The 57,226-nt window shown below is 62.8% G+C and carries 52 protein-coding genes (1 of these 52 cut by a window edge); 29 read left to right on the top strand and 23 right to left on the bottom strand.

What is annotated here, in order from left to right:
- The 3 genes in view from O3298_RS28815 to O3298_RS28805 are tightly spaced (at most 8 nt apart) and all read right to left on the bottom strand, a layout consistent with a single transcriptional unit that may run on beyond the window.
- A protein-coding gene (locus tag O3298_RS28815) for an alpha-2-macroglobulin (RefSeq protein ID WP_305061161.1) crosses the window boundary here: on the bottom strand, positions 1-373 show its start. 4,163 nt of this gene lie to the left of the window's left edge; only the first 373 of its 4,536 coding nucleotides appear in the window; its start codon is at positions 371-373; its stop codon lies off the left edge, out of view.
- Positions 374-381: 8 nt separating this feature from the next.
- Positions 382-1,056: a DUF1175 family protein gene (locus O3298_RS28810; RefSeq protein WP_305061160.1), complete on the bottom strand. Its 675-nt coding sequence runs from the start codon at positions 1,054-1,056 to the stop codon at positions 382-384.
- Positions 1,053-2,669: a DUF2138 family protein gene (locus O3298_RS28805; RefSeq protein WP_305061159.1), complete on the bottom strand. Its 1,617-nt coding sequence runs from the start codon at positions 2,667-2,669 to the stop codon at positions 1,053-1,055. Before O3298_RS28805 ends, O3298_RS28810 begins: the two co-directional genes overlap by 4 nt.
- A 134-nt stretch (positions 2,670-2,803) precedes the next feature.
- Here O3298_RS28805 and O3298_RS28800 point away from each other — a divergent pair, with 134 nt between their 5' ends.
- The 9 genes from O3298_RS28800 to O3298_RS28760 all read left to right on the top strand — a co-directional run bounded on the left by O3298_RS28800 (position 2,804) and on the right by O3298_RS28760 (position 11,494).
- A complete protein-coding gene (locus O3298_RS28800; protein WP_305061158.1) occupies positions 2,804-4,324 on the top strand; it encodes a B12-binding domain-containing radical SAM protein in 1,521 nt (506 codons plus the stop codon).
- Positions 4,325-4,381: 57 nt separating this feature from the next.
- Positions 4,382-5,515 carry an ABC transporter permease gene (locus O3298_RS28795; protein WP_289906926.1) on the top strand — a complete coding sequence of 378 codons (1,134 nt, stop codon included), beginning with the start codon at positions 4,382-4,384 and terminating at the stop codon, positions 5,513-5,515.
- The gene (locus O3298_RS28790; protein WP_305061157.1) at positions 5,515-6,408 is read left to right on the top strand and encodes an ABC transporter ATP-binding protein; all 894 of its coding nucleotides are present in this window, start codon (positions 5,515-5,517) and stop codon (positions 6,406-6,408) included. The genes O3298_RS28795 and O3298_RS28790 overlap by 1 nt, the downstream gene beginning before the upstream one ends.
- Positions 6,408-7,367, top strand: coding sequence for an MlaD family protein (locus O3298_RS28785; protein ID WP_099666176.1), 960 nt, complete (start codon positions 6,408-6,410; stop codon positions 7,365-7,367). The genes O3298_RS28790 and O3298_RS28785 overlap by 1 nt, the downstream gene beginning before the upstream one ends.
- A gap of 12 nt (positions 7,368-7,379) precedes the next feature.
- The gene (locus tag O3298_RS28780) at positions 7,380-8,003 is read left to right on the top strand and encodes an ABC-type transport auxiliary lipoprotein family protein (protein ID WP_305061156.1); all 624 of its coding nucleotides are present in this window, start codon (positions 7,380-7,382) and stop codon (positions 8,001-8,003) included.
- The gene (locus O3298_RS28775) at positions 8,000-9,187 is read left to right on the top strand and encodes a VanZ family protein (RefSeq protein WP_305061155.1); all 1,188 of its coding nucleotides are present in this window, start codon (positions 8,000-8,002) and stop codon (positions 9,185-9,187) included. The genes O3298_RS28780 and O3298_RS28775 overlap by 4 nt, the downstream gene beginning before the upstream one ends.
- A 40-nt stretch (positions 9,188-9,227) precedes the next feature.
- The gene (locus O3298_RS28770; RefSeq protein WP_034781335.1) at positions 9,228-9,545 is read left to right on the top strand and encodes a ferredoxin; all 318 of its coding nucleotides are present in this window, start codon (positions 9,228-9,230) and stop codon (positions 9,543-9,545) included.
- 35 nt (positions 9,546-9,580) lie between these two features.
- A complete protein-coding gene (locus O3298_RS28765; protein ID WP_305057616.1) occupies positions 9,581-10,234 on the top strand; it encodes an alpha/beta hydrolase in 654 nt (217 codons plus the stop codon).
- 114 nt (positions 10,235-10,348) lie between these two features.
- Positions 10,349-11,494 carry a D-alanyl-D-alanine carboxypeptidase family protein gene (locus O3298_RS28760; protein WP_251351651.1) on the top strand — a complete coding sequence of 382 codons (1,146 nt, stop codon included), beginning with the start codon at positions 10,349-10,351 and terminating at the stop codon, positions 11,492-11,494.
- A 70-nt stretch (positions 11,495-11,564) separates the two neighbouring features.
- Here O3298_RS28760 and O3298_RS28755 read toward each other — a convergent pair whose 3' ends face one another.
- Genes O3298_RS28755 through O3298_RS28745 form a run of 3 tightly spaced genes read right to left on the bottom strand, consistent with a single transcriptional unit; the run spans position 11,565 to position 15,495 of the window.
- Complete coding sequence (locus tag O3298_RS28755; RefSeq protein ID WP_305054732.1) at positions 11,565-12,962, bottom strand: cytochrome c; 1,398 nt, start codon at positions 12,960-12,962, stop codon at positions 11,565-11,567.
- Positions 12,963-12,976: 14 nt separating this feature from the next.
- Entirely contained in the window at positions 12,977-14,764 is a 1,788-nt protein-coding gene (locus O3298_RS28750) for a GMC family oxidoreductase (RefSeq protein WP_257218818.1), read from the bottom strand.
- A gap of 38 nt (positions 14,765-14,802) precedes the next feature.
- On the bottom strand, positions 14,803-15,495 hold the full coding sequence (locus tag O3298_RS28745) for a gluconate 2-dehydrogenase subunit 3 family protein (protein WP_305061154.1): 693 nt from the start codon (positions 15,493-15,495) through the stop codon (positions 14,803-14,805).
- 230 nt (positions 15,496-15,725) lie between these two features.
- On the opposite strand from O3298_RS28745, the gene O3298_RS28740 reads away from it, so the two are divergent.
- Together O3298_RS28740 and O3298_RS28735 are read left to right on the top strand one after the other, a co-directional pair.
- Positions 15,726-16,289 (top strand): TetR/AcrR family transcriptional regulator, encoded by a 564-nt coding sequence (locus tag O3298_RS28740; protein ID WP_305061153.1) that lies wholly within the window; start codon positions 15,726-15,728, stop codon positions 16,287-16,289.
- A 56-nt stretch (positions 16,290-16,345) separates the two neighbouring features.
- Entirely contained in the window at positions 16,346-17,272 is a 927-nt protein-coding gene (locus O3298_RS28735) for an aldo/keto reductase family oxidoreductase (protein WP_251351656.1), read from the top strand.
- Here O3298_RS28735 and pssA read toward each other — a convergent pair.
- Positions 17,269-18,009, bottom strand: coding sequence for a CDP-diacylglycerol--serine O-phosphatidyltransferase (gene pssA, locus O3298_RS28730; protein ID WP_289907057.1), 741 nt, complete (start codon positions 18,007-18,009; stop codon positions 17,269-17,271). The genes O3298_RS28735 and pssA overlap by 4 nt on opposite strands.
- Before the next feature lie 269 nt (positions 18,010-18,278).
- Here pssA and O3298_RS28725 point away from each other — a divergent pair, with 269 nt between their 5' ends.
- Positions 18,279-19,232: a CAP domain-containing protein gene (locus tag O3298_RS28725; RefSeq protein WP_369811645.1), complete on the top strand. Its 954-nt coding sequence runs from the start codon at positions 18,279-18,281 to the stop codon at positions 19,230-19,232.
- Positions 19,233-19,340: 108 nt separating this feature from the next.
- On the top strand, positions 19,341-19,976 hold the full coding sequence (locus O3298_RS28720; protein ID WP_305061152.1) for an Hpt domain-containing protein: 636 nt from the start codon (positions 19,341-19,343) through the stop codon (positions 19,974-19,976).
- A gap of 9 nt (positions 19,977-19,985) precedes the next feature.
- On the opposite strand, the gene O3298_RS28715 is transcribed toward O3298_RS28720, so the two are convergent.
- Positions 19,986-20,186 (bottom strand): hypothetical protein, encoded by a 201-nt coding sequence (locus O3298_RS28715; RefSeq protein ID WP_305061151.1) that lies wholly within the window; start codon positions 20,184-20,186, stop codon positions 19,986-19,988.
- A 179-nt stretch (positions 20,187-20,365) separates the two neighbouring features.
- On the opposite strand from O3298_RS28715, the gene O3298_RS28710 reads away from it, so the two are divergent.
- Positions 20,366-22,063: a M1 family metallopeptidase gene (locus tag O3298_RS28710; RefSeq protein ID WP_305061150.1), complete on the top strand. Its 1,698-nt coding sequence runs from the start codon at positions 20,366-20,368 to the stop codon at positions 22,061-22,063.
- Positions 22,064-22,086: 23 nt separating this feature from the next.
- On the opposite strand, the gene O3298_RS28705 is transcribed toward O3298_RS28710, so the two are convergent.
- The 6 genes from O3298_RS28705 to rpmH form a co-directional block, all read right to left on the bottom strand.
- Positions 22,087-22,386 (bottom strand): hypothetical protein, encoded by a 300-nt coding sequence (locus tag O3298_RS28705; RefSeq protein ID WP_305061149.1) that lies wholly within the window; start codon positions 22,384-22,386, stop codon positions 22,087-22,089.
- A 9-nt stretch (positions 22,387-22,395) separates the two neighbouring features.
- Positions 22,396-23,775 (bottom strand): tRNA uridine-5-carboxymethylaminomethyl(34) synthesis GTPase MnmE, encoded by a 1,380-nt coding sequence (gene mnmE, locus O3298_RS28700; RefSeq protein WP_289900489.1) that lies wholly within the window; start codon positions 23,773-23,775, stop codon positions 22,396-22,398.
- A 183-nt stretch (positions 23,776-23,958) separates the two neighbouring features.
- Positions 23,959-25,689 carry a membrane protein insertase YidC gene (gene yidC / locus O3298_RS28695; protein WP_077408891.1) on the bottom strand — a complete coding sequence of 577 codons (1,731 nt, stop codon included), beginning with the start codon at positions 25,687-25,689 and terminating at the stop codon, positions 23,959-23,961.
- Between the two features lie 11 nt (positions 25,690-25,700).
- Positions 25,701-25,961: a membrane protein insertion efficiency factor YidD gene (yidD, locus tag O3298_RS28690; RefSeq protein ID WP_010401993.1), complete on the bottom strand. Its 261-nt coding sequence runs from the start codon at positions 25,959-25,961 to the stop codon at positions 25,701-25,703.
- Positions 25,958-26,410: a ribonuclease P protein component gene (gene rnpA / locus O3298_RS28685; RefSeq protein WP_305061148.1), complete on the bottom strand. Its 453-nt coding sequence runs from the start codon at positions 26,408-26,410 to the stop codon at positions 25,958-25,960. The genes yidD and rnpA overlap by 4 nt, the downstream gene beginning before the upstream one ends.
- Positions 26,411-26,418: 8 nt before the next feature.
- Positions 26,419-26,553, bottom strand: coding sequence for a 50S ribosomal protein L34 (gene rpmH, locus O3298_RS28680; protein ID WP_010401996.1), 135 nt, complete (start codon positions 26,551-26,553; stop codon positions 26,419-26,421).
- Between the two features lie 513 nt (positions 26,554-27,066).
- Between rpmH and dnaA the strand changes: the two genes are divergently transcribed.
- From dnaA to O3298_RS28655, 5 genes are all read left to right on the top strand, one after another.
- A complete protein-coding gene (gene dnaA, locus O3298_RS28675) occupies positions 27,067-28,461 on the top strand; it encodes a chromosomal replication initiator protein DnaA (protein WP_034781304.1) in 1,395 nt (464 codons plus the stop codon).
- Positions 28,462-28,602: 141 nt separating this feature from the next.
- Positions 28,603-29,709 (top strand): DNA polymerase III subunit beta, encoded by a 1,107-nt coding sequence (gene dnaN, locus O3298_RS28670; protein WP_034754341.1) that lies wholly within the window; start codon positions 28,603-28,605, stop codon positions 29,707-29,709.
- Between the two features lie 81 nt (positions 29,710-29,790).
- Complete coding sequence (gyrB, locus tag O3298_RS28665) at positions 29,791-32,289, top strand: DNA topoisomerase (ATP-hydrolyzing) subunit B (RefSeq protein WP_099666165.1); 2,499 nt, start codon at positions 29,791-29,793, stop codon at positions 32,287-32,289.
- Between the two features lie 143 nt (positions 32,290-32,432).
- Positions 32,433-33,353, top strand: a complete 921-nt coding sequence (locus O3298_RS28660) for a bifunctional helix-turn-helix transcriptional regulator/GNAT family N-acetyltransferase (protein WP_305061147.1) — start codon at positions 32,433-32,435, stop codon at positions 33,351-33,353.
- 201 nt (positions 33,354-33,554) lie between these two features.
- Complete coding sequence (locus O3298_RS28655) at positions 33,555-34,616, top strand: diguanylate cyclase (RefSeq protein ID WP_305061146.1); 1,062 nt, start codon at positions 33,555-33,557, stop codon at positions 34,614-34,616.
- Here the strand turns inward: O3298_RS28655 and O3298_RS28650 are convergent.
- Complete coding sequence (locus O3298_RS28650) at positions 34,595-34,963, bottom strand: hypothetical protein (protein WP_305057622.1); 369 nt, start codon at positions 34,961-34,963, stop codon at positions 34,595-34,597. The genes O3298_RS28655 and O3298_RS28650 overlap by 22 nt on opposite strands.
- Before the next feature lie 124 nt (positions 34,964-35,087).
- Here O3298_RS28650 and O3298_RS28645 point away from each other — a divergent pair, with 124 nt between their 5' ends.
- Positions 35,088-36,092 carry a hypothetical protein gene (locus tag O3298_RS28645; protein ID WP_305061145.1) on the top strand — a complete coding sequence of 335 codons (1,005 nt, stop codon included), beginning with the start codon at positions 35,088-35,090 and terminating at the stop codon, positions 36,090-36,092.
- A gap of 171 nt (positions 36,093-36,263) precedes the next feature.
- Complete coding sequence (locus tag O3298_RS28640; RefSeq protein ID WP_099666152.1) at positions 36,264-37,415, top strand: AI-2E family transporter; 1,152 nt, start codon at positions 36,264-36,266, stop codon at positions 37,413-37,415.
- A gap of 154 nt (positions 37,416-37,569) precedes the next feature.
- Here the strand turns inward: O3298_RS28640 and O3298_RS28635 are convergent, their stop codons facing one another.
- From O3298_RS28635 to O3298_RS28625, 3 genes are all read right to left on the bottom strand, one after another.
- Entirely contained in the window at positions 37,570-39,303 is a 1,734-nt protein-coding gene (locus tag O3298_RS28635; RefSeq protein WP_305061144.1) for a methyl-accepting chemotaxis protein, read from the bottom strand.
- A gap of 350 nt (positions 39,304-39,653) precedes the next feature.
- Positions 39,654-41,270: a toxin-antitoxin system YwqK family antitoxin gene (locus O3298_RS28630; protein ID WP_305061143.1), complete on the bottom strand. Its 1,617-nt coding sequence runs from the start codon at positions 41,268-41,270 to the stop codon at positions 39,654-39,656.
- 41 nt (positions 41,271-41,311) lie between these two features.
- Positions 41,312-42,226 (bottom strand): DMT family transporter, encoded by a 915-nt coding sequence (locus O3298_RS28625; protein WP_305061142.1) that lies wholly within the window; start codon positions 42,224-42,226, stop codon positions 41,312-41,314.
- A gap of 102 nt (positions 42,227-42,328) precedes the next feature.
- Here O3298_RS28625 and O3298_RS28620 point away from each other — a divergent pair, with 102 nt between their 5' ends.
- From O3298_RS28620 to O3298_RS28610, 3 genes are all read left to right on the top strand, one after another.
- Complete coding sequence (locus tag O3298_RS28620) at positions 42,329-43,117, top strand: helix-turn-helix transcriptional regulator (protein WP_289919941.1); 789 nt, start codon at positions 42,329-42,331, stop codon at positions 43,115-43,117.
- A gap of 116 nt (positions 43,118-43,233) precedes the next feature.
- The gene (locus O3298_RS28615) at positions 43,234-43,833 is read left to right on the top strand and encodes a MarC family protein (RefSeq protein ID WP_077398149.1); all 600 of its coding nucleotides are present in this window, start codon (positions 43,234-43,236) and stop codon (positions 43,831-43,833) included.
- Between the two features lie 31 nt (positions 43,834-43,864).
- Entirely contained in the window at positions 43,865-44,410 is a 546-nt protein-coding gene (locus O3298_RS28610) for a DinB family protein (RefSeq protein WP_289900498.1), read from the top strand.
- Here O3298_RS28610 and O3298_RS28605 read toward each other — a convergent pair.
- Positions 44,375-45,565 (bottom strand): MFS transporter, encoded by a 1,191-nt coding sequence (locus O3298_RS28605; RefSeq protein WP_305061141.1) that lies wholly within the window; start codon positions 45,563-45,565, stop codon positions 44,375-44,377. The two genes, O3298_RS28610 and O3298_RS28605, sit on opposite strands and share 36 nt — an antisense overlap.
- Positions 45,562-46,743 (bottom strand): serine hydrolase, encoded by a 1,182-nt coding sequence (locus tag O3298_RS28600; RefSeq protein ID WP_305061140.1) that lies wholly within the window; start codon positions 46,741-46,743, stop codon positions 45,562-45,564. The genes O3298_RS28605 and O3298_RS28600 overlap by 4 nt, the downstream gene beginning before the upstream one ends.
- Positions 46,744-46,867: 124 nt before the next feature.
- On the opposite strand from O3298_RS28600, the gene O3298_RS28595 reads away from it, so the two are divergent.
- From O3298_RS28595 to O3298_RS28585, 3 genes are all read left to right on the top strand, one after another.
- Positions 46,868-47,758 (top strand): LysR family transcriptional regulator, encoded by an 891-nt coding sequence (locus tag O3298_RS28595; protein ID WP_305061139.1) that lies wholly within the window; start codon positions 46,868-46,870, stop codon positions 47,756-47,758.
- A gap of 207 nt (positions 47,759-47,965) precedes the next feature.
- Positions 47,966-49,678: a methyl-accepting chemotaxis protein gene (locus tag O3298_RS28590; protein WP_305061138.1), complete on the top strand. Its 1,713-nt coding sequence runs from the start codon at positions 47,966-47,968 to the stop codon at positions 49,676-49,678.
- A 174-nt stretch (positions 49,679-49,852) separates the two neighbouring features.
- On the top strand, positions 49,853-53,191 hold the full coding sequence (locus tag O3298_RS28585; protein ID WP_305061137.1) for a DEAD/DEAH box helicase: 3,339 nt from the start codon (positions 49,853-49,855) through the stop codon (positions 53,189-53,191).
- A 96-nt stretch (positions 53,192-53,287) separates the two neighbouring features.
- Here the strand turns inward: O3298_RS28585 and O3298_RS28580 are convergent, their stop codons facing one another.
- On the bottom strand, positions 53,288-54,697 hold the full coding sequence (locus tag O3298_RS28580; RefSeq protein ID WP_305057631.1) for a heavy metal sensor histidine kinase: 1,410 nt from the start codon (positions 54,695-54,697) through the stop codon (positions 53,288-53,290).
- On the bottom strand, positions 54,694-55,404 hold the full coding sequence (locus tag O3298_RS28575) for a heavy metal response regulator transcription factor (RefSeq protein ID WP_305057632.1): 711 nt from the start codon (positions 55,402-55,404) through the stop codon (positions 54,694-54,696). Before O3298_RS28575 ends, O3298_RS28580 begins: the two co-directional genes overlap by 4 nt.
- A 138-nt stretch (positions 55,405-55,542) precedes the next feature.
- Here O3298_RS28575 and O3298_RS28570 point away from each other — a divergent pair, with 138 nt between their 5' ends.
- Both O3298_RS28570 and uraH read left to right on the top strand, forming a co-directional pair.
- A complete protein-coding gene (locus O3298_RS28570; protein ID WP_305061136.1) occupies positions 55,543-56,037 on the top strand; it encodes a heme-binding protein in 495 nt (164 codons plus the stop codon).
- 11 nt (positions 56,038-56,048) lie between these two features.
- On the top strand, positions 56,049-56,459 hold the full coding sequence (gene uraH / locus O3298_RS28565) for a hydroxyisourate hydrolase (protein ID WP_305061135.1): 411 nt from the start codon (positions 56,049-56,051) through the stop codon (positions 56,457-56,459).
- 7 nt (positions 56,460-56,466) lie between these two features.
- On the opposite strand, the gene O3298_RS28560 is transcribed toward uraH, so the two are convergent.
- Positions 56,467-57,165 (bottom strand): glutathione binding-like protein, encoded by a 699-nt coding sequence (locus tag O3298_RS28560; protein ID WP_305061134.1) that lies wholly within the window; start codon positions 57,163-57,165, stop codon positions 56,467-56,469.
- Positions 57,166-57,226 lie beyond the last annotated feature (61 nt).

The raw sequence follows: 57,226 nt of genomic DNA, 5'->3' as shown, positions 1-57,226 counted from the left end.
GCCAGGCCAGGCGCGACTGCTTCCACCAGCTATCCCACAGAAAGCTCAGGGTATTGGCCAGGCCTTCGCCCTGGTAATTGCCCTCGACCTGGATGCGGTGCAGATTGCGCTGCTTTTTCAGGAATTCCATCGGTTCGGGCACGCGGTAGACGACGATGTCGGCGCCCGAATACGCTTCCAGGTTCATGCGCCCCATGTCGCGCCCCGGCACTTCCAGGCGCACGCGCGCTTCATCAAGACTGCCGTAGCTGGCGTCCGACAGCAGAAAGAAGGGTTCGCCCTTGAAGGTGGCGTAGTTGCTCGGTTCGCGTTCCTGCGCCGAGGCGCCGCCAATGAGGACCAACGCCAGCAGGCTGGAAAATAACAGCTTCATGAGAAGCTTCATGACAGGAACGCCAGCCGGAACACACCGGCGAAATTCGGATTGTTGACCACAGGTTGCCACCGCGTGTCCTTCCAGCTCGTAAGTTCTTTGATATCGACGGTCCGCAGACCATTGTCGTCGGGGGTGACGGTGCCGGTGTGGTAGGCGATGCGCGCCCCCATCCAGACCATCAGGTGCTGTTCATCGCCCTGGTCGAAAAACAGCAGGTCGCCGGGCAGCGCCTGGCTGATTTCGCGGGCGATGAAACGGCTGTTGTGCTGCACCAGCGCCAGCGCCGTGACGAAGTGGCCGACCGTGCCATCCGTCTGCACCCAGCGGTTGCGCAAGGCCGCCTGGGCCCCGCTCAATCCCAGTTCGGGCGGCAGGCGCCGGTCGCTGGCGATGCCGTTCGCACGCAGCCATTTCGCGTCATGCACGGTGAGCGCCTCATTGACGGCAAAGCGCACGAGGCCTGCGCAATCGCGGTGCGTCCAGCGCGGCGACGGCCCCCGTTCGATCTGCACATTGACAATGCGCAACATCCAGGCCTGGAAGGCGCGGCTCTGGGCTTGCGACAGCTGCACTTGCGGATCGGCGGCCGCGCGCAGGGCCCACGCCCGGGGCGCAGCCACGGTGGCGGCGCAAGCCGCGAGCCAGCGCAAGGTGGCGCGGCGCGCGTACCACACCGTCATCGCGCAGTCTCCTGCCATTCCAGCGCTTCCCATGCGGTGCCGCTGGCTGGCTGCCGCTTGAGCACCATGCGCAGCGGCGGATATTTTTTCAAGGCGTTCAGGCGCGGCACCAGGTGTTCGTTGGCGGCCGCGCGCAGTACCGGTTCGTTATTCGCCGGCAGGGTATCGAAGGCTTCCAGCTGGATCAGCCGGGCCAGCGATGCCGGGGCGATCAGGCCGATGGTATGCGCGCCATCGGGCAGCAGGTCGCTGGCCGCCGGCGCCTGCTTGCGGCGCACGGCCAGCACCTGGTCCACCAGCTTGCCGTCGGCCGAGAAGACAACCATATTGCCGGCCACGGCCAGCGCCGGCGTGGACTGGCCCAGTGCCGTGGCGACGCTGCGCTCCCAGCGTACGAACCCACCTTTAGCATCCTTGCCGGTCGTCCTGCGCACGGGGTCCTTGCCGCCGATGGCCGCCTCGAACAGGCTGCCATATGCAGCGTCATCCCCGGCCTGCGCGCTGCGCGTGGCGACAAACACCGGCGTATGCAGGCGCGAAGTGCCGTACCAGCAGGCGGCGGCCGGCCCTTGCAAGTGCCAGGCCAGCGGCACCACCGGCTCGGAAGTCTTGCTCCCCAGGCGCTTGAGCACCGGTTGCAGTGCGGTCCAGTCCACCGGCACGCTGAAGCAGGCGCTGGGACTGTGCGGCAGCACGGGCCACAGGGCGCTGCTGTCATAGCCGCCGTTTTTCAGTTTGTCGGCATTGAGCAGCACCTTGGACTGCCAGGCGCCCTGTTGAAAATCGAAGCGCAGCGCTTCGAGCGCGCCAAAGAAGGGCTGGTAGCCGAACGACAGGAAATCCGCCTTGACGGCGATGCTGTGGCCCTCGGGCGCGGCGCCGTCGAGATGGAATTGCGCATGAAAGACGTTCTGTTTGGCAGCCTCCGGCGCCAGCAGGCTGGCCACGGTTTTCTCGGCCGTTCCATCGCCGCTCTTGCCGTCGCTGCCGCCATACAGCATGCCGGGATGGGACAGGATAACCAGGCGCTGGCCGTGCGCGGCAAACAGCAAGGTGCGCTGGTAGGCGTAATTGAGCGCATACACGGGCACCTGGCCGCCATCGACGCGCAAACTGCCGGCCACACGCATTTGCGTATCCTTCAAGGCGATCTTGCCCGCTTCCTCCAGCAGGCGCGTCAGCTGGTTGCGCGACACGGCAATGGCGAAATGCTTGAGCGAGCCGTCGGCGTCGCGCCACAGGGCCACTTCCGCGGGCTGGTCCAGCACCATGCGCAGCAGCTGGTCGCCCCAGCCCAGTTCATGTTCGTAGGCGATGCGGCGCAAGCTGCCCTTGAGCCCCAGCCGGTCTTCGCTCTGCTCGTAATAGAACAGGAAATCCTCGCGCAGCACGTCGCGCGCCAGCGGCACCGTCAGCAAGTCGCGCGGCAAGGTCGACAGGCTTTTCGTGCGGACCAGCGCGTCGGGCCTGGACAAGTCCAGCTTCAGGCCGTTGACCGGCCCCAGCATGCCCCAGCCGAAGACCCGGTAACCGACCAGCGCGGCAGCCACCACGGCCACGCCAGCCAGCGCCCCGAGCAGAACTTTCTTATTGAGTACTTTTTTCGCCAGCACCGTATATCCCTTTTACCCGCCGCAGCATTGACAAGTTAGTAATTATTGACAAATGGTAACATGGCATTTGTGGCCGCAGCGCACAGCTGACGCGACAGCGTAAAATAGCGGTTTCGCCGTTTCAATCGCCTCCCATGACCATCCTGCTCTCCACCCTGAACGCCCGCTACACCCACGCCTCGCTGGGATTGCGCTATTTGCTGGCCAATATGGGGCCGCTGCAAGCGCAGACGCGGCTGCAGGAATTCGTCATCGGCACGAAAACCACGGAACTGGTCGAGCGCATCCTCGTCAACAAGCCGCGCATCATCGGTTTTGGCGTGTATATATGGAACGTCGAGGAAACAACGAAGCTGGTGGCCATGCTCAAGCGCGTGGCGCCCGAGGTCATCATCGTGCTGGGCGGGCCGGAAGTGTCGCATGAGGCGGGCGAGCAAGAGATCGTCAAGCTGGCCGACTACCTGATCACGGGCTGGGGCGACGTCACCTTCCCCAAGCTGTGCGGCGAGATCCTCCACGGGCCGAAGCCGCTGATGAAGATCCACGCAGGCGTGCAAGCCCCGCTGGCGGAACTGCAACTGCCCTACTCCTTGTATACAGACGACGATATCCGCCACCGCACGATTTACGTGGAAGCGTCGCGCGGCTGCCCGTTCAAGTGCGAATTCTGCCTGTCGGCGCTGGACAAGACGGCCTGGCCCTTCGCACTGGAGAACTTCCTGGCCGAGATGGAGTCCCTGCATGCACGCGGCGCGCGCCTGTTCAAGTTCGTCGACCGCACCTTCAACCTGAACATCAAGACCAGCCTGAAGATCATGCAGTTCTTCCTGGACAAGATCGAGACGAATCCGGACGATCCGATCTACGCCCACTTCGAGCTGGTGCCCGACCACTTGCCCGACGCCTTGAAGGAAGGCATCAGCAAGTTCCCGCCCGGCGCGCTGCAGTTCGAGATCGGCATCCAGAGTTTCAATCCGGACGTGCAATCGCTGGTCAGCCGCAAGCAGGACAATCAAAAGGCGGCCGACAACATCCGCTGGCTGTGCGAAGAATCGAACGCCCATTTGCACGTGGACTTGATCGCCGGCTTGCCGGGCGAGGATGAAGCGAGCTTCGCGGCCGGCTTCAACAAGCTGGTGGCCTTGAAACCGCATGAAATCCAGTTCGGCATATTAAAACGGCTGCGCGGCACGCCCATCATCCGCCATACGGAAAACTATGGCATGGTGTTCGACCCGCACCCGCCGTACACCATCCTGGCGAACAAACAGCTCGATTTCATGAGCATGCAGCGCCTCGTGCGCTTCGCCCGCTACTGGGACCTGGTGGCCAACTCGGGCCGCTTCGCCAATACGGTGCAATGGATGCTGGGCGATGCGCCGTTTGAAAACTTCATGGACTTTTCGAACTGGCTGTACGCCCACACGGACGCCACGCACCGCATCGCCATGGAGCGCCTGGCCAAGCTGGTGGCGCAATGGCTGCAGACGCGCGGCATGAGCGCGCTTGAAGCCAATGCCCTCGTGGCTAGCGACTATGCGGGCGGCGCGCAGGCGGCCGCGCACGCCAAGCCAGCCGAAGTGAGTACTAGCAATGCCAAGGTGCGCCCGGACGTCGCCCTGCCGCAGCGGCAGGCGCGCCACCTGGCGTCCTGAGGGGCCGGCGATTGAACAGCGGTGGCGGTCTGCGCCATTCTCCCTTAAACTGGCACGATGCCGACTGTACAATCGCCGAAACTGACCCTCTCCCAGACCAGCTCCCAACAGGGAGCCCTTGTCACTGCCAGCGGCACCTGGCAGGTGCACGCGCTGGCGCATGACAATGCGATCAAGGCCATCGAGGCCCAGCTCAAGCCCTTGCAGGGCGATGCGAAGGCGCAATGGGACCTGTCCGCCATCGACAGCATGGACCATATCGGCGCCCAGCTGTTCTGGAATGCCTGGGGCAAGCGGCGTCCCGCGCAACTGACCCTGGCGCCGTCGCAGGAAGAGTTTTTCCGGCGCATCGAGGAAACGGGGCCGCTGGAAACGCCGCCCTCGCGCGCCAACCGCCTCACGCCCGTGATGAAGCTGGGCATGGCTATTTTGCTGTTTTTCCAACATTTGAAGGGTTTTATCGCCCTCGTAGGCCAGGTCACGCAGGATATCGGCCGCTTTGCGCGCCATCCCATGCGCGGGCCGTGGCGTGAAATTTCCGCCAATATCTTCCATGCGGGCTTCCAGGCGCTGGGCATCACGGCCCTCGTCGGCTTCCTGATCGGTGTCGTGCTGTCCTATCTGTCCGCGCAGCAACTGCGCGCCTTTGGCGGCGACATTTACCTGGTCAACCTGCTGGGCATGAGCGTCATCCGCGAACTGGGGCCATTGTTGGCCGCCATCCTCGTGGCGGGCCGCTCCGGTTCGTCCATCACGGCCCAGCTGGGCGTCATGCGCGTCACGGAAGAGCTCGACGCCATGCTGGTGATGGGCATTTCGCACGGTTTCCGCCTGATCATGCCGAAAGTGCTGGCCCTGGCCATTTCCATGCCTCTGCTCGTCATCTGGACGGATACGGCCGCGCTGATCGGCGGCATGGTGGCGGCCAAGGTGGAACTGAACCTGTCGGCGCGCTACTTCATCCAGAAGCTGCCGGATGCCGTGCCGCTGGCCAATTACATGATCGGCCTGGGCAAGGGCGTGATTTTCGGCATGCTGATCGCGCTGGTCTCGTGCCACTTCGGCCTGCGCATCAAGGCCAACACGGAAAGCCTGGGGCGCGGCACCACCACCGCCGTCGTCACGGCCATCACCGTGGTGATCCTGGCCGACGCCGTGTTCGCCATCGTCTTCAATGGAGTGGGCTACTGATGGCGGACAACGATATCGCTTGCGGCACGGGCAAGGAAGGCCAGTTCAACCTGCATGGCGACGCGCCCGTGGTGGAAATCACCAATCTGTGGACCAAGTTCGGCCGCACCGTCGTGCACCAGGACTTGAACCTGGAAATCGAACGGGGCGAGATCCTTTCCATCGTGGGCGGCTCCGGCACGGGCAAGACTGTGCTGCTGCGCCAGATGCTGGGCCTGGAACATCCGGCGCGCGGCTGCGTCAAAGTCTTTGGCGAAGATATCAACCAGGCAAGTTCCGACCAGTTGCAGCAGTTGCGCAACCACTGGGGCATGCTGTTCCAGCAAGGCGCCCTGTATTCGGCCCTGACCGTGTTCGACAACGTGGCCCAGCCGATGCGCGAATTGCGCGTGCTGCCCGAGGCGCTGGTGCACGACGCGGTACTATTGAAGATGAATATGGTGGGCCTGGGCCCGGAACATGCGCTGAAAATGCCGTCGGACTTGTCGGGCGGCATGATCAAGCGCGTGGCCCTGGCCCGCGCCTTGGCGCTGGAACCGAAGCTGCTGTTCCTCGACGAACCGACGGCCGGCCTGGATCCGGACCTGTCGGAAAGTTTCGTGTCCCTGATCCAGTCGCTGCACCGCGAACTGGGCTTGACGGTGGTGATGGTCACGCATGACCTCGACACTTTGTTCGCCCTGTCCACGCGCATCGCCGTGCTGGCGGAAAAACACGTGATCGCCATCGGCCCCACGCGCGAGGTGATCGAAGTCGACCACCCGTTCATCAAGCAATTTTTCCTCGGCGACCGCGGCAAGCGCGCGCTGGCCGTCCTCGACGAGAAACAGGCGGCCGGCAAGGCGGCGCAGCTGGGCGACGACGCCGGCACAGACAAGAAAGCGGAGAAGTAATGGAAAACAGATCACATGCCCTGATGACGGGATTTTTTACACTCACCCTGCTGGTGGCCGCCATCCTGTTCGGCGTCTGGTTCAACCGCGACCGCGTGGAACGGGTGCCGTACCTGCTCGCCACCACCCTGTCCGTGCCGGGCCTCAATCCGCAGGCGACCGTGCGCTACCGGGGCCTGGAAGTGGGCAAGGTGGACGCCATCGACTTCGACACGCAAAAAGCGGGGCAAATCCTCGTGCACATCAGCGTGGCGCCGGACACCCCCGTCACCAACACCACCTTTGCCACCCTGGGCTACCAGGGCGTAACGGGTATCGCCTACATCCAGCTCGACGACGAGCACGTGGGCTCGACACTGCTGGGCACCAGCAAGGACAAGCCCTCGCTGATTCCCCTGCGCGCGGGCTTGCTCGACCAGCTGGAAAAGCGCGGCAAGCGCATCCTCGACCAGGCCGAACAGATCACCAACAAGGTGAACAACCTGCTCAGCCCCGACAACCAGGCGGCCATGCTGGGCGCCTTCAACGAAGTGGGCAAGGCGGCCAAGGCCTTCGGCGCCATTCCCCAGCAGCTGGAACCGACCTTGACGCAATTGCCGCAGTTGACGGAACAAACGCGCCAAACCTTGACGGCCGTCAGTACGGCCAGCAAGAACGTGTCGGACTTGACGGCCACGTGGAAAAAGCTGGGCAACGATATCCAGGCGCCCGGCGGCGTGCTCGAGAAAGTCAATGGCACGGTCGACCGGGTCGGCAATTCCGTGGAAACGGTGGCCAATGGCGTATCGCTGGAAGTCTTGCCGCAGGTAATCGAGCTGAGCGGCGAGGCGCGTTCCTCGATGCGCGCCCTGAAAACCACCATGAGCACGCTCAATGAACAGCCGCAGAGCATCTTGTTCGGCGCCCCAGACATTCCGCCCGGCCCGGGCGAGCCCGGTTTTTCGGCGCCGGGCAAATAAGGAGATTGCACGATGAACTTCCCCCGCTTTTCCCCTGTCAGCGTGCTGACCCTGGCCACGGCATTGTTGCTCGGCGGCTGCGCCAGCCGCGGCCCCGTCCCCACTTTCTATGACTTTGGCCCGCCGGCGCCGCAGGCGGCGGCAGTACAACCGGCCGCGCCCGCCGTGCCCGTGCTGGTGATCGCCGACGCCAACGGCCCATCCTGGCTGGACAGCCAGCGCATGTATTACCGCTTGCTGTACGCCGACGCGCAGCAATCGCGGCCGTACGCCTACAACCGCTGGAACACGCCGCCGCTGCAATTGCTGAGCCAGCGCCTGAAGACGCGCGTGGCGCAAAGCGGCGTGAAAGTGCTGTCGACCACGGACGCGGCCGCCGGCATGCCCCTGCTGCGCATCGACGTCGATGATTTTTCGCAAAACTTCGATACGCAGACGCAGAGCAGCGGCCACGTGTCGCTGCGCGCCTCGCTGTTCCGCGGCCACCGCCTGATCGACCAGAAAACCTTCAGCCGCAGCGGCCCGGCAAGCAGCGCCGACGCGCAAGGGGGCGCGCAGGCGCTGGCGGCGGCCTCGGACGCCATCGCCGCCGACCTGCTGACCTGGCTGGGCACGCTGACCATCCCGAAAGAATGACGGCGCCAGCTTCTTCCGCCAGTCCGGCGGCACCACTGCCGCCCGTCCGCTCCTCGCCCGTGTCGCGCGCGACCCTGCTCGCCTACGTCTTCCTGATTGTGTACGCCAGCTGGTTTCCATTCACGGGTTGGCACAGCAATGGCTTGTCGCCGCTGACGTTCCTGGAAAACACGCGCATGCCCCGTTACTGGACGGGCTTCGACGTGGGCATCAACGTCGTCGGCTACATCCCGCTGGGCGCCTTGATCGTGTATTCGCTGTTTCCAAGGATCACAGGTTTCTTTGCCGTCATCGTCGCCAGCCTGTGCGGCGTGTTGATTTCCGGCAGCATGGAAGCCGTGCAAACCTATTTGCCCAGCCGCGTCTCGTCGAACCTGGACTTTTATACGAACTCGGCCGGCTGCTTCATCGGTTCCCTCATCGGCGCCTTGACGGCGCGCAAGCTGCTCGACCATAGCCATTTGTACCGCCTGCGCCAGCGCTGGTTTGCCCAGCACGCCAGCCAGGGCCTGGTGCTGGTGGCCCTGTGGCCGCTGGCGCAAATCTATCCGCAAGGCTATCTGTTCGGCCTGGGCCAGCTGCTGCCCATCCTGTCGGACTGGCTGTCGCGCCTGGCGGGCATGGAGATCGACCTGGCCACCTATCTGCGGCCCGACGTGATATTGACTGTCGAGCAATATTGGCTTTCAGAAACCATCATCACGGCCTGCGGCATGACGGGCGCCGTGCTCACCTTGCTGTGCCTGCTGCGCCGCGCCGCGCCCCGCGCCGTGCTGATGCTGATCCTCATCGCCGCCGCCCTGACCGTGCGCTCGATGGCCAGCGCGCTGCTGTTTTCGCCGGAAAACGCCTTCGTCTGGATCACGCCGGGCGCCCAGGGCGGTTTCCTGATCGGCCTGATCATGCTGGGCGGCCTGGCGTTCGCGCCCCACGTGGCGCAACGCCGCATCGCGGCCGCCACCTTGCTGCTGAGCCTGGTAATGGTGAATACGACGCCGATCAACCCGTATTTCATGTCGACCTTGCAAGGTTGGGTACAAGGCAAGTTCCTCAACTTCAATGGCGCGGCGCAATTCCTCGCCTTGCTGTGGCCGTTCATGGCCCTGTGGTTCCTGTGCCTGCCCTCGCACCGCCTGAACCGGCAGGAAGACGCGCAGCGCCAGCGTCGCGAAGACCACCCATAAGCGTTATCATGGCGCATTGATGAATCAGCAGGAGAATAGTATGAGCGACGCACCGTATTTTGAACGCCACGTTTTTTTCTGCATGAATAAACGTGAAGACGGCCGCAACAGCTGCGGCGACCATGGCGCGGAAGCGGCGCAAAAGCATTGCAAGCGCCGCATCAAGGAGCTCGACATGAATGGCGCGGGCAAGATCCGCATCAACCAGGCCGGCTGCATGGACCGCTGCGAGGAAGGCCCGCTGCTGGTGATCTACCCGGAAGCGACCTGGTACACCTATGTCGACACCAGCGATATCGATGAAATCATCGATACGCACCTGGTAGGCGGCAAAATTGTCGAACGCCTCAAGATTTAATGCCAATTTAAGAGATACCCACCAGTATGAGCATCATGAACAGAAACTCGGAAAAATTTACCCTCGCCGGCCATGCAGGCAGCATGGAAGGCTTGCTCGATTTCCCGGCAGACACCCCGCGCGGCATCGCCCTTGTTGCCCACCCGCATCCGCTATACGGCGGCACGATGGATAACAAGGTCACGCAAACCCTGGCGCGCGCGTTTGTCGCGCTCGGTTACGTGGTGGCGCGCATCAACTTCCGCGGCGTCGGCGCGTCCGAAGGCGTGCACGACCATGGCGTGGGCGAGACGGACGACATGCAATTGCTGTATGAACACATGCGCGGCCTGTATCCGGGCTTGCCCGTGGCCTTGTCCGGTTTCTCGTTCGGCACCTTCGTGCAATCGAAACTGCAGGAACGCCTGGCCGCCGCCGGCACGCCCGCCGAGCGCCTGGCGCTGATCGGCAGCGCGGCCGGCAAGTGGGCCATGGCGGACATTCCCGCCGACACCATCCTGATCCACGGCGAACTGGACGACACGATTCCCTTGTCCGCCGTCTTCGACTGGGCCCGTCCACAAGACATTCCCGTGATCGTGATCCCCGGCGCCGACCACTTTTTCCACCGCAAGCTCAATCACATCAAGAACCTCGTGATTGCCCTGTGGCATGGTGACAAACCCGCAATAGCAGCAGATGATCATTGAAGTGTGGGCTTACTAGCGCCTGCACGGCTATAATTGATCCGTTTTTTCCACGCGGCCATGCAGGTAGCAACAGCATGGCCCTCAGCCTTCATCTTTTTCTCGCAGACCAGCCCCATGAAAAAACTTTTAGCGGCACTGGCCTCCAGTGTATTTTTCTTTTCCGCCGCCTACGCCCAGAGCGTTCCAGCCCCGACCATCGCCGCCAAGTCCTGGCTGTTGCTTGACGCCACCAGCGGCCAGATCATTGCTTCGCAAGATCCGGACGCGCGCATCGAGCCGGCTTCGTTGACCAAGATCATGACGGCTTACCTGACGTTTGCCGCCATCCGCGAAAAGAAACTGGCGCTGGACCAAAAAGTGAATGTGTCCGTGCGTGCCTGGAAAGTCGATTCGAGCAGCTCGAAGATGTTCATCGACCCGGCCACGCCCGTGTCGATCGACGACTTGCTGCATGGCCTGATGATTCAATCGGGTAACGATGCCGCCGTGGCCCTGGCTGAAGCCGTGGCCGGCGATGAAGGCACCTTCGTCGTGCTGATGAACCGCGAAGCGCAACGCATGGGTCTGAAAAACACGCGTTTTGCCAATCCGCATGGCTTGCCTAGCCCAGATAACTATTCCACAGCACAAGACCTGTCCGTGCTGGCCAAGCGCGTGATCGCCGACTACCCGGAATTCTACAAAATCGATTCCGTGAAAAGCTTTACGTACAACAAGATCACCCAGCCTAACCGCAACCGCCTGCTGTGGCTGGACCCAACCGTGGACGGCATGAAGACGGGCCACACGGAAGCGGCCGGCTATTGCATGATCGCCTCGGCCCGCCGTCCAGGCGGCACGGGCGAGCGCCGCCTGATCTCCGTGGTGCTGGGCACCACGTCGGACCAGGCCCGCACGCAGGAAAGCCAGAAGCTGCTGAACTGGGGCTTCCAGAACTTCGATACGGTCAAGCTGTACTCGAAAGGCCAGGCCGTGGCCACGCCGGAAGTGTGGAAGGGTTCGAAAGGCACCGTGAAAATCGGTTTCGCCCGCGATGTGCTCGTCACCGTACCAAAAGGCACGGCTGCCAAGATGAAACCTGTGCTGGAACGCAAGGACCCGCTGGTCGCGCCACTGGCTGAAAACGCGCCTGTCGGCAAGCTGAAAATGATGGTCGACGACAAGGTCTTGCTGGAACTGCCGGTCGTTGCGCTGGAAACCATCAATCAAGCCACGATCTTCGGCCGCGCCTGGGATTCGATGCGCCTGTGGTTGAAATAAGCAGTCAGCGTTCCCCATAAAAAATGCCCGCAGATGCTGCGGGCATTTTTTTCGTCTTGCGTTACGTCAATTACTTCGTCGGCGCATCCTTCAAGTGCGGCTGGCGCGCCACGGGCGGGAAGGTGCCGTGGCGGCCTGCCGCAAATGTCGCTTCCGTCTGCGATGGCTCCACCGGCACGGACACCTTGCGCACCTTGGCCACCTGCGCCGCCGTCACGGGCGTGCCGCGGTTGCCCCAGCTGGTCTGGATGAAGGTCACCACCTGGGCAGTCTGCTCATCGTTGAAGATGTCGGCATACGGCGCCATCGTCAGCGCCGACGGCGCCGTGCGCGTGGCGGGCACGGCGCCGCCCGACAGCACGATATTGATGGCCGACGTGGGATCGTTCGTCTGCAGCACGGCATTGCCGGCCAGCGCAGGGAAAGCCTTGTCGTAGCCCTTGCCGTCGGAACGGTGGCAACCGGCGCAACGGTCCAGGTACAGCTGCGCGCCCGTGGAATTGACGATGCCGCTGAACAATTGCTTGCCCAGCTTGTCATCGGCCACGAAGGCGGGCGTGGCCGGATTCGATGGCGGCAACGATTTCAGGTATTTCGCCATGGCCGCCAGGTCGCCATCCGTCATGTGCTGCATGGAATGGGCCACCACGTCGTTCATGGCGCCGAACGAGGCCGTATGGCTGTTGCGGCCCGTTTTGAGGAATTCGGCGATCTCCGCCGCGCTCCAGCGCGCCAAACCGCCGCCGTGTTCATTGCGCAGCGAGGGCACGGACCAGCCGTCGATCACGCCGCCGCCCGCCAGGAAGGTGGTATTGCCCTCGTCCGTCAGCGATTTTTCCTGCATGCCCACGCCGCGCGCCGTATGGCAGGCGCCGCAGTGGCCCAGGCCCTGCACCAGGTAGGCGCCGCGCAGCAACTGCGCGTCGCCCGTGACCGGCGTTTTATACGGCTGCGGCGTGGGAGCGAAGGCCCAGCGCCAGATGGTCAAGGGGAAACGCATCGACAATGGCCACGGGATGTCGGCCGCCTTGTTCGGCGTCGGGTCCGCCTTCACGCCATGCATGAAGTAGGCGTACAGCGCCTGCATGTCCGCCTCGCTCAGGCGCGAGTACGACGGATACGGCATGGCCGGATACACGGTATAGCCGTGCTTGGTCACGCCCGTGCGCATCAGCTTGTCGAAATCGGCAAAGCTCCAGTCGCCGATGCCGGCCTTCTTGTCCGGCGTGATGTTGGTCGAATACACCTTGCCGATCGGCGTTTCCATGCCCAGGCCGCCCGCGAACGGACGGCCTTTCGTGCCGGCCGTATGACAGGCGATGCAATCGCCCGCGCGGGCCAGGTATTCGCCCTGGCGTATCAGCTGGGCGTTCGGAGTGGTGGCAGCGGCCGTGGTGGCGGACCAGGCAGTGCCGGAGGCGAGCGCCAGCAGCAGCGCGCCCACGGTATGGGTGAATGTGTTGTTCATCTTCTTGTTCTTTATCAAGCGACCAGGGGACGGGGATCTTTCAGGTATTGCTCGCGGATGGCCTTGGCCGACCAGTAGGTCAGCGCGCAAGCGAGGCCAGTCGGGTTGTAGCCGATGCCGACCGGGAACACGCTGGAGCCGACGGCAAACACGTTGTGCACGTCCCAGCTCTGCAGGTAGCGGTTGACGACGCTGGTCTTGCGGTCCGCGCCCATGGCCGTGCCGCCCGCCCAGTGGGTGGTCTGGTAGTTGCGCAAGTCGAGGTGGTCGCCCACGTTCTTGACGGAGACCTTGATAGCTTCCGGATTCATGGCCTCGGCCACCTTCATCATCTTGTCCGTGACGAAACGGCTCATCTTGATGTCGTTTTCCTTCCAGTCGAAGGTAAAGCGCAGCAATTGCTGGCCATACTTGTCCGTGTAGGTGGGGTCCAGGTCGACATAGCAGTCGCGATACGTCATGTTGGCGCCGTGGCAGTCGAAGGAGACCGTGTTCAGGTAGCTCTTTTTGACGGCCTTTTTCCAGGCCGAACCCCAGGCGGGCGTGCCGTCCGGCGTGGCGATGCCGGAAATCGGCTTGGAGCCGGCCGGGTTGCACCAGGCGGGAGAGCCGCCCACAAAGCCCAGCGGGCCATGGTCGAAGTTGTCGCCATTCCAGTCGTCGAGCGCGACGCCGGTGCCGCCGGCGCCGATGAAGGGGTTCGTGTTCGTGTCTTCCTTGAAGAAGGTCTGGATGGTGGACATCATCTGGTAGGCGATGTTGCGTCCCACCACGCCTTCATTGCTGACGGGGTCATACGGCTTGCCAATGCCCGACAGCAGGAACAGATGCGCATTGTTGTAGGCAAAGGCGCTGGCGATGACCAGGTCGGCCGGCTGCTCGACGGCCTTGCCATCCGCATTGATGTAGGTCACGCCCGTCGCGCGTTTTTTGCTGCCGTCGAGGTTGATGCGCACGACGTTGCAGTTGGCGCGCAATTCGAAGTTGGCCACCATGCGCAGGGCCGGCATGATGTTGACGTTGGGCGAAGCCTTGGAATAGTTGTAGCAGGCGTAGCCGGAGCAGAAACCGCAGAAGTTGCACGGTCCCATCTGGCAGCCGTACGGGTTCGTGTACGGGCCGGACGCGTTCGACGAAGCGTTGACGAACGGGTGGTAGCCGACGGCCTTGGCCGCGCGGCGGAACAGCTCGGCCGTGTATGGCACTTTTTGCGGCGCCAGCGCGTAATTGTCGGAGCGGTCGCCCTCGAACACATTGCCGTCGCCGACGACGATGCCGTTGACCTTATATGCCTGGCCCGAGGTGCCGAAGACTTTTTCCACAAAATCGAAGTGCGGCTCCAGCTCGGCGTAAGTCACGCCAAAGTCCTGGATCGTCATGCCTTCGGGGATGAATTTCTTGCCGTAGCGGCGTTCGTAATGGCTGCGGATCTGCAGCTCTTCCGGCAAGACGCGCCAGTGCATGCCCGACCAGTGCAAGCCCGCGCCGCCCACGCCCGTGCCGGGCTTGAAGGCGCCGATCTGGCGGTAAGGCACGGCCACGCCCGTGATGCTGTGGCGGAAGGTGAACGTGCTTTTCGACATGTCCTGGAACAGCTTGCTGCGCTGGATGTAGGTCAGCTCGTCGAGGGTCTTCGGATAGGCGCCGTCGGGATAGGTGTCGCGGTACTCGCCGCGTTCCAGCGCGACCACGTTCAGGCCCGCTTCCGTCAATTCCTTGGCCATGATGGCGCCGGTCCAGCCGAAGCCGACAATCACGGCATCGACAGGCTTCATTTTTACATCTGGTTTGATATCACTCATGATGGTTTTTCTTTTTCTTTGATCTGCTACAAAAAGTCTTATGCGATAGAAACAGGGGGCAGCGGGTATTTCTTGCCATACTGTTCCACCCAATCCATGTAGTCGGCGCGCGCGCCGGGGAAACCGACCATCTTCCAGGCCAGCATGTCCTTGTTGCCGCCGTGCACGGGATCGCAAAAGTAACCTTCGCGCGTGTTTTGCAGCAATTGATTAAAGAAGACCTTGGCCGGCACTTCGCCGATGTCCAACGTTCCCTTTTGCAATTGCGTGATGACGGCGTCGCGCTCGGCCCCGTTCAGCTGCACGAAAGGCTTGCCCGACTGTTTATGGATGGCTGCGTTGACGCCGGCCAGGGCGCTCTTGTACAGCTCGCGCGGCGCCATGTGGAACTGGTAGCCGAACTGTTCGATCGACGGCACGAACGGCCCCTGCATGTACCACAGCGCGCCATACGCGTAGGGCGTGTTCATCTGCGCATCGATGAATTCATGCGCGCCCGATTCCAGCGCGCCCGGCCCTTCGCCGTCGGCGGGGATCAGGCGGTCGACCAGCGCCGTCAGGGTGGCCCATTCGGTGGCGTCGAAAAAGCGCGGTTTGTAGGCAGGCTGGTCCTTGGAGACGGCCATGGCCAGGCCGCCGCCGGCGCCGGCCAGCAAGGCCACGGCAGGCGCGGCGCCGACGGCCTTGCGCAGGAAGTTACGCCGATGGGGCGAAATCCCGATGATTTTCATAGGTTTTCCTCAGGCGGCACGAGCCGCCACAGTGATGGATGTGGGAGTCAGAAAGAAAATGCGGACACGCGCCGCGGAGAGTGCAGATTTCACGTAGAGATGACTGGAGTATCGCGGCGCGGCGTACCTGCCTGTCGGTTAATTGATCAGGATGATTGACAAGCAGTTGCTTTGCATTTACGGTGCGCATCGTACCATAATTAAAAGAAACATTCAGAGACAGGTTAGACGTGATCAAAAAAGAGGCAGTGGCGCGTGGCCGCCCGCGCAAGGCGGGCGTGGAAGATGCGGTATTGGAAGCGATCGTCATGCTGGTGCGCCTGCATGGGCTCGACGCGGTGACGATACAGATGGTGGCCGACGCTGCCGGCGTGGGGCGCCAGACGATCTACCGGCGCTGGCCGCGCCGCGAAGACATGCTGCTCGACGCGCTCGTCAAGCGCACGGCAGAAAAGCTGCAGCGCGCGTTCGACATGCCGGACGGCCAGGAAATCGAGGCGATCTGCGCGCGCATCTTCGACAACCTGAACGCCGACGGCCGCTTCACCTGCGATTTATTGGTGCTGATCCACAACGATGCGGCGGCGCAGCTGCGCTTTCGCGAGCAGATCGTCGCGCCGTGGATCAGCCTGGTGGTGCAGCGCCTGCTCAACATCGGCGTGCGCGCCGACCTCGACCTGCGCCTGTTCGCCTTCATGCTGCAATCGGCGCTCGTGTACCAGATGCAGCTGGGCGGCCAGCTCGATGCGGCCTTGCAGGAGCGGTGTTGCCGCTTTATCCGCAGCATGCTCTAGATTAGCTGGCTATAATCGTGGCGAGTCCCCTTACGCCACCATCAGAAAGCCAGCCCATGAGCCATGTATTTCCCGCCAGCCTGCAAGCGCCGCGCAGCCGTTTGAGCAGCAACGGTCCCGAACTGTCGCGCATCGTCGCCGGCATGTGGCGCATCGGCGAGTGGAATATGTCTGCGCAGCAACGCCTGGCCTTCATCGAGCAATGCCTGGCGCTGGGCGTATCGAGCTTCGACCATGCCGACATCTATGGCGATTACAGCGCCGAAGGCCTGTTCGGCGAAGCGCTGGCCCTGCAGCCGGGCTTGCGCGACAAGATGGAGCTGGTCAGCAAATGCGGCATCAAGCTGCTGTCGCCGCACCGTCCCGGCCATGCCATCCAGCATTACGACACGAGCGCGGCGCACATCACCAGTTCCGTGGAACACACCTTGCGCCAGTTGCAGACGGACCGCCTGGACTTGCTGCTGATCCACCGCCCCGACCCGCTGATGGATTTCGACGAGATCGCCGGCGCCTTCACGCAATTGAAAGCGGCGGGCAAGGTCTTGCACTTTGGCGTGTCGAATTTCAGCCGCCACCAGTTCGAATGCCTGCACCGGCGCTTCCCGCTGGTGACGAACCAGGTGGAATTTTCGCCGCTGCACGTGACGCCGCTGTTCGATGAAACCTTCGACGGCTTGCAGGACGTGGGCGTAGCGCCGATGATCTGGTCGCCGCTGGCGGGCGGACGGCTGTTCCAGGGCGGCGATGCGAATGTGGAGAACTTGCGCAATGTCATCAAGCAAATCGCGGATGAACTGCAGCGTCCGTTTGCCAGCGTGGTATTCGCCTGGATCATGCAACTGCCATGCCGCCCCCTGCCGCTGACGGGCACGGGCCGCATCGAAGCCGTCGGCGTGGCCGTGGAGGGCACGCAATTTGCGCTCAGCCGCAGCGACTGGTTCGCCATCCTGCGCGCCGCGCGCGGGCACGAGGTGGCTTAGTCTATCTCGTCCGGGTCGTTGAAGACTTGCGGCAACGCAATACCCCGCCAGCCCAGGTGCCACGCCAGGTTGAGCGCCAGGGTGGCGCCGATGTAGACGGCGAAGAACAGCGCGAAGAAGCTGGTCTTCAGCCACACCAGCAGGGCGACGGCGACGATCAACACCAGCAGCGCGGCCAGGCTTTTCTTTTGCTTGGAGCTGGGGAAGCGCAAGGTCGACACCATCAGGCTGCCCACGCCCACCAGCAATAGCATCAGCAGATAGCTGTGCAGCATGGAATCGATGGGCGCCGGCCAGGCCACCACGACGGCCGCCACGCACGCGGCCCCGGCCGTGATCGGCATGCCGACGAAATACAGGGGATCCGTCCGTCCCACGTTCACATTGAAGCGCGCCAGGCGCATGGCGCCGCACGCGACAAAGAAGAAGCTGGCCATGCCGCCAAAGCGCAGCAGCAGCGGATCGTGCACGCCCATCTGCACGAAGCCATAGCAGTACAGCAATACGGCCGGGGCGCAGCCGAAATTCATCACGTCGGCGATGGAATCGAGCTGCACGCCGAACTGCGAGCTGGTGTTCGTCAGGCGCGCCACGTAGCCGTCGAGCGCGTCGAACACGCCGGCCAGCACCAGCAGCGCGGCCGCCAGCCGGTAATCGGCGGGGTTGCCGACACCGGCGTTATCGACGGAGATGACGATGCTGGCAAAACCGCAGGCTATCGAAAGCAAAGTCACCATGCTGGGCAAGGCGTATTTGGCGCGCTGCAGGCGCGACTTGGGCAATGTGTTCAAATTTGTGGGCAATCAAAGTAGCGGAAATGAGGCAACGCAGCGGCAAACGCTGCACTATGCTCATTCTACCCTGCGCAGCTGCGGCACCGTCTGCGCACGAGCACGCGACATATCTTGTCATTGATGCTCTACGGCATATAAAAATGCCTTAGAATCGTTTCACAGGGCAGCACGCCGGCCCCCACCGCTGCCCGCCTACCTATACAGGAGTCAACTTGATTGTCTCGTCACTGCGTTGGAAGTACTGGATACCCGCCCTGCTGAGTGCAGCCCTGCTGAGCGCCTGCGGCGGCGGCGATAACGGCGGCAAGACGTCGCTGAACACCTCGACCCAGGCCGGGCAGCTGACACAGGAGCCGGGCGCTCCCGTCCTCAGCAACAATATCGCCACCGATGGTTTCAACTGGATCAATTACCGGCGCGGCCAGATCGGCCTGGCGCCGCTGGTGCGCAATAGCCAGATCGACAACGCGGCACTCGGCCACTCCAATTATCTGAACAGCAATAATGTGGTGGTGCACAATCAAGTCAAAGGCAAGCCCGGCTTTACCGGCGAAACACTGTATGACCGCCTGACCGCGTCCGGCTATGGCGTCACTTCCGTCTGGGGCGAAGTCATCGCGGGCGTGTCGACCAATTCCGGTTTCTACATGGCGGAAAACCTGATCACGGCCGTGTATCACCGCTTCCTCATCTTTGAACCGGTCTTCAAGGAAGGCGGCGCCGGCGCGGCCGTCAACAACAGCGGCTATGCGTATTTCACCACCGACCTGGCGGGCAACAGCCGCTACGGTCCCGGCTTGCCGGCCGGCCAGATCGTCAGCTACCCGTTCGACGGACAGACCAAGGTCGCCACCAGTTTCGCCAGCAATGAAGAGGAACCCGATCCCGTACCCAACCAGGACGTGGTCGGCTACCCCATCAGCGTCCATGCGAATTTCGACGCCACCCTCAGCGTGACGACATTCACCGTGCGCCAGCGTGGCGCCGGCGCGGACCTGGCGGTACGCCTGCTCAGCAAGGAAACCGATGCCGTCAATACATCGCGCTCGGTGGCCGCCATCATCCCGCTGGCCCCCCTGCTGGCGGCCACCACCTATGACGTGAGTTTCATCGGCAAAGTCAATGGCGCGAGCGTCACGCGCAGCTGGTCATTCACGACGCGTTAGTCTGGCAGCGTCTGCCAAGCGGACGCAGTAGCGAGGGCAACTGGATGTAAAATGATAGATATTGCGTGAATGCAATTGACAAGTTTTGGGGCCCTCTGCACACCAGGCATGATGAAACCACACGCCACTTGCGATGATGATGCCGCCCTCGCGGCATCCGACATGGTCCGGATTCTCGATGTCGAGAACGGACTGGGCCGCATCATGGGCGACCGCATCCTGTACCTGAAAATCCTGCGCCGCTTCCTGCATGACCACGGCACCACGCCGTGCCAGATCCGCGCCGAATTCGACACGGGCAACTATGCCTCCGCGCGCATGAAGGCGCATACCTTGAAGGGTGCCGCCGGCATGATCGGCGCGCACCACGTGCACGGCCTGGCGGAGACGCTGGAATCGGCACTGCGCGCGCAGGCGCCCGACCTGGCCCGCCAGATGCTGCAGCTGGAACTGGCCCAGGATCAATTGCTGGGCGCGGTCAGCAGCATGCTGGGCACGCCGGAGGCCACCCACACGGCGGCGCAGGACGTGGCGCCCGATCCGGCCGCGCCCGCCATCCAGCTGCTGCTGGCGCGCCTGGCCAGCCACCTGCGCGAAGGCGACGGTGCGGCCATCGACATCCTGGAAAACTCGGCCAGCCTGCTGGCGGCCAGCCTGGGCGTGCACGTCTACCAGGAAGTGGCGGCTGCCGCGCATGAGTTCGACTACGACGGCGCGCTGGCGGCGCTGCTGCGGCGCCGCTAATTACCGAACTCAAAGGTGGTATTGCGCCTCTTCCGCGTAAGCCATGCCACAGCTCTTGCCGCAAAAGCGGCGCACGGCGTCGAGCGGCTTGTCGCAGTACCAGCACGCGCCTTTCGGCGGCAAGGTGGCGATCAATTCCGGCATGGCGGGCAATCGTCGCGCCACGACCTCATCCCCGCATTCCACGACATCCGGCTGTTTGCTGTCCATGGCGCTTCCTTTCCTAGCGGCACTTCAAGGCCGCTCAGCAAGATTACGTCAGCGCAGTTTGAAGCCCATGACATTTCTCAACGGCGGCCACGCTTGCCCCATCGGCGCCTTGAAATTTCCAAACGACAACGTTGTCACTTCACACTACAATCGGTGTTCCGTTCACTTGCGCGCCTGCCATGAAACACATCCCCCTGCTGCTCTCCTGCTTGCTGCTCAGCGCCTGCGCCACGCAGGCGCCCACCGCCTACACCCTCAATTCGGGCGCCGAACGCACGCCGGAACAATTGGCGGTGGTGTTCGAACACGCCGACCTGACCTTGCGCATCGACCCGGCCAGCCGCAGCATCGCCGGCGACGCGCGCCTGACCTTCCTGGCGACGCAGCCGATCTCGCGCTTCGCGCTGGACCTGGACCGCAACCTGCCCGTCGATGCCATCGAGATCGACGGCAAGGCGCTGCGGCCGCAAGACTATGCCAACCCGGACGGGCGCCTGAGCATGACCTTGCCGGCCACCCTCGCGGCCGGCGCGCGCACCACCATCCGCGTCGTCTACCACGGCGTGCCGCACGTCGCCGTGAAGGCGCCGTGGGATGGCGGCATGGTGTGGTCGAGCACGGCCGATGGCGCGCCGTGGATCGCCAGCGCCGTGCAAGGCGAAGGCTGCGACCTGTTCTGGCCCTGCATCGACCACCCGATGGGCAAGGCCCAGCTGATCGACCAGCACATCCAGGTGCCGGCGCCGCTGGTGGCGGCCGGCAACGGCATCGCGCTTGGCATGGATGAGGCCGACGGCTGGCGCACCTGGCACTGGCGCGCCAAGCACCCGAGCACCTATGGCATCGCCCTCAACGTGGCGCCCTACCGCAGCCTGCAGGGCGAGTATGCTAGCCGCTACGGCAACCGCATCCCCCTGCAATTCTGGTATCTGCCGGAAAGCGAAGCCAAGGCGGGCGCCCTGTTCGCGGAATTGCCGCCCATGCTCAATTTTTTTGAAAGCGTCATCGGCCCCTACCCGTTTGGCGATGAAAAAGTCGGCATCGCCGAAACGCCGCACAAGGGCATGGAGCACCAGACCATCAATGCCTATGGCAACAAATTCGCCAAGACCAGCTATGGCTACGACGAACTGCTGCAGCATGAATTTGCGCATGAATGGTTCGGCAACCAGCTCACCAACAGCAACTGGGACGATATGTGGCTGCACGAAGGTTTCGGCACGTACATGCAACCGCTGTACATGCAATATCTGCGGGGGGAGCAGGAATATTTTGCTGCGTTGCAGCAAATGCGCGCCGGCATCGTCAACAAGGCGCCCATGGTCTCGGGCAAGCCGAAAAGCGAGGAAGAGGTCTACGACCTGAAAAAGGGCGGACCGGGCGGCGACATTTATGTGAAAGGGGCGCTGGTGCTGCACACCTTGCGCGGCCTGATCGGCGACGACGCCTTCTTCCGCGCCGTGCGCCTGCTCGTCTACGGCACGGAACAGCCGCAGCCGGGCCAGTTCCAGCCCCGCTATGGCAGCACGCAGGAATTCATGGCCATCGTCAACAAAGTCACGGGCAGCAATTACGACTGGTTCTTCCAGACCTATCTGTACCAGGCCGCGCTGCCGGAGCTGTCCGCCGTGCGGGACGGCGACACCCTGCGCCTGCTGTGGAAGACGCCTGCCGACCTCGCCTTCCTGATGCCGGTGGAAGTGCGTATCGGCAAGGAAATCCATACCGTTTCCATGGCGCTGGGCTTTGGCGAACTGCCCCTGCCGGCTGGCGCCACGTACACGCTCGACCCGCGCTCGCGCGTGCTGCGGCGGGCCGAGCATATCGAAGCCTTCCAGACATTCAGGGAAGAGCAAGCCAAGCGCAAGAAGAGCTGAGCCGCCGCAAGCCAGGGCGGCCGTTACTTCCGGAAACTGCGCACCGCGTCATTGGCATTGTCGGCAATGACTTTTTCCAGCTTCGGCTGCCCTGCATACTTGGCGGACAGCCGTTTCCACTGCCGCTGCGCCTGGCCGCAAAAAGCAGCCACGGCTTGCGTGATCTCGCGCTGGCGCGCCTTGTCATTGTCATCCCACTCGCCGGCAAAGTGCTCGCACATTTGCGCATGATCAATGAACTGCACCACGTCGCGCGGCAGCTTTTCCTCTGCCTGAACCAGCAAGGGCAGACAGCACAGTACGGCAGCGATCAACATTTTCATCGTGTGCCCTTACTTGCCGATGCAGAAACGGCTGAAGATCACGCCCAGCAGATCGTCAGGCGAAAACTCGCCCGTGATGCTCGACAGCTGCACCTGCGCCAGGCGCAGTTCTTCCGCAAACAGGTCCAGCGACTGGTCGTCCTGCGCCGCGTGTTCGGCGGCGATGTCCAGGTGCTTGCCGGCCGATTTGAGCGCGATCAAATGGCGTTCGCGCGCCAGGTACAGCGATTCTCCCGTCTGCTGCCAGCCGGCGATGCGCAGCAGCTCGGCACGCAGCAAGTCGATGCCGATGTGCTCGTGCGCGGACAGATACACGTGGGTGGCGTCGGGCAGGCTGTCGACGCTGGGCTTGTGGCCCGACAGGTCGATCTTGTTCCACACGCGCACCACCGGCACGCCCTCGGGGAAGGCGGCGACGATGGTTTCATCGGCCAAGGTGGGGCCATGATCTGCGTCAAGCAAGTGCAGGATCACATCGGCCTTGCCGATCTCGCCCCAGGTGCGTTCGATGCCGATGCGCTCGACGGCGTCGATGGTATCGCCCGCGCTGCGGATGCCGGCCGTGTCGATGATGTTGAGCGGAATGCCTTCGATCTGGATGGTTTCGCTGACCTTGTCGCGCGTGGTGCCGGCGATCGGCGTGACGATCGCCACGTCGGCGCCCGCCAGCGCGTTCAGCAACGATGATTTGCCCACGTTCGGCTGGCCCGCCAGCACGACATTGAGGCCTTCGCGCAGCAGCGCGCCCTGCGCCGCCTGCGCAAACACTTTATGCAACGCTGCGATGACGGCTTTCAATTGGCCGCGCGCATTCGATTTTTCCAGGAAGTCGATTTCCTCTTCCGGGAAGTCCAGGGTCGCCTCGACCAGCATGCGCAGTCCCGTCACCTGTTCGACCAGCGCGTGGATGGTGTTCGAAAACGCGCCCGACAGCGATTGCGAAGCGGACTTGGCGGCCGCTTCCGTGGAGGCGTCGATCAGGTCGGCCACGGCTTCGGCTTGCGCCAGATCAAGCTTGTCATTCAAAAACGCGCGACGCGTGAATTCGCCCGGTTCGGCCAGGCGCAAGCCGCTGTCACGGCCCGCTTCCAGTACGCGCGCCAGCAGCAGCTGCAGCACCACGGGGCCGCCGTGGCCCTGCAATTCCAGCACGTCTTCGCCCGTGTACGAATGCGGGCCCTTGAAATGGATGGCGATGCCCTGGTCGATGATGGCGCCGTCGCTTTCCGTGAATGGCAAATAGGTGGCGTGGCGCGGTTTCAGTTGCTGCGCGCCGAACAGGGCGGCCATCAAAGGGGCGAGATTTTTGCCGGAGGCGCGTACCACGCCGATGCCGCCGCGCCCGGGAGCGGTGGCGATGGCGGCGATAGGGGAAGAGTCGAGTTTCATGGGGATATTGTAGATTATTCGGGGAAGGCTGCAGGAGCCGCGATATTTTCAGCGACAAACCGGGTGCACATGAAGGGGGTCAGTGGAAAACCGCCAAAACCCACTTTTTTTGACATCGTACCCATTTGGTCGGATGTCAAAAAAAAGCCCGCGCGAGGCGGGCTTTCGATTCGCTGGCCGGACTTACTTGACGGCAGGCGCGTATTTCTTGGTGATCACCCATTGCTGGCCGATCGACAGGACGTTGTTGACGACCCAGTAGAGCACCAAGCCCGACGGGAAGAAGAAGAACATCACCGAGAATGCCAGTGGCATGAACAGCATCATCTTCGCTTGCATCGGATCGGCCGGGGCCGGGTTCAGCTTGGTCGTGATGAACATCGAGATCGCGTACAGCACGGGCAAGATGCACCATGGGTCATGCTGGGCCAGGTCGGTAATCCAGCCGATCCATGGCGCGCCGCGGATTTCCACGGACGCGTTCAAGACCCAGTACAGGGCGATAAAGACGGGCATCTGGATCAGGATCGGCAGGCAGCCGCCCAGCGGATTGATCTTTTCCGTCTTGTACAGCTCCATCGTGGCCTGGTTCATCTTTTGCGGATCGCCCTTGAAGCGTTCGCGGATCGCTTGCATCTTCGGCGTGACCAGTTTCATCTTCGCCATGCTGCGGTAGCCGGCGGCCGACAGCGGGAAGAACAGCAGCTTGATCAGGATCGTGAAGGCGATGATGGTCCAGCCCCAGTTGCCCAGCACGCTGTGGATCTGTTCCATGACCCAGAACATCGGCTTGGCGATGATGGTCAGCCAGCCATAATCCTTGACCAGTTCCAGGCCAGGCGAGACGTTTTCCAGCAGGTGCGCGATTTGCGGACCCGAGTACAGCTTGCTGTCCATGCTGGCCGAAGCGCCTGGCGCCAGGGTAGGCAGGGGCAGCACGTTGCCGATGGCGTACAGGTTGGGACCGACCTTCTTCGTGAAGATGTCGCGCTTGGCGTTCTCAGGCGGAACGAAAGCGGACACGAAGAAGTGTTGCGAAATCGCAAACCAGCCGCCATTCGCCGTCGCCGGGTGCAGGCCCTTCATGGCGTTGTCGTTGCCCTTCTTCTCGTCTTCCAAGGCCGCTTTTTCGATTTTCTCGAACGTCAGCTTCTGGTACTTGTCTTGCGGCGTGTACAGGGTCGGGCCCGTGAAGCTGCTGTTGAAGAAGGAGTCGCCGACCGGCTTGTTGCCGTCATGCGTCAGTTGCAGATACAACTGCGGCGTGACAGGGGCCGCGCCCACGTTGGACACGTCATGGCGCACGTCGATGACGTAATCGCCGCGCTTGAAGGTAAACGTCTTGGTCAGCTTGACGCCGCCTTCGACCGCTTCCATTACCAGTTGAATTTGCTTGCCATCGGCCAGGGTACGCACGCCAGGCTGCACGGTGAAACCGCTCGCATGGGTAGGGAAGGGACCGCCGACCAGGCCCGATTGCGCCAGGTAAGTGTGGTTCGCGCCTTCGTCGAACAGCACTTCGTTTTGCTTGCCGTCGTCCGGCTGGCATACCTTGAACAGGCCGAAGCAGCCGCCAAACCAGCCCGGATTACCCGCGCCCTTGAATTTCAGCAATTCCAGACGCTTGACCTGGCCACCCAGGGTGTCGATATCGACCTTGATGACGTCGGTGGTGATGGTAATCACTTCGCGCTTGAACGCGGCGGGATCGACAGCGTCACCCGGCAGGGCAGGCACGCCTGCCGCGGCTGGCAAGGCAGCCGTCTTGGCAGGGGTCGCAGGCGCCTTGGCGGTTTGTTCCGTGTTCGCGGAGAACATCGACGGCTTGCCGTTCGAGATCATCCATTCGTTCCAGAGAATTACCAGCGAGACGGAAAACACGATCCACAGGATGGTACGTTTATTGATATCCATTAGGGTATTTGTCAGGAGTGGTTGCAACCGCAAGCGGTCGTTGAAGATTGTTTGCAATCGGCCGGCGGCACCGGGTCGACGCCCCCTTCATTCCAGGGGTGGCAACGGCACAGGCGCTTGGCAGCCAGCAGGCTGCCCTTGGCAGTACCGTGCACGCGCAGCGCTTCCATCGCGTAATGCGAACAGCTCGGATAGAAACGGCAATTCTGTCCCAGCATGGGGCTGATCAGCAACTGATAAGCGCGCAGCAGGAACAGCAGCAGGGTTTTCATGGCGCGGATGGTGGTGGCGCAGCAACAGAACGGGCCTGGGCGGCGATTTGCGCCGCGAACAGGCGGCTCAATTCCTCGCGCAGCTCGGCTTTGAGCTGCGTCGTGGTGGCCGGACCATCCTTGCTGTTGACGGCGCGCGACAAACGCACCACGCAGTCGACCGGCGGCATCGCGCTGTTGCGAAACAGCTCACGCGTGACGCGCTTGATCGTGTTGCGGGTCGCCGCGCGCGGCGCGAAACGCTTGGCCACAACGACGCCCAGCCGCGCATGCGGCAATTGATTGTGTCGGGTGTACAGCACAAAATGCGCTGTTTTTTGCGAAGGGCGCAAACGAAAAACGGATGAAAATTCATCCGTTTTAACGATACGCCGAACGCGCGCGAAGTCGTGTGAACCTTCGCGTTGATTGCCGACTGGAGTACAGCTAGCCACGCGATCAGCTGTCAACGACAAGCCTAGACGGCCAGACGTTTGCGGCCCTTTGCGCGACGTGCGTTGAGCACATCACGGCCACCACGGGTAGCCATACGAGCGCGGAAGCCGTGCGTACGCTTGCGGCGAACGACGGAAGGTTGGTAAGTACGTTTCATGTTGGTCTCGCTAAAAACAAAAAAAATGCAAAATCGGGTCTGACGTCCCGTCAGTTTTTGGTGCCAATGACAATCGCGCACTTATGCCAAGGCACAAGCTGGCCAATCTCATCGCCCGCTTAATCCACGCTTAGTCCATATTGTCGTTCCAAATGAATAAACACGGAATACGGGCGGGGAACCCTGAATTATTCAGCATATGCCCCCCTCTTGTCAAGGATTGCCGTGATCGCCCGGAAATTTGCGCGCCGGCCCCCATCTGCCGGCAAGGCCCCGCCACAGGCCGCGCCAGCACTGCCTGTGACGGGATAACCGGGGGATAAGTCGCCTCTTATGCACACGGCGCCCCACCCCGCCACACAAAAATAACAGCCGTGCCTGTGGATAACTTTCGCAGTCGGGAGTAGAATAGCGCGTTACGTGTGGCGAGCCCTCGCGCGACGCCGGCCTTGCAACACGGTGAACGCAGGGCAGAATCGATACGCCCTCCCACACCTTTTCACATAGACATACATGGATAATTTCTGGCAGGCCTGTTCCGCGCAGTTGGAACTGGAGCTGACACCGCAACAATTCAGTGCGTGGATCAAACCGCTTATCCCTCTCGATTACGAAGAGGGCAAGCTGCGCATTGCTGCGCCCAATCGCTTCAAGCTCGATTGGGTCAAGACCCAGTTCGCCAGCCGCATCACTGCCCTGGCCATTCAGTACTTCGAAGCGCCGACGGAAGTGCAGTTCGTGCTCGACCCGCGCCTGGCCTTGCCGAAGAAACCCGTCACCGCCAGCACCCCGGCCAGCGATCCGAATGGCGGCGCGCCCAGCGCGCGCGCCGCGGAGCCGCAGCCGAGCGTGCCGGAACTGAGCATCGGCGCCGCGCCGCGCCGCGAGCAGAGCCGCATCAACACCGACCTGACCTTCGACAGCTTCGTGACGGGTAAGGCCAACCAGCTGGCGCGCGCCGCAGCCATCCAGGTGGCGAACAATCCGGGCGTGTCGTACAACCCGCTGTTCTTCTACGGCGGCGTCGGCCTGGGTAAGACCCACTTGATCCACGCCATCGGCAACCAGGTGATGGCCGACAATCCGGGCGCGAAGATCCGCTACATCCACGCAGAACAGTACGTTCGCGACGTAGTGACCGCTTACCAGCGCAAGGGTTTCGACGACTTCAAGCATTACTATCACTCGCTCGACATGCTGCTGATCGATGATATCCAGTTCTTTGGCGGCAAGAGCCGCACGCAGGAAGAGTTCTTCTATGCGTTCGAGGCATTAATTGCCGCAAAGAAACAGATCATCATCACCTCGGATACGTATCCGAAGGAAATCACGGGCATGGACGACCGCCTGATCTCGCGCTTCGACTCGGGCCTGACGGTGGCCATCGAACCGCCGGAACTGGAAATGCGCGTGGCGATTCTGCTGAAAAAAGCCAAACAGGAAGGCGTGACCTTCTCCGACGACGTGGCCTTCTTTGTCGCCAAGCACTTGCGTTCGAACGTACGCGAACTGGAAGGCGCGCTGCGCAAGATTCTCGCGTATTCGCGTTTCCATGGCAAAGATATCACCATCGATATCGTCAAGGAAGCGCTGAAGGACTTGCTGTCGGTGCAGAATCGCCAGATTTCCGTGGAAAACATCCAGAAAACGGTGGCCGACTTCTTCAATATCAAGGTTGCCGACATGTATTCGAAGCGCCGCCCCGCGAATATCGCCCGGCCGCGCCAGATCGCCATGTACCTGGCCAAGGAATTGACACAGAAGAGTCTGCCGGAAATCGGCGAGCTGTTCGGCGGCCGCGACCACACCACGGTGCTGCATGCCGTGCGCAAGATCGCGCTGGACCGCACCAAGAACCCGGAATGCAACCATGAATTGCATGTGCTGGAACAAACGTTAAAAGGCTAAGCGCCGCTTGGGCAAGGCTGGCTCAAAACGTGCTTTACCCTTATTATCTGGGAGAGCGCCGCAGCCGGCCTGCCGGGGCTCCCCTTGCAATGATTGTTAAATTACTACGTTAAACTTCATACCTATACATTGAGGATAAATATGCAATTGGTCAAAACCACCCGAGATACCCTTCTCCGGCCACTGCAGATCGTGAGCGGTATTGTCGAGCGTCGGCACACTATGCCGATTCTGGCCAATATCCTCATCCGCAAAGACGGTGAAAATGTCTCCTTCCTGTCGACCGACACCGAAGTGCAGATCACCACGCACGCGGAAATCGGTTCCGGCGCGGACGTCACCGGCACCACCGTGGCCGCGCGCAAGCTGCTGGACATCCTGCGCGCCCTGCCCGAATCGGGCGACGTCACGATGACCCTGCTGAACAAGCGCCTGACCGTGCAAACGGGCAAGTCGCGCTTCGCCCTGCAAACCTTGGCGGCGGAAGAGTTTCCAACCGTGCAACAAGCGGAAAGCTACAACGCGTCCGTCACCCTGCCCCAGAAAACCTTGAAGCACCTGTTCAACATGGTGCATTTCTCGATGGCGCAGCAAGACATCCGCTACTACCTGAACGGCTTGCTGCTGGTTCTGGATGGCAATAATGTCATCGCCGTGGCCACCGACGGCCACCGCCTGGCGTTTTGCCAGGTCGCTACCGAGCAGACGTTTGCGCGCCAGGAAGTGATTATTCCGCGCAAGACCATCATCGAACTGCAGCGCCTGCTGGAAGAGAACGATGAGCCGGTGCAACTGGACATCGCCGCCAACCAGGTGAAACTGACCTTTGCCGACATCGAGCTGATCTCGAAGCTGGTGGAAGGCAAGTTCCCCGACTACACGCGCGTGATTCCTAAAGGCTACAAAAACGACTTCACCATCGGCCGCGATGAACTGCTGCGCTCGCTGCAACGTGCCGCCATCATGACCAGCGACAAGTTCAAGGGCGTGCGCTGCATCATCACCCCGGGCAGCATGAAGATCAGCTCGACCAATGCGGACCAGGAAGAAGCCGTCGAAGAGCTGGAAATCGACTACGGCGGCGACTCCGTCGACATCGGCTTCAACGTGACGTATCTGCTGGACGTACTGAACAACCTGAAATGCGAATACGTCAACATCGCGCTGGGCGACTCGAACTCGTCCGCCCTGATCTCCATCCCTGACAATGCGGACTTCAAGTACGTTGTCATGCCGATGCGCATTTAAGCGTAACCCAATGCAAAACTGGGGTCTGATCCGACAGGGTCAGGCCCCGCAATCAGCAATCGTTATTTGAGAAAGCAGTCCATGTCCGAGAATCCACAAGACACCCCGATCCAGGCCAAAACGGAAGAATACGGCGCCGCCTCCATCCAGATCCTGGAAGGCCTGGAAGCCGTACGCAAACGCCCGGGCATGTACATTGGCGACACCTCGGACGGCACCGGCTTGCACCATCTGGTATTCGAAGTGCTGGACAACTCGATCGATGAATCGCTGGCCGGCCACTGCACGGAAATCCACGTCACCATCCACAGCGACAATTCCATCTCGATCACCGACAATGGCCGCGGCGTGCCGACCGGCCTGAAAATGGACGACAAGCACGATCCGAAGCGTTCGGCGGCGGAAATCGTCATGACCGAATTGCACGCGGGCGGCAAGTTCGACCAGAACTCGTACAAAGTATCGGGCGGTTTGCATGGCGTGGGTGTGTCCTGCGTCAATGGTCTGTCGAAATTGCTGAAACTGACCATCCGCCGCGATGGCAAAGTGCATCACATGGAATTCGTGCGCGGCGTGCCGCAAGACCGCCAGATCGTCATGGTCGGCGACATCGCCACCTCGCCGATCAAGGTCATCGGCGAAACGGACAAGCGCGGCACCGACGTGCATTTCTGGGCCGACGAAGAGATTTTCACGCACGTGGAATTCCACTACGAAATCCTGGCCAAGCGCATCCGTGAACTGTCCTTCCTGAACAATGGCGTCAACATCAAGTTGTCGGACCAGCGCACGGGCAAGGAAGAAGTCTTCGCCTTCGAAGGCGGCACGCGCGGCTTCGTCGAATACATCAACAAGGCCAAATCGGTCTTGCACCCGACCATTTTCCAGGCCACGGGCGAGCGCATGTCCGACCAGAACACGAATATCTCGGTCGACGTGTCGATGCAGTGGAACGATGCCTACAATGAACAGGTGCTGTGCTTCACAAATAACATCCCGCAACGCGACGGTGGCACCCACCTGACGGGCTTGCGCGCGGCGATGACGCGCGTGATCAACAAATACATCGATGAACACGAGTTCGCCAAGAAGGCGAAAGTGGAAATCAACGGCGACGACATGCGCGAAGGCTTGACCTGCGTCCTGTCCGTGAAAGTGCCGGAACCAAAATTCTCGTCGCAGACGAAAGACAAGCTGGTGTCGTCGGAAGTGCGCGGCCCCGTCGAAGAGATCGTCGCCAAGACGCTGGCTGATTACCTGCAAGAAAAACCGAACGACGCCAAGATCATTTGCGGCAAGATCGTCGAAGCGGCGCGCGCGCGCGAAGCGGCCCGCAAGGCCCGCGACTTGACGCGCCGCAAAGGCATCATGGACGGCCTGGGCCTGTCGGCCAAGCTGGCCGACTGCCAGGAAAAAGACCCCGCCCTGTGCGAACTGTACATCGTCGAGGGTGACTCGGCAGGTGGCTCGGCAAAACAGGGGCGCGACCGCAAGTTCCAGGCGATCCTGCCGCTGCGCGGTAAAGTCTTGAACGTGGAAAAAGCCCGTTTCGAAAAAATGCTGTCGTCCGAGCAGATCACCACCCTGATCGCCACGCTCGGCACTTCGATCGGACCGGACGAATTCAACGTCGAGAAACTGCGCTACCACCGCATCATCATCATGACCGATGCGGACGTCGACGGCGCCCACATCCGTACCCTGCTGCTGACCCTGTTCTACCGCCAGATGCCGCAGCTGGTCGAACGCGGCCACATCTACATCGCGCAACCGCCGCTGTACAAGGTGAAGGCGGGCCGCGACGAGCGCTATCTGAAAGATGACGCCGAGGAAGCGAGCTACATGATGACCGTGGCGCTGAACACGGCCGTGCTGGTGCCGCGCGAAGGCGCGGAAGGCATTTCCGGCGAAACGCTGACGGAACTGGTGCGCAAGTTCAACCTGTCGAACACCATCATGACGCGCCTGACGCGCGTCATCGACCGCGCCGCCCTGACGGCCATCATGACAGGCGTGCAGCTGGACCTGTCGACCCTGGACCTGGCGGAAACCTCCGCCCTGGCCCTGCAGACGGCCATCAACGACAGCGCCGTGCGCGTGCATGTGCGTTCCGACGACTTGTCGGAAAAACACAAGCTGCACATCGAGCGCATGTACCACGGTAACGTCAAAGTGACGGCCATCGACGCCGACTTCGTGCAAGGCCCGGACTACGCCGTGCTGAGCAGCGGCGCCGCCACCTTCGAAGGCTTGATCGGCGAAGGCGCGTTTGTGCGCCGCGGCGAAGGCGAGCGCATCAAGGAAATCGCCGTGGTCGACTTCCACCAGGCCATGCAATGGCTGCGCGACGAAGCCGAACGCACCGTCTCGAAACAGCGCTACAAAGGTCTGGGCGAAATGAACCCGGATCAACTGTGGGAAACGACGATGGACCCGACCGTGCGCCGCTTGTTGAAAGTACAGATCGAAGACGCCATTGCGGCGGATCAAATCTTCACGACCTTGATGGGCGACGACGTGGAACCACGCCGCGCCTTCATCGAAAACAACGCGCTGCGCGCAGGCAATATCGACGTGTAAGCCAGCTTCCCTGGTTTGCGTGACTGCCAAGGCGGCCCTCTTCAGGGCCGCTTTTTTATGCCTGCCAGAATCCTGCCGCCCTATTGACATAATTGCTTTAAGCAAGCAATAATCTGCCATAAGCAAGTAAATGGAGGTATCACATGCAGGCGGATCAACTCGGCGAACGCACGGAGATCGTGCGTCGTTTCAACCGTTTCTATACGCGCCAGATTGGCGTGCTGCATGAGCACTTGCTGAATAGCGCATTTTCTCTGACGGAAGTGCGCATCCTGTATGAATTGGCGCACCGGGAGCAACTGACCAGCGCGGATCTGTGCCGCGAGCTGGGCTTGAATGCGGGCTATCTGAGCCGGGTCATTGCCGGGTTCGAAAAGCAGGGGCTGATCGCCAAGACGCGCTCGCCCACGGATGCGCGCGCGGCCCGATTGCAGCTGACCGGGCAGGGACAGCGCACCCTCGCCCCCCTGATCGACGCCTCGCGGCGCGAAGTGGCCGCCATGCTGGAACGTCTGCCGCCAACGGCGCAGCAGGAGCTGGTCGCTGCCATGGAGCAAATCCAGGGTTTGCTGGGGGAGCCATCGCCCAGCTATCTCCTGCGCAATCCGCAGCCGGGCGACATGGGCTGGATCATCCACCGACAAGCCGTGCTGTATGCGCAGGAATATGGCTGGAACAATGAATACGAGGCGCTCGTTGCCGACATCCTCGCCAAGTTCGTGCGGGAATTCGACCCGGCCCGTGAGCGCTGCTGGATCGCCGAAAAGGACGGCAAGGTGATCGGTTCGGTCTTCATCGTGCGCCAGGACGACACGACGGCCAAGCTGCGCCTGCTGTATGTCGATCCCTGCGCGCGCGGCCTGGGCATCGGCAGCCGCCTGGTCGACGAGTGCCTGCGCTTCAGCCGCCAGGTCGGCTATACGAAAATGGTATTGTGGACCAACAGCATCCTCACCGATGCGCGCCGCATCTACGACAAGGCCGGCTTCCAGCTGGTCGAGGAGGAGGCTCATCACAGCTTTGGCAAGGACTTGATCGGCCAGGTGCTGGCGCGCGACCTGTGACGACCCGCGCTGCTGCCGCCACATGCCACTGTGGCGGCAGCAGGACAGTGTCAGCCGTTTTCCTCGCCACTCTCCCCACTGCCCCCAAGAAACCAGTACACTAGTTCCTGAGCGCAACTAATTTTGTACGCGCGCCATGCCACCTGCCGTTGCCGGGAGGCGTCCCTGCCGCAAGGCGTGTTGTCTGCCTGGACAAATGCAATGTTCACTTCGCGCAGCCTGTCTCCTGCCTTCTATTACCTGTTCTTTTCAGGAGAACGGGAGCAGCAGCAGCGCTTTTTCAAGGAACTGCATTTCATTTCGATAGCCATCCTGACGTTTGGCCTGGCTTGCTGGCTGGTCACGTTCAGCCTGACCTTGCCGCGCGCTTCGCTCGATCATGCGCAGGCGGCGCTGGGCTTGACGGGCATGCTGGTCGGGCTGCTGCTGACCATGTATGCGAAGTCCTTGCAAGCCATCATCGCCAGCGGCACCATCAGCGTGCTGTTCATCGCTTTCAGCTTTCGCGTGCTGATGCTGGGCACGGAAGATCCCGCTTTCTGGGTCTTGCCGCTGGGCGTGATGATCACGCTGACGACGGCGCCCATCTTCAGCGGCATCGCGTATTACCTGGGCGTATCGCTGTGCGTGTGGGCCATCCTGGGGCTGGGGCAATTTCCCGTGCATGCGGGCCAGGCCGACCAGCATTGGCCCGTGCTGGCCGTCACCATCAGCGTGATCATCGGCCTGGCGCTGAATATCTATTTTCTCGTCTTGCGCATCAACAACTACCGCGCCCAGCGCGAGCTGGCGACGATGGCCTACAAGGATGGCTTGACCGGGCTCAACAACCGACGCATGTTTACGCAAAGCGCCCGCACCTTGCAGCGCACGGCGCATACGCCCGCGTATTTCCTGATGATCGACATCGACGACTTCAAGCAAATCAACGACGTGTACGGGCATGACGTGGGCGACGAGGTGCTGAAAAAGATCGCCGAGGTGATCGGTGAACTGTCGGGCGAGCACCTGTGCGGCCGCCTGGGCGGCGAGGAGTTTGCCGTCATTTATCTGGGTGAAAAGAACGCCGCCTGCGCCTTTGCCGCGCAGCTGGTCGACAGCGTCGAGGCGGCTTTCGTGCCGGAACGCAAGGTCTCCGTCAGCATCGGCATGGCCGAACTGATCAAGGAAGCGGACTTGTCGCACAGCTACCGGCGCGCCGATGAATCCTTGTACCAGGCCAAGAAAAGCGGCAAGAACCGCTACGTGCTCAACGCCGCCTGAACGCCACCGTCCGGCGCCGCATCGAGCAGCGCCAGCAAGGTTTGCGGCGCAATCTTCCAGGGATCGCGCCGCTCGGGGTCCACCTCATACCAGCTATCTTGAGCTCCGATCTTGAGGATGGTCAAGGGGATATCCTTGCTCTCGAAGAAAGCCAGCATGCGGCGGATCAAACGGCTCACCTTGGCGTGCTCGTCCGTATACAAGGAGCCGGTATAGAAACAGCCCTTCTCTCCCATGCGCAACATCCTGGCCGTGCCGAGGCGCGAGCGGCCCAGATATTTGTGCAGGAACTCGGTCACTGCCTCATCGTCGACGGGAATACTGCAGGAAATAGTGATCTGGGCCATGACAACGGGGGACAGTGATTCAATAGCCAAGCTTAGCAGAAAGAGATTCATTCATGAAATGCTAAGATCGCGGCCCGCGCATGCCGGCAAGCCCTCCGGCATGGCGTCTCGACAAGGATAGTCATTGAATACCCCAGGAAAAATCACTGTTCGCATGCTGTCGCTGTGCGCCGCCCTGTGCCTGCCGCTTGCCAGCATGGCACAAGCCACTCCTGCCGAGGATGCCGCCTTCGTGGCCGCCACCGTGCCCGTGCCGTCGCCACCGTTGCGCCTGAGCGCGCATCCCGAAATCCGCGCCGACGTCTTGAAACTGCTCGGCTACGCGCGCGGCAGTTATACGCAAGGCAACACCCTGATCGCGCGTCAGGTGCTCGACAGCATGCAGTCGCTCGACGACATCACGCGCACCATGCTGCCCGACGGGCGCTCCGTGCTGGCCTCCATCGATGCCAGCACGCACGGTGCATGGCGCGCCGCCATGCTGTTCGACCCGCAACGCAAGCTGCTGGCCCTGGGCCTCGTCAACGGCCATTGCCGAGCAGCCATCGGCGACGCCGCTCCCGCCTGCCTGCCGTCCACGCACGCCGTGCTGACGGTGTTCCTGCCGCCGGGCGCAGAGGACGAGATGGCCGCGCCGCTGCTCGTGTGGGCGCGGCAACTGCCGGCCATGCTGGCAAAGGCCGCGCCAGAACGGCGGCAAAGCATTGCTGCGGTGGAATACATCACCACCCGCCCCGGCCAGCCCGGCTGGGAAGCGCGCGACGTGCCGCCCGGCTTTCCCGCCAGCTTGCTGCACCTGCTGCTGCCGAATGCGGAATTGAGCAGCAGTTCCAGCGGCGGCAAGCTCATCGCGCCGGCGGGCCTGGCCGGTTCGCCCATGCGCACACAAGCGGCCGAGGCTGGCGACGAGCCCATGCCCGACGCCAGTATCACCCTGCGCAGCTATGCCGATTTCCACTGGGTGCTCAACACCTACGCCACGCTGGCCAAGGGCGCGCAAGTGAAGGGCCATGACGACAAGGTCGTGTTCACGGGCAGCGATGCGAGCGGCCGCTATACGGTGACCCTGCGCGAACCCGACAAGGACGACGGCGTCTTCATCACCGTCGCCAGCTGGCGGGAAAAATAGGCCTGAGGGGAGTCCAGACAGGGAAAAGCATTGCCATTACGCACAAGAGCATGGCATTTTGGCATTTTGCGGTATGATTTCCGGCCGTGCGGCGCGGCCCGATCCCTGCCTTGCCCACCCTGCCCTTCAAGCCAGTCACGCTTGCGTCGCATCCTGCCCTAAGGAATTCATATGTTCGGTTTTAACTTGCGCGTTGCCAAGATGGTGTGGACGGCTTTCCTCATCGCCTTCCTGCTCTTTCTCACCTACAAGGTCTCGTCGACCCTGATCGTCGTGGTCTTTGCCATTTTCTTCAGCTACCTCGTGTATCCGCTGATCGGCCTGCTGGAACGCCATGGCCCGAAGCGCTTGCCGCGCACGGCTGCCATCGGCATCGTCTTCCTCGTGGTGATCTTGCTGGTGGCAATACTGGGCTCCATCTTCGGTGCCCGCATCGAGGAAGAAGCCAGCAAACTCAGCGCGCAATTGCCGACCCTGCTCAAGGGCAATAATTTTGCCGAGCGGATTCCTTTGCCGGAATTCATGGAACCGTTGCGCGCGCGCCTGCTGTCGTTCATGCAGACGCAGCTGAGCAGCGGTACGGGACAAGCCATGCCGCTGGCGAAGGAACTGGGCTTGACCGTCATGCATGCGGCCAGCAACCTGATCTATCTGGTGCTGGTGCCCGTGCTGAGCTTTTTGCTGATCAAGGAAGGGCCGGACATGCGCGACGGCTTGCTGTCCCTGCTGAACCGTCCCAACAAGAAGTTGTGGGGCGCCATCATCGACGACCTCGACATCTTGCTGTCGCGCTATGTGCGCGCCCTGCTGCTGCTGTCGATCGCCACGTTTGTATCCTACAGCATCGCCTTTTCCCTGATGGGCGTGCCGTACAGCCTGCTGCTGGCCGGCGCGGCCGCCTTGCTGGAATTCATCCCGTTTGCCGGCCCGCTGGCGGCCGCCGTCATCGCCGTGGTCGTGGCCGGTTTCAGCGGTTTCGAGCACGTGTTCTGGCTGATCGGCTTTATCGCCGCCTACCGCTTGTTCCAGGATTACGTGGTCAACCCATACTTGATGAGCGAAGGCGTGGAAGTGAGCCCGCTGATGGTGATCGTCGGCTTGCTGGCCGGCGACCAGCTGGGGGGCGTGGTGGGCATCTTCCTGTCCGTGCCCGTGATGGCGGCCATCAAGATCGTCTTCGTGCGCGCCCGGGCGGCGCTGCAAGCGCGCCATGATGCACTGGAGAAAGCGGAACAGGCGGCAGAGGAAGCGCGCGCCCAGGCCCTGGCCGAGGCGGCGCGCTTGCAGGAACAGGGCAGCAAAGTGGCCCTGGAGCAACAATAATCTAGAATCAACAACGCCTAAAAACCGTAGCGAGCGGCAGCAAGGCTCGGCGCCCCCGTTGTGCTAAGAAGCGCAACTGTGCTGGCACGGGGCCGCCGAGGCAGTGAGCATCGCAAGCCGCAAATTGCGACGCGCAGTAGGTTTTTAGGTGTTGTTAAAACTCTTCCCACTCGCCGCTGTTGTCTGCGGCAGGCTTGGCCGGACGCGGTTTGGCGGCAGCGGCCGGTGCGGCAGCGGCACCGGCCGGCGCCAGGCGCAGCGCCGGGCGTTTCAAGGCCGTGCTGGCGGCGGCCACGACAGGCTTGCGCAAGGCAGGCTTGGCCGCTGCCGGACCGCTATGGTTGGCGTCGAGCTTGAAAATGCTGACCATTTCGGCCAGCGCCGCCGCCTGCTCCTGCATCGATTCCGAGGCCGCCGCCGCTTCTTCCACCAGCGCCGCATTCTGTTGCGTCACGGTATCCATTTCCGCCACGGCTTGATTGATCTGGCCAATGCCCAGTTCCTGCTCGCGGCCGGCGGCGCTGATTTCGCCCATGATGTCCGTCACACGGCGGATGCTGGAGACGATTTCATCCATCGTCGTGCCCGTCTGGCTGACGAGCGCGCTGCCGGCGCCCACGTTCTGCACCGACGCTTCGATGAGCACTTTAATATCCTTGGCGGCGCTGGCCGAGCGGTGCGCCAGGTTGCGCACTTCCGTGGCGACGACGGCAAAGCCACGGCCTTGCTCGCCGGCACGGGCCGCTTCCACGGCCGCGTTCAAGGCCAGGATATTCGTCTGGAAGGCGATGCCATCGATCACGCCGATGATGTCGGCGATCTTTTTCGACGATTCGCTGATGGTGCCCATGGTATCGACCACTTGCGCCACCAGTGCGCCACCCTTGACGGCCACGTCCGATGCGGAGACGGCCAGCTGGTTCGCCTGGCGCGCATTGTCGGAATTCTGCTTGACGGTCGAAGTCAGCTCTTCCAGCGAGGATGCCGTTTCTTCCAGGCTCGACGCTTGCTGTTCCGTGCGGCTCGACAAATCCAGGTTGCCCGAAGCGATTTCATTGCTGGCCGTGGCGATGGCGCCGCTGCCGTCGCGCACGCCGCGCACGGTGCTCGACAGGCGTTCCTGCATTTTCTGCAAGCCCGTCAGCAAAGCGCCCATCTCGTCGTGGCGCGTGATGACGATGTCGTTGGCCAGGTTACCGTCGGAAATGGCGCCGAAATGGCGCAGGGCCTGGTCCAGCGGGCCAAAGATGGCGCGCAGCAGCAGGATGCTGGAAATGATGGTCAGCAAGGCGCCGACGATCATGCCGCCGATGGCCATGGTCACCTGCGTGTGGTAGCTGGACTGGCTTTCCGCATACATCGCGGCGGCCGAAGTGGCTTGGTATTGGGTCAATGTTTCGGCAGCCTGGTCCAGGGTACGATACAGCGGCGTCAGCCCCTTCATCATCATGCCGTCGGCTTGCTCGATGTTACCCTCACGCAAAGCCTTGCTCATGGCCAGCACGCCATTGTTCATGTAGTCGCTGCGCTTCTTGTCCATGTCGTCAGACAGGCGCTTTTCATCCGCGCTTTGCGGCAAGCCCAGGTACACCTTCCAGGCCTTGTTGGACGCTTCCAGGAATTGTTCCGCGCGGGCCAGGGTCTCCTTGGCATCCGGCGCATCCGGGTGCACCATCACGCGATCCATCGTGAAACGGGCGCGGCCCAGGGCAATTTGCGATTCCCCGATCGCTTGCGTCGATGCCAGCTGATTGCTGTAGACCTCGTTGAGGCTGTTGTTGGCCGATTTCAGGCTGATGATACTCATGACGCCCAGTACGGCGATCAGCAAGCCCAGCACACTCATGGTGGCGATCAGGCGCATTTTTATTGTTATGTTCGACAACATGCAGTTTCCTTGGTAAGGGCGCAACCATGCCTGCGCATGCCGGACGAGATAGCGGCAAACGCCAGATGGGCGGGTCACGTGAATTGTTCAGGACAGGTCGATACGGCGTGTGCGGCAGCAGGGGGGAAGGCGGCCCGCGCATATCGTCAGGAGTGCAATACAGGGCAACGAGGTTGAGGTTTCCCGTACTTTTAATTTCCTGACTGCAAGATACAGGGAAAGATTACCAGTAGCAACATCCAGCATGGATTTTCACGATTTGTAACAAGTGGATGATGTTTTTTGCGCAGAACTGGCATTCCGCTGTCGTGCGCGGTCGCGGCGGAATGCCATTTATGCTAGTCAGCAAGTTAATACATGGTTTCTTCGATCAGCTGGCCATCGTCGCGGAAATACTGGAAGCGGCCCGTTTTCCTGCCCATGTTGTAGGCGCCGATCTGCTTCGGTTTTCCGTTCTGGAAATTCTCGATGTTGACGCCATGCAACACGCCCTGCTGCCAGTTGCGGTGAAATTGCGGCAATTCGCCATCGGGATAAAACAGGGTTTCCGCGCCATCGCGCTCGCCGTCGACAAACGCCCCCTGGTAGCGCCGCTTGCCATCCGGATAAAAACTCTCCATCGGCCCTTCCAGCTTGCCCAGGCGGTAATGTTCGACCAGTTCCAGCTGGCCATCGGCCCCGTATTGTTCCAGCTTGCCTTCCGGTTTGCCATCGAGCATGGTCAGCACTTGCCAGCCGCCGTCCGGCGTCGCCTTCTTCCACGGCCCCTGCTTGACGTCGTCGACATAACGGCCGCCACCGCCAGGTTCGACCCACTGGCCCTGCTTCTTGCCGTTCACATAGTTGCCCTGCCATTGCACCACACCATCGATGCGGCGCTCGCTGGGGCCGTCCAGGCGATCTTTCACGAAATGGTCGTAACCGGTGAAGCTGTGCATGTCCGCTTCGCGCCATTCGGCTACGCCAGGACTCACTTCCCAACGGCCCGTGCGCTGGCCCTTGAGCATCTGTCCCGTCGTCGTTTCATCGCCGCTTTCATACGTCCATGGTCCTTCCGCTTTGTCGTCGACAAAGGCGCCAGACGAGCGGATGGTGTTCGGCTCTTCGTAGTGCCATACGCCGGTACGCTTGCCGTGCGCATACTGGCCGCGGGCAAACACGCTGCCCACGCAGCAATTCACGTCATATTCGATAAATACGCCATCCTGGCTGGCGGCAAAATGCTGCGGTTGCGTTTCCCAGGTGATCCACTTGGCGTGATAACTGGGCGCGCGCCCCCCTTGCCAGCCCTTGCCCAGCAGATAGGTGACCGTGAGGAAATGACCGTCTTTCTCCTGGAAAGTCTTTTTATAGGCAAACGCGGGCTTATCGGCCGGCTTGCCGGGCAATAACTCGCCATCGATATTGAAATAGCCGACCAGGGTGCCATGGCCATGCTCGATGGCGTCGAATTCGGCCACGCCCGTGGGCGCGTAATCGATGCTGTAGTCGATCAGCTGCAAACGGCCCAGCGCGGCGCGCACCCGCGCTTCATCCATGACCTTGGCGCCGCGCACGAGGGCGTCCAGGGTGGGCTGCAGGGCGGCGACCTTGAACATCTTGCCGCCGCTGGATTCGTAGCGGTAAGCATGCAAACCATACGCCGCGCCACTGCCAGCGCTGCGGCTAAGCACGAACGTCGTTTCGCCTTCGCTGTCGAGGTCGACCTGGAACACGGCCGCGATGCTGGCCTTGCCATACTTGTCCAGGTTCATGCGCTTGTCGCTGATGCCCTTGCACTGGCAATAGTAGCCGTTGACTTCGCCGTTTTCCCGCAGGAAAGCCAGCACCACGCCGCCATCGCGGCGCTCGACAACCTTGGCGGTGGCCATGGGGACGCCTTCATAGAAACGCGCCGCCTGCGCCGGCGCCGCATTTCCCAGCGCCAGCAGCGCCGCCATTGTGCTCATCCAAAATGTTTGCCGCATGTCAACTCCACTGCCGAAAAACCGCCATTATGCATGGCCATTCAGGCAAGACCGGACACGCGAGGACGCTGGCGCCACAGGGGCCGCTGCACCGTCTGCGCCAGCAGCACGCCCAGCAGCGAAATCCCGCCGCCGACCAGGTGGTACACATGCATGCTTTCGTGCAACCAGACGATGGCCAGCAAGGCCGTCAGCAAAGGCAGCAGGTTGACGTAAATGCTGCAGCGGTTCGGCCCCAGCAGTTTTACGCCTTCGATCCACAGGTAGGACAGCACGATGGACGAACCGATGCCCGCATAGCCGATCAGGGGCAAGGTGGTGGCGTCCAGCCTGGCGCTGCCGGGCGGCAACATCAGGAACAGCGGCAGCATGCACGCCAGCGCCGCCAAGGCCTGGCAATAAATGGCTTGCCAGGCGGGAATCGATAAACGCCAGCGGCGCAGCAGCACGCCGTACAAAGCGAAGATCAAGCAAGCCAGCAGCATCAGCGCATCGCCCGCATGCACGCCCTGCTGCAGCAAGGCCAGCACGTCGCCGCGCCCCACCAAGTACAGCAAGCCGCCAAACGACAGCACGCCGCCGGCCGCCATGCCCAGCGTCAGGCGTTCGCCCAGCAGCAGCACGCTGAGCAGGGCCGTCATCAGGGGCGCCAACGCCGTGACGATGGCCATATTCGTCGCCGTCGTCGATTCGGCGGCGCGGTAGGACAGGCTCTGGAACAGGGCCATCGACATCACGCCGCACAGGGCCAGCTGCCACCACTGGCGGCGCAGGGCGGCGCGGTTGCGCCACAGGGGACGGGCGATAAACGGCGTCATCACCAGCAAGACCAGCACCAGGCGGTAAAAAGTGATGGCCGTGGGGGCGATGCTGGACGCGGCCAGCTTCGAGACGACGACGTTGCCGGCCCACAGCAGCATGGCCAGGAACGGGTACAGATAGGCGCGCACGGGCATGTGTCACTCCAGGAATAGTTGCGGGGGAACCATCATGCCGCAGGCGCGCGGCGCCTTCTCGCGCTAAGATGTCCATACCTGTCGCAAAACTGACCCTCTTTCATGGATTGTTCCTCGCCCGCGTTTCAGGAATTGCTGCCCGTCACGGCGCGCGCCATGGCGCTGGCCGTCGACTATGCGCATGGCCACGTGATTTCCGTGCACCGCCACACGCATGCGCAATTGCTGTACGCCATCGAAGGCGTGATGACCATCGAAGCGCAGGGCGGACGCTGGGTGGTGCCGCCCACGCGCGGCGTGTGGCTGCAGCCCGGCATCGCGCACCAGGTGCGCATGAGCGGCGCCGTGAAAATGCGCACCGTCTTCATCGATTGCGCCAGCTCGCCATTGCTGCCGCGCCACAGTTGCGTGCTCGACATCAGCCCCCTGCTGCGGCAACTGATCGTGGCGGCCGTCGACATCGCGCCCGATTTCACGGAAGGCAGCCGCGACTGGCATCTGCTGCAATTGCTGTTGCACGAGCTCGACAGCCTGCCCGTACTGCCCCTGTACCTGCCGCTGCCCATCGATGCGCGCCTGCGCGGCATTTGCGCGCGGCTGATGGAGCAGCCGGGCGAGCAGCAGACGGTGGCGCATTGGGCGCAGGAATTGGCGATCACCGAGCGCAGCCTGCACCGCTTGTTCCAGAAACAGACGGGCATGCGCTTTGGCCAGTGGCGCCAGCAGGCGCGCTTGCTGCGGGCGCTGGAACAATTGGCGCACGGCAGCAAGGTCATCGACGTGGCCATGGACAATGGCTACACGAGCCAAAGTGCGTTCACCGCCATGTTCAGGAAGCATTTCGGCACCACGCCCACCGCGTTTTACCAGGCAAAAGTCATCGCTGCGTAAAAAAAATGCTGCTATGCATCAATAATCATGGGCGATAGCCGCCGCTCTTGTTATCATCGCAAGCCTTATCGCACCGCGCCCATCCTGGCAGCGGTGTTGACCTCAATCACACCACCATGACACAGAATTTCTTCCAGACTTTTATCCTGCTCTTGCTCGTCACCGACCCGTTCGGCAACGTTTCCCTGTTCGTCAATGCCCTCAAGCGTGTGCCGGTCGAGCGGCGCTGGAAAGTCGTGGTGCGCGAGTGCATGATCGCCTTCGGCATCTTGCTGCTGTTTATGTTCTTCGGCCGCCATTTCCTGAACGCCTTGCAATTGTCGGAAGTCGCGCTGCGCATCGGCGGCGGCGTGATCCTGTTCCTGATCGCCATGCGCATGGTGTTTCCACAGCCCAACGCCGGCAATAGCGACCACGAGATGGGCGGCGAACCGTTCATCGTGCCGCTGGCCATCCCCGCGCTGGCCGGCCCGTCGGCCCTGGCGACCGTCTTGCTGTTTTCCTCGCATGAAATGAACGACGTCATCGCCCACGTGGCGGGCTTGACAGCCGTGGCCGCCGTCTGGCTGGCCGTCTTCCTGTGCGCGGAACGCTTGCAGCGGGCGCTCGGTCCAAGGGTCATGACGGCATTCGAGCGCCTGATGGGCTTGATCCTGACGGCGATGGCCATTGAAATGTTGCTCGCTGGCATACGGGCGTTCCTGAAATCCGTTTAACATAGTCATTCATCCACTGAAGGAGTCCAGCATGAGCCGTTGCGCCCACCTTTGCCTGATGGCCGATTACAACCAGTGGATGAATGCCAAGGTCTACGCGGCGGCGGCCAGCCTGCCGCCCGAAGAGCTGCAACGCGAACGGGGCGCCTTCTTCGGCTCCCTGCTGGCCACCCTGAACCACGTGATGGTGGGCGACACCCTGTGGCTGCAGCGCTATGCGAAGCACCCGGCCGGCTTCCCCCTGCTCGACCCCATCCGTGCCATCACGCCGCCCGCGTCGCTCACGCACCCGCTGTTCGCGGCCGAGGATTTTGCCGCCATGCACGCGCACCGGCAATGGCTGGACCGGCTCATCGTCGACTGGGCCGCCTCCATCCGCGAAGAAGACCTGGACCACCTGCTCGATTACCGCAACAGCAAGGGGCCGAACCGGCGCGAATTTTTCAGCCTGCTCATGCATTTCTTCAATCACCAGACCCATCACCGGGGCCAGGCCAGCACCCTGCTGTCGCAGGCGGGCGTGGACATCGGCGACACGGATCTACTGTTTCGCATCCCCAACCATATTCAAGACTGACGATGGGCGGTAGCGCCACGCCTTGAGCAAGATCAAGCCCAGCGCCAGCGCACCGAACAGCCCGCCACACGCCAGCGCCCCCTGCATGCCGTAGCGGGCGATGGCCACGCCGCCCGCCAGCGCGCCCACCGTCACGCCCAGGTTGATGGCGGCGATATACACGCCGATGGCGAACGCGGGTGCCTCGCGCGCTTCGCTGCTGAGCCATACTTGCGTGACGATCAGCCCGCTCGTGTGCGCCGCGCCCCAGAACAGCAGCAAGACGGCCAGCGGCGCCCAGCCGAGACCAGCTCCCGCATGGCGGTACAGCAGCCAGTACGCCAGCCCCAGCAGCAGTGGCTGCAGCAAGACCGTACGCAGCACATGCGTGCCCAGCCGGCGCCCCGCGAACAGATTGCCCGCCACGCCGCCCACGCCAAACACCACCAGCGCCAGCCCCGTCTGGCGCGCCGACAAGCCCGCCACCTGCTGCAGGTAAGCGGCCGCATACGCATACACGGCAAACATGGCGGCAAACACCAGCACGGCGGCGGCAATCGCGAGCCACAAGGCGGGTTTGCGCAGCACGGCCAGCTGGCGGCCATACGCCATCGGCGCCTCGCGCGGCGTGTCCGGCAAGAACAGGCACAGCCCCAGCGCGGCCAGGGCGTTGACGAGGGCGCAGGCAAGAAACGATGCCTCGTAACCATATTGCGCAGCGATCCAGGTGGTGAGCGGAATCCCCAGCACCATGCCCATGCTGGTGCCCGTGAACGCATGCGCTCCGGCCCGCGCCGCATCGCGTGGCGGATACAGGGCGGCAGCCGCCACCATGGCCAGCGAGAAATACACGGGATGGAACAGGGCCGGCACGATGCGCAGCGCCAGCAGCAGTTCGAAGCGGGGCGCATAGGCCGAGGCCACGCTGGCCAGCGCGAACACGAGCAGGGAAACGATCAGCACGCGCTTGCGGCGCCAGCGCGTGGCCAGCAGCACGAGGAAGGGGCCGCCCACGGCGATCACCAGGGCAAACAGGCTCACCAGCGAGCCCGCCTGCGCGGCCGTCACGGCATAGCGCTGCATGATCATCGGCAAGATACCCACCACGCCAAACTCGATGCAATACACGCCGAACAAGCCCAGCGCGAGGAAGACGACGGGATGCGGGCGGGTCATTGCCCCTGCTCCACGCCATACACTGCCTGGCACAGCTCCGTCACGAACGGCCCCGCCATGCCCTCCAATGCCGTATTCGTGAACGCCACCACGGACAATTCTTGCGCGGGGTCAACAAACCACGAGTGGCCATACGTGCCGCCCATGCGCCAGCTGCCAGCCGACTCGGGCGTGGCGGCCAGTTGCGGGTCCGTCAGCACGGTAAAACCCAGGCCGAAGCCGCGGCCGGGCCAGAACGGCAAGTCGAAATCCCCCGTCTGGCTTTCGCCCATCTGGCGCGCCAGCGCCGGCGGCAACAGCGGCGCGCCGCCCAGCCGCAAGGTTTCCAGCAGGCACATGAAGTCGGGGGCGGAACCGACCATGCCGGCGCCGCCGGACGGGTAGGCGTGCGCATCGCGGGCACGGGCCGGCGACAAGGTAAAACCTGCCATGCCATCGAGAAACGGCAGATGGTCTTCCCCCACGTCCAGCAAACGGCGCGGCCGGGATTCTCCCGCTGCGCGGTCCGCATAGGCGACGGCCAGGCGCGCCGGGTCCGCAGTAAAAAAACCCGTGTCGCGCATGGCCAGCGGCGCCGTCACCAGGTATTCCACGGCGTGCGCCAGCGGCAAGTCCGTCACCGCTTCGATCACGGCGCCCAGCACGTCGGTGGCGATCGAATACCCCCAGCGCTCGCCCGGCGCATACGCGAGCGGCACGGTAGCCAGGCGGCGCAGGTTGTCCTCCAGGGAAATACGGGACGCATCCATGCCATCCGACACCCCCGCCTGCGCATACGCGCCGCCCGGCGGCTGGAAGAAGCCGTAATCGAGGCCAGCCGTGTGCGTGAGCAAGTGGCGCACGGTCATCGCCGCCACGGCGCCGTCCGGCTGGCGCGGCGCAAAATACGGCAGCCAGCGCGCCACCAGGTCGTCCAGGCCCAGGCGCTGCTGCCCCACCAGCGCCAGCGCGGCCGTCGAGACGATGGGTTTGCTGACGGACGCCAGGCGGAAGATGGCGTCCTCAACCATGGGCGTGCCCGCCTCGCGGTCCAGGTGGCCGGCCGCGCGGCGATACACGTCCTGGCCACGGTGGCGCACGAGCACCACGGCGCCCGCCAGGCGCTGCTGCTGCAAAACAAGGTCCAACAAGGCATCAATGCGGGCGGACATGGCCGCGGGAGAGAAGTTGTACATCATGGCTGAGCCTTTCAAATGATCAGGCTGCCAAGGTAAGCCAGGCGCGATCAAAGAAAAACAGGCTATAGTTTCTGTCTGTGCGGACGCTGACATCCGCAATCAACGGTAATGAAACGGAAACGACATGGATAACCTGGCGGGATTCACGGCCTTCGTGCAGGCGGCCGAAACGCGCAGTTTCGTGGCGGCGGGCCGGGTGCTGGGCATTTCCGCCTCGGCCGTAGGCAAGAGCATCGCGCGGCTGGAACAGCGCCTGGACGTGCGCCTGTTTCAGCGCAGCACGCGCAGCATCGCGCTGACGAGCGAAGGCACGGTGTTTCTCGAACGCTGCCGGCGTATCCTGGGCGAGGTCGAGGCGGCCGAGCTGGAGTTGTCGAACAGCAAAAGCGCGCCCCGAGGCCGGCTGCGCGTCAGCCTGCCGCAAGTGGGCAGCCTGCTCAATCCTGTGCTGGCGGCCTTTGCGCGCGCCTATCCGCTGGTGGAGCTCGACCTCGATTTCAGCGACCGCCGGGTCGATGTCATCGAGGAAGGCTACGACGCCGTCGTACGCGCGGGCGAAAGCGCCGACAGCCGGTTGATGAGCCGCCAGCTGGGCCAGTTCCAGCTGCAGCTGGTGGCCGCGCCCGCCTATCTGGCGCGCAACGGCACGCCGGGGCTGCCCGCCGACCTGGCGCAGCACACTTGTTTGCTGTACAAGTTTCCCAGCAGCGGCAAGGTCGAGGCCTGGCCTTTGGCCGAATGGCCCGCCTTGCACGCGGCCGGCTTGCCGGCGCTACTGAACTGCAACAATGTCGAGACCCTGCTGCACTTTGCCGAAAGCGGCCTGGGCATCGCCGCCCTGCCCGACTTTGCCGTGCGCGCGGCGCTCGCTAGCGGCCGCTTGCAGCCGGTGCTGGAGGCGCACCGCCGGCACGACGGGGCCTTTCGCATCCTGTGGCCCAGCAGCCGCCACCTGACGCCGAAACTGCGCGCCTTCATCGACTTCCTGGCCACGCACGTGTTTCCGGAAAGCTGAGTCCGCATCCGGCGCCGCGCTCGTTGTTTCCACACGACAACTTATTTAATTTGCTACCAATTTTTAAACTTTTCGGGGACTTGATACAAGTTTTTGTATTGCAGTGCGGAATTTTGAGGAACAATTACAGGCTGGTCGCCCTTACGTATAAACCCGTAGCCCTGGCCTGTCGACGTTTTCCTTCACTTCCGCAACACGAAAGCAATCATGTCACTCACACAATTCAAAATCGGCACCCGGCTCGGGATCGGGTTTGCTGTCGTCCTCGGCCTGCTGGTGGCCGTCTTGCTCGTCGGCCTGTATTCCATGGGGCAACTGAGCGCGCGCACGCACGACATCGTGGCCGACAAGAACGTCAAGATGGCGGCCGCCAATACCATGAGCGACAACGTGCGCAACATTACCTTGGCGATCACGAGCATTGTGGTGGCGCCGACGGAAGCGCTGGTGCAGGCGGAACTGGCGAAGATCGGCGAAGCGCGCAAGAAATACGGCGCCGCCAAGGAAACCCTGCAAAAGAAGATTTCGACGGACAAGGAAACGGCGCTGATGGCCGAACTGGACGCGGCCCTGAAATCGGGCGCGCCGCTGAACAACAAGGTCATCGAGCTGCGCAATGCAGGCCAGACGGAAGAAGCGATCGCCTTTTTGACGCAGCAGGCGGCACCGAGCTTGAAGATCGTGCTGGGAGCGCTCGACAGCCTGGTCGCGTATGAAGCGCAGCAGGCGGCGCAGGCAGCGACGGACGCCGAAACGCTGAGCACGAGCGCGCGCGCTTCCATGATAGCCCTGGGCAGCGTGGCCGTGCTGCTGGGCGCCTTCGTTGCCTGGATCATCACGCGCTCGATCACCCAGCCCATCAATGCGGCCGTCAGCGTGGCCGAAACCGTGGCCTCGGGCGACTTGTCGTCGCACATCGTCGTCAATTCCAGCGATGAAACGGGCCGCCTGCTGGGCGCCCTGAAAGCCATGAACACGAGCTTGCTGGGCGTGGTGGCGCAAGTGCGCCACGGCACGGAGGCGATTTCCACGGCGTCGAGCGAAATTGCCGCCGGCAACCTCGACCTGTCCTCGCGCACGGAAGAGCAAGCCAGTTCGCTGGAAGAAACGGCGTCGGCCATGGAAGAGCTGACCTCGACCGTGAAACAGAACGCGGACAATGCGCGCCAGGCGAACCAGCTGGCGAAAAGCGCATCGGAAGTGGCCGTGCGCGGCGGCAGCATCGTTTCGCAAGTAGTCGACACCATGGGCACCATCAATGCATCGTCGCGCAAGATCGTCGACATCATCGGCGTCATCGACGGCATCGCCTTCCAGACCAACATCCTGGCCTTGAACGCGGCCGTGGAAGCGGCGCGCGCGGGCGAACAGGGACGCGGCTTCGCCGTCGTGGCCACGGAAGTGCGCAACCTGGCCCACCGTTCGGCCTCGGCCGCCAAGGAAATCAAGGAATTGATCGCCGCGTCCGTCGCCAACGTGGACACGGGTTCGCGCCTCGTCAATGAAGCGGGCCAGACCATGGGCGACATCGTCGATAGCATCGTGCGCGTGACCGACATCATGGGAGAGATTACTTCCGCCACGCACGAGCAAACCATCGGCATCGAACAGATCAACATGGCCATTGCCCAGATGGATGAAGTGACGCAGCAAAACGCGGCCCTCGTGGAAGAAGCGGCCGCCGCTTCGCAAAGCATGCAGGAACAGGCGGGCGAGCTGGCCCACGTCGTGGGTTTCTTTAAAACCGGCAACCATGTCGCCAGCGCACCCAAGTTGACGCCGGTACGCACCGCAGCGGCACCAGCGACGGCGAAAATCGCGCCTCCCGCAGCCCGGCCCGCGCCCGCGCGCAAGGCCGTGGCGGCCGCGCCGGCACGCCGCAGCAATGCCGGCGCCGAGAGCGAATGGGAAGAGTTTTAACCAATAGCAACATCCTCACCACGGGAAAGCCAGGCAGGAAGTTGCTGCCTGGCTTTTTTTCGTCCGCAATCGCCACTTTTTTTGCGGCAAAGCCCGCGCAATAGACAAAAGTGCAAAACGTGCACCGCGCATACGCTTTACAATCCTCGCTCGCTTTACAAAATATTGGTCATCATGAATCAGGCAGAACAGCAGCGCCTCCTGGCTATCCTGGAGTATTGGCACAAGATCGAATTCTTTATCCCGTTTGACCTGAATCAAATCACGGACGTTGAAGACCCGTCCACCGTGCGCCTCCTGCAGCGCGAACAGCTGGCGCAATTGCCGCCGCAGTTCGCCACGCAGTGGCAAGTGCCGTCCGACCGCGAGATCGACGGCTTCAGCCTGTTCCTCGGCGTGTTCGACAAGGCCGAAATCAACAAGGCTTGTCCGCCGGCCAACGGCCCGGAAAACATTGCCGAAACAGAAAAAACAGAACTGCTGGGACGCTCGTGCTTTGCCCGCCTGAACCTCAATGCGCTGGGCGAGCCGCAGTTCGATCCCGTGTCCGTGTCGACCTTGCCGTGGGCCCTGGGCCGCGCCCGCACGCCGGACTGGTCCGGCCTGAGCCTGGACGCCTTCAGCGACAGCCAGCTGGCGCTGCAAGACAGCCTGCGCAACTTCGCGGCAAGCCGCGCGCCGCAGCCAGTGACGGACGAGGCGGGCAATGTCTCGTCGCCCCTGTCCGGCATGGAAATCGCCGCGCTGGCCGACCTGCTGATGGACTGGGCCGGTTTCCGCCCGTCCGCCGGCCAGCCGCTGGCCGTGCTGGAATTGCGCACGCGCAAGAAACGCGTGGCCGCGACGGACGCCGATACGCTGGAGGCCAGCCAGAACCGCACGCTGGACTTCGGCGACGCGGTGGAACCCTCGATCGATATCCTCAACAGTTTTTACCTGGATGACCTGGAACAGATCATCCGCGCATTGCGTGGCAGCAAGCTGCCCGCGACGGTCGCCGCCTACCTGACGCCGCTGGCGCAGGATGAACGCATCGACCTGTACAGCCCGGCAGGACGCCAGGCGCTGGCCGCCATGCTCAATCCGGCCAACATGAACCGCGGACACTGGCTGGAAGACGCCAGCTACGCCATGAGCCTGATGCAGCAGTTCGCCATCCATGGCGCGCGCACGGGCTTGCACGAGCGGGGCATCTTTTCCGTCAACGGCCCGCCGGGCACAGGCAAGACGACCTTGTTGCGTGAATTGTTCGCTGACAACATCGTGCGCCGCGCCGCCGTACTGTCTTGCCTGGACCGCGCCGGCGACGCCTTCATCGGCAAGGTAGCCGTCGCCTTCGAAGGCGTGCGCGACCCCATCACGATTGCCCGCTTGCGCCCGGAACTGACGGGCTTTGAAATGGTCGTCGCTTCGTCAAACAATGCGGCCGTGGAAAACATTTCCGGCGATTTACCTAAACCCAAGCAGCTGGGCAAGGAATGGGCGCGCACGCGCTATTTCGAAAGCGTGGCGCGCCGGGTCGTGGCGGACGGCAATGGCGCCAACCGCGCCCTGGGCGAGGCGGAAGCGCCATGGGGTTTGATGTCTTGTGCGCTGGGCAACAGCGCGAACCGCCGCCGCTTCGTCAGCAATTTCTATGACGACGACTGGGACAAGAGCACGGCGCGCAAGACGCCGAACGCGCAGAATATCCGCCAATGGCTGGCCAGCTACCAGGGCGTGAGCTTCGCCCAGGCCGCGCGCGAATTTCGCGAAACGGAACACGTGGTGGAAAAGGCCCTGGCCGAGCACGCCCAATACGCGGCCCTGTGGCAAGCCGTGGGCACGTGCACGGAAGCCGATTTCATCGAGGCCAGCCAGCATGCGCTGATTGCCGCGGAACAAGAAATGGATGCGGCCAACGGCGCCCTGTCCGGCGCGCTGACGCAGCAGGACACCTTGCTCGCCAGCAAGAAGGATTTGCTGGAAGAGGAACGCCTGGTGGCGCTGACGCAGCCCGGCTTCTTTGCCCGCCTGTTCCGCACGGCCCCGGCGCGTGCCTACAAGGATGCCGTCGTGGCCAATGCCGAAGCGCAACGCCAGGCCGCGCGCGACGTGTCCGCCATCAAGCTGCTGCTGAAGGGCGAACTGGAGCCGCGGTGCGAGCGCGCCCGCAACAGCTTGCACATCGCCCTGCGCACGGCGCAATCGCGCCAGCGCGAATGGGATGACAGCACGGAACTGCTGCGCCGTGCGCGCATGCGCTTCCCCACCATCCTCGCGCCGGCCACCTTGGACGAGCTGGACGGCGATGCCCTGCAAATTGGCGGCCTGTGGCATGAACCGGCGCTGGCCCGCCTGCGCTCGCGCCTGTTCGCCAAGGCCCTGGCCCTGCATGAAGCGTGGCTGGCGGAAGTGGCGAAGAAGGGCGGACCCGGCTTTGGCGGCAACTTGCTGGCCGTCTCCAAATTGCTGAAAAACAAGCGCGCCTACGACCAGTCGCACATCGCCATGGTGTGGCACAGCCTGTTCATGGTGGTGCCCGTCGTATCGACCACGTTTGCCTCGTTCGCGCGCCAGTTCCAGGGCATGGGTCCCGAATCGCTGGGCTGGCTGTTCATCGATGAAGCGGGCCAGGCCGTGCCGCAAGCGGCGCTGGGCAGCCTGTGGCGCGCCAAGCGCGCCGTCGTCGTGGGCGACCCGCTGCAGATCGAACCCGTATTCACGGTGCCGGGCCGCCTCGTGCAAACCTTATCCGCCCTGTCGCCGCACACGCGCGATGGCAGCTATGCGCCAACGTCCGTGTCCGTGCAGACCCTGGCCGACAAGGCCAACCGCTATGGCGCCGTCGTCGGCGCCGGCAGCGCACAGCCGCTGTGGATAGGCAGCCCCCTGCGCGTGCACCGCCGCTGCGTGGAACCGATGTTTTCGCTGGCCAACAGCATCGCCTACGAAGACAAGATGGTCTACGGGCTGGCCGAGCGCACGCCGCCGGCCGGCGCACGGGGCCTCACGCGTGGCCCGAGCCGCTGGATCGACGCCGTCGGCCCCGTCAGCTACAAGCAGGTGGTACCCGTACAGCTCGATTTCGTGCTGGAAGTGCTGTTGAAGCTGTATCGCCGCGACGGCAAGCTGCCGGACATGTATGTGATCACGCCGTTCAAGGCCGTGCGCAACGAATTGCGTTCGCGCATCGTCGATATGGACTGGGACCGCCGCCTCGGCTATGGCAAGGCGCCGACGGCGCGCGAATTGCGCCAGTGGAGCAGCCAGATGGTGGGCACCGTGCACACCTTCCAGGGCAAGGAACAAAGCGTGGTGATGCTGGTCCTCGGCGCCGACGACAGCACGGCCGGCGCCGCGCAATGGGCTGCGGCCACGCCGAACCTGCTCAACGTGGCCCTGACGCGCGCGCAACACCATGTGTACATCGTCGGCCACCCACTGCTGTGGGGGCAGTTGCCGCACTTTGCGCCAGCCTGCGCGCAGTTGCCGCATACGGGCATGCATGAGTTTTTGGTGGAAATGGGGTAAAACACCTGAGCAAACCTGCTGCGCGTCGCGGTTTGCCGCCTCCGATGCTCACTGCCTCGGGGGCGCCGAACCTCTCTTGCGCTCGCTACGGTTTTATCAGGCGTTCTCAACGGGGAAAACAAGGGTAAACGTCGTGGCGGCCGCGTCGGACGCCACGCTCGCGCTGCCGCCATGCAGCTGCATGATGGCCGTGACGATGGCCAATCCTAAGCCTGTGGAAGCGGCCGAATCGCTGCGGGCCGGGTCGGCGCGGTAGAAGCGCTCGAACAGGTGCGGCAGGTGACGCGCGGGGATGGCGGGGCCGAGGTTGCTCACGCTCAATTCCACACCCTCGTTCGTCGCGTGCGAACGCAGCAGTATCGTGCTGCCAGGCGCCGCATGGCGGATGGCGTTCGACAGCAAATTGCCCAGCGCGCGGCGCAGCAGTTGCGGCTCGGCCGTCACCGCGCCGCTGCCGTGGCAAGCCAGCGCCAGCTCGCGCTCTTCGGCCAAGCCTTCAAAGAAATCAGCCAGCCTTAAAAACTCGTCCTGCACGGGCAGGACTTGCTTGACGAGCACCATTTCATCCTGCTGCGCCCGCGCCAGGAACAGCATGCTGTCGATCATGCGCGACAGCCGTTCCAGCTCTTCCACATTCGACGACACCAGCTGTTCATACTCGTGCGCACTGCGGGGGCGGGCCAGCATGACCTGGCTTTGCCCCAGCAGATTGGTGACGGGCGTACGGAATTCATGCGCCAGGTCAGCGGAAAACTGCGACAGCCGCGCATAGCCTTCCTGCAACCGCGCCAGCATGGCGTTCAGCGCCTGGATCAAGGGCAAGAGCTCCGTCGGCGCCCCGCGCGCATCGAGTTGCTGCTCCAGCTTGCCCGGCCGCACGAGGGCCGCATGCGCGGCGATATTGCGCAATGGCCGCAATCCCCGCAACAACATCACGCTGGCCAGCAAGGCCGCCACCAGCGCGCTGACGGCCACCGATACGACGATCTGCCAGCGGTAGGCGGCAAACATGGCCGTGCGGTCGCCATAGACCCGGGCGACGGAAATGTCGGCCATCTGCGCCGGCTCTCCGATGCGCGCGCTGGCGGCCACGACCCTGGCCGGATAACCGTCGCGGCTGATCCAGCTGACGATATCGCCGGCCGTCACGGGCACATCGACGGCCACCGGAACAGCATGCGCCACTGTCTCGCCGTGCGGGTTGACATCGATCAAACGCGTGCCATCGGCGCGCACGATGCGCACCAGGGAATTCTCTTGCCCGCTCATGGTGTCGCGGAAATACTGGGGCCGTTCGCGGATGATGTCCAGGGTGCCCGCATTGCCCAGCAATTGCTGGATTTGCCGCAGTTTTCCCAGCAATAAAATGTCGTCGCGGCGCTCGATTTCCGCCACAAATGAACGGTACAGATGCATGCCCAGCCCGGCCGACACGAGCGCCACGATCAGCACGAACACGAGCGTGACGCGCAGGGTCAGCGAGCGGCGCAGTTGCGAGAATTTCATGCGCCGGCGCCGTTGTCGGGTACGGTCGGCGCGCGCAATTCACAGACATAGCCCATGCCCCGCAAGGTGTGGATCAGCTTGGGTTCGAAGGGGTCGTCGAGCTTGCTGCGCAGGCGGCGGATGGCCGCGTCGATGACGTTGGTGTCGCTCTCGAAATTGATATCCCACACTTGCGAAGCGATGATGGAGCGCGACAGCACTTCGCCCTGGCGCCGCGCCAGCAGATGCAGCAAGCCGAATTCCTTGGCCGTCAGGGTGATGCGCTGGCCTTGCCGGCTGACCTTGCGTTTCATCACATCGATTTCCATGTCGCCGATGCGGATCACGTCGTCTTCGCGCGGCGGGCCCCGGCGCAACAGGGTGCGGATGCGCGCCACCAGCTCGGCAAAGGCAAACGGTTTCACCAGGTAATCGTCGGCGCCCAGTTCCAGCCCTTTCACGCGGTCCTGCACCTCGTCGCGCGCCGTGAGGAAAATCACGGGTACATCCGCGCCGCCCTCCTGCAGCCGCAGCGCGCGCAAGACTTGCCAGCCATCCATGATGGGCAGCATGACGTCGAGCACGATCAGATCGGGCGCCTCGCTGCCGGCCATGTGCAGGCCGTCGCGGCCGTTGCGCGCCAGGCTTACCGTGAAACCGGACTCGGCCAGGCCGCGCAGCAGATAGTCGCCCGTCTTCGGCTCGTCTTCAATGACCAGGATGCGCATGGCGGCTTTCTAATAGGAATATGAAACCATTTTACGCCGCACGCACGCCGCCGCGGATGATAAAAATGTCATGCGGCGATCATCTTCGCGTAGGGCAAGCCTGGCCATACTGGCGCCATCTTGTTTCCTGGACGCCACATGAAAACCCTGTTACTCGGCAGTACCCTGCTGTGCCTGCTGGCCAGTCCCGCCCACGCGCAATTGCGCAGCATCAATGACCTGCCGCTGGCGGCGGCCAACAAGCTGGCCAGCGCAGCCATGGCCGCGTGCCAGGCGCAGGGCCGGCACATCGTCGTCACCGTGCTGGACCATGGCGGCAATGTCGTCGCCGTGCAGCGCGCCGATGGCGTCGGGCCGCACAACACGGAGGCCAGCCGGCGCAAGGCGTACACGGCCTTGTCCACCAAAACCGATACCTATGCGCTGGCCGTGGCGGCCCGCAACAATCCGGACATGAGCAATTTGACCACCGTGCCGGAACTGTTGCTGCTGGGCGGCGGCTTGCCGTTGATGGCACAGGGGCAAGTGGTTGGCGCCGTCGGCGTCGCCGGTGGCGGTGGCGCCCTGCAAGACCGTGCCTGCGCCCAGGCGGCGCTCGCCGCCCTCCCTGAACTCGATTCCACCCCACCTTGAAAGCAACAACGATGACTTGTCTGAAAAAAATCACCGCTGCCCTGGCCTTCGCCAGCCTGTCCAGCACGGCCCTGGCCGCCGCCAATCCCTTGAGCGTGCACATCCTCGACCTGCAAAGCGGCCAGCCGACGGCGGACGTGACGGTGACCCTGGAGCAAAAGAAGGGAGATGACTGGAAGCAATTGAGCAGCGCCGTGACGAATGCGCAGGGGCGCATCGCGGCCATGTATCCGGCCGATACGCCCATGCAGGCGGGCGATTACCGCATCGTGTTCAAGACAGGCGAGCACTATGCGCGCCTGAAACAGGAAACTTTTTTCCCGGAAATCCCCGTGCAATTTCACGTGGAAAAGACCGACCAGCACTATCACATTCCCTTGCTGCTCAGTCCTTTCGGTTTTTCCACTTACCGGGGAAACTGACCGTCGGTCACGCCACCGTCTTCGCCGTCTGTCCGAACAGCACGCTTTTCGCGTCGCCGCTGACGGTCGGCTGCACATTGATTTCGGCCGCCCGCGCATACGCGCGCACGGTGGCGGGACGGGCGGCGATGGCCGCGAACCAGCGCGCCAGGTGCGGGAAATCTTCCAGCTTCTGGCGCTGGCGGGCGTGCGGCACGATCCACGGGTAGATCGCCATGTCGGCGATGGAATAGCTGTCGCCGGCCACGAATGCACGGTCCGCCAGGCGCTTGTTCAGCACGCCGTACAGCCGGTTCGTTTCATTCACGTAGCGCGTGATGGCGTACTCGATGGGTTCGGGCGCATATTGCACGAAATGGTGGTTTTGCCCGGCCATGGGCCCCAGGCCGCCCATTTGCCAGAACAGCCACTGCATGACTTCGGCGCGTCCGCGCAGGTCGTCCGGCAGGAATTGCCCGCTTTTCTCGGCCAGGTATTGCAAAATGGCGCCCGACTCGAACAGGGACAGCGGTGCGCCGCCATCTGCCGGCGCCTGGTCGACGATGGCGGGGATGCGGTTGTTCGGCGCGATGGCGAGAAACTCGGGCTGGAACTGTTCGCCCTTGCCGATATGCACGGGAATGAGCTTGTAGGGGATGCCCGCTTCTTCCAGGAACATCGTCACTTTGTGCCCGTTGGGCGTGGTCCAGTAATACAGGTCGATCATCGTGGTCTTTCCAGGTAGATAAGTAGGGCAGGCGGCCTCCGCATCACTATTGTCGCGCCGC

Origin of the sequence: Janthinobacterium sp. SUN137, assembly GCF_030587265.1 — a bacterium.
Classification (GTDB): domain Bacteria; phylum Pseudomonadota; class Gammaproteobacteria; order Burkholderiales; family Burkholderiaceae_D; genus Janthinobacterium; species Janthinobacterium kumbetense.
Note: the sequence above shows the minus strand (reverse complement) of the source record. Positions and strands in the feature narration are given on the sequence as shown.

Bases quoted from the DNA above. Each gene is read 5' to 3' on its own strand.
- O3298_RS28810 (WP_305061160.1), bottom strand. From the start codon at position 1,056: ATGACGGTGTGGTACGCGCGCCGCGCCACCTTGCGCTGGCTCGCGGCT.
- O3298_RS28800 (WP_305061158.1), top strand. From the start codon at position 2,804: ATGACCATCCTGCTCTCCACCCTGAACGCCCGCTACACCCACGCCTCG.
- O3298_RS28795 (WP_289906926.1), top strand. From the start codon at position 4,382: ATGCCGACTGTACAATCGCCGAAACTGACCCTCTCCCAGACCAGCTCC.
- O3298_RS28790 (WP_305061157.1), top strand. From the start codon at position 5,515: ATGGCGGACAACGATATCGCTTGCGGCACGGGCAAGGAAGGCCAGTTC.
- O3298_RS28785 (WP_099666176.1), top strand. From the start codon at position 6,408: ATGGAAAACAGATCACATGCCCTGATGACGGGATTTTTTACACTCACC.
- O3298_RS28780 (WP_305061156.1), top strand. From the start codon at position 7,380: ATGAACTTCCCCCGCTTTTCCCCTGTCAGCGTGCTGACCCTGGCCACG.
- O3298_RS28775 (WP_305061155.1), top strand. From the start codon at position 8,000: ATGACGGCGCCAGCTTCTTCCGCCAGTCCGGCGGCACCACTGCCGCCC.
- O3298_RS28770 (WP_034781335.1), top strand. From the start codon at position 9,228: ATGAGCGACGCACCGTATTTTGAACGCCACGTTTTTTTCTGCATGAAT.
- O3298_RS28765 (WP_305057616.1), top strand. From the start codon at position 9,581: ATGAACAGAAACTCGGAAAAATTTACCCTCGCCGGCCATGCAGGCAGC.
- O3298_RS28760 (WP_251351651.1), top strand. From the start codon at position 10,349: ATGAAAAAACTTTTAGCGGCACTGGCCTCCAGTGTATTTTTCTTTTCC.
- O3298_RS28755 (WP_305054732.1), bottom strand. From the start codon at position 12,962: ATGAACAACACATTCACCCATACCGTGGGCGCGCTGCTGCTGGCGCTC.
- O3298_RS28750 (WP_257218818.1), bottom strand. From the start codon at position 14,764: ATGAGTGATATCAAACCAGATGTAAAAATGAAGCCTGTCGATGCCGTG.
- O3298_RS28745 (WP_305061154.1), bottom strand. From the start codon at position 15,495: ATGAAAATCATCGGGATTTCGCCCCATCGGCGTAACTTCCTGCGCAAG.
- O3298_RS28735 (WP_251351656.1), top strand. From the start codon at position 16,346: ATGAGCCATGTATTTCCCGCCAGCCTGCAAGCGCCGCGCAGCCGTTTG.
- pssA (WP_289907057.1), bottom strand. From the start codon at position 18,009: ATGGTGACTTTGCTTTCGATAGCCTGCGGTTTTGCCAGCATCGTCATC.
- O3298_RS28720 (WP_305061152.1), top strand. From the start codon at position 19,341: ATGATGAAACCACACGCCACTTGCGATGATGATGCCGCCCTCGCGGCA.
- O3298_RS28715 (WP_305061151.1), bottom strand. From the start codon at position 20,186: ATGGACAGCAAACAGCCGGATGTCGTGGAATGCGGGGATGAGGTCGTG.
- O3298_RS28710 (WP_305061150.1), top strand. From the start codon at position 20,366: ATGAAACACATCCCCCTGCTGCTCTCCTGCTTGCTGCTCAGCGCCTGC.
- O3298_RS28705 (WP_305061149.1), bottom strand. From the start codon at position 22,386: ATGAAAATGTTGATCGCTGCCGTACTGTGCTGTCTGCCCTTGCTGGTT.
- mnmE (WP_289900489.1), bottom strand. From the start codon at position 23,775: ATGAAACTCGACTCTTCCCCTATCGCCGCCATCGCCACCGCTCCCGGG.
- yidC (WP_077408891.1), bottom strand. From the start codon at position 25,689: ATGGATATCAATAAACGTACCATCCTGTGGATCGTGTTTTCCGTCTCG.
- yidD (WP_010401993.1), bottom strand. From the start codon at position 25,961: ATGAAAACCCTGCTGCTGTTCCTGCTGCGCGCTTATCAGTTGCTGATC.
- rpmH (WP_010401996.1), bottom strand. From the start codon at position 26,553: ATGAAACGTACTTACCAACCTTCCGTCGTTCGCCGCAAGCGTACGCAC.
- dnaA (WP_034781304.1), top strand. From the start codon at position 27,067: ATGGATAATTTCTGGCAGGCCTGTTCCGCGCAGTTGGAACTGGAGCTG.
- dnaN (WP_034754341.1), top strand. From the start codon at position 28,603: ATGCAATTGGTCAAAACCACCCGAGATACCCTTCTCCGGCCACTGCAG.
- gyrB (WP_099666165.1), top strand. From the start codon at position 29,791: ATGTCCGAGAATCCACAAGACACCCCGATCCAGGCCAAAACGGAAGAA.
- O3298_RS28660 (WP_305061147.1), top strand. From the start codon at position 32,433: ATGCAGGCGGATCAACTCGGCGAACGCACGGAGATCGTGCGTCGTTTC.
- O3298_RS28655 (WP_305061146.1), top strand. From the start codon at position 33,555: ATGTTCACTTCGCGCAGCCTGTCTCCTGCCTTCTATTACCTGTTCTTT.
- O3298_RS28650 (WP_305057622.1), bottom strand. From the start codon at position 34,963: ATGGCCCAGATCACTATTTCCTGCAGTATTCCCGTCGACGATGAGGCA.
- O3298_RS28640 (WP_099666152.1), top strand. From the start codon at position 36,264: ATGTTCGGTTTTAACTTGCGCGTTGCCAAGATGGTGTGGACGGCTTTC.
- O3298_RS28635 (WP_305061144.1), bottom strand. From the start codon at position 39,303: ATGTTGTCGAACATAACAATAAAAATGCGCCTGATCGCCACCATGAGT.
- O3298_RS28630 (WP_305061143.1), bottom strand. From the start codon at position 41,270: ATGCGGCAAACATTTTGGATGAGCACAATGGCGGCGCTGCTGGCGCTG.
- O3298_RS28625 (WP_305061142.1), bottom strand. From the start codon at position 42,226: ATGCCCGTGCGCGCCTATCTGTACCCGTTCCTGGCCATGCTGCTGTGG.
- O3298_RS28620 (WP_289919941.1), top strand. From the start codon at position 42,329: ATGGATTGTTCCTCGCCCGCGTTTCAGGAATTGCTGCCCGTCACGGCG.
- O3298_RS28615 (WP_077398149.1), top strand. From the start codon at position 43,234: ATGACACAGAATTTCTTCCAGACTTTTATCCTGCTCTTGCTCGTCACC.
- O3298_RS28610 (WP_289900498.1), top strand. From the start codon at position 43,865: ATGAGCCGTTGCGCCCACCTTTGCCTGATGGCCGATTACAACCAGTGG.
- O3298_RS28605 (WP_305061141.1), bottom strand. From the start codon at position 45,565: ATGACCCGCCCGCATCCCGTCGTCTTCCTCGCGCTGGGCTTGTTCGGC.
- O3298_RS28600 (WP_305061140.1), bottom strand. From the start codon at position 46,743: ATGATGTACAACTTCTCTCCCGCGGCCATGTCCGCCCGCATTGATGCC.
- O3298_RS28595 (WP_305061139.1), top strand. From the start codon at position 46,868: ATGGATAACCTGGCGGGATTCACGGCCTTCGTGCAGGCGGCCGAAACG.
- O3298_RS28590 (WP_305061138.1), top strand. From the start codon at position 47,966: ATGTCACTCACACAATTCAAAATCGGCACCCGGCTCGGGATCGGGTTT.
- O3298_RS28585 (WP_305061137.1), top strand. From the start codon at position 49,853: ATGAATCAGGCAGAACAGCAGCGCCTCCTGGCTATCCTGGAGTATTGG.
- O3298_RS28580 (WP_305057631.1), bottom strand. From the start codon at position 54,697: ATGAAATTCTCGCAACTGCGCCGCTCGCTGACCCTGCGCGTCACGCTC.
- O3298_RS28575 (WP_305057632.1), bottom strand. From the start codon at position 55,404: ATGCGCATCCTGGTCATTGAAGACGAGCCGAAGACGGGCGACTATCTG.
- O3298_RS28570 (WP_305061136.1), top strand. From the start codon at position 55,543: ATGAAAACCCTGTTACTCGGCAGTACCCTGCTGTGCCTGCTGGCCAGT.
- uraH (WP_305061135.1), top strand. From the start codon at position 56,049: ATGACTTGTCTGAAAAAAATCACCGCTGCCCTGGCCTTCGCCAGCCTG.
- O3298_RS28560 (WP_305061134.1), bottom strand. From the start codon at position 57,165: ATGATCGACCTGTATTACTGGACCACGCCCAACGGGCACAAAGTGACG.